The organism is Microbulbifer sp. ARAS458-1, assembly GCF_045348205.1.
Classification (GTDB): Bacteria; Pseudomonadota; Gammaproteobacteria; order Pseudomonadales; family Cellvibrionaceae; genus Microbulbifer.
In genome coordinates this window covers 3734294-3778762 of sequence record NZ_CP155838.1, presented here as the reverse complement: position 1 = coordinate 3778762, position 44469 = coordinate 3734294, and the positions used below count along the sequence as shown (strand labels likewise).

General features: G+C 57.1%; 34 protein-coding genes and 1 tRNA gene. 18 read left to right on the top strand and 17 right to left on the bottom strand.

What is annotated here, in order from left to right; all coding sequences use genetic code 11:
* Positions 1-123: 123 nt before the first annotated feature.
* A complete protein-coding gene (locus AAFH99_RS15745) occupies positions 124-3216 on the bottom strand; it encodes an efflux RND transporter permease subunit (RefSeq protein WP_406828217.1) in 3093 nt (1030 codons plus the stop codon).
* Positions 3217-3268: 52 nt separating this feature from the next.
* Positions 3269-4417, bottom strand: a complete 1149-nt coding sequence (locus tag AAFH99_RS15740; RefSeq protein ID WP_406828216.1) for an efflux RND transporter periplasmic adaptor subunit — start codon at positions 4415-4417, stop codon at positions 3269-3271.
* A 248-nt stretch (positions 4418-4665) separates the two neighbouring features.
* On the opposite strand from AAFH99_RS15740, the gene AAFH99_RS15735 reads away from it, so the two are divergent.
* On the top strand, positions 4666-5316 hold the full coding sequence (locus tag AAFH99_RS15735; protein WP_051687331.1) for a TetR/AcrR family transcriptional regulator: 651 nt from the start codon (positions 4666-4668) through the stop codon (positions 5314-5316).
* Between the two features lie 70 nt (positions 5317-5386).
* On the opposite strand, the gene AAFH99_RS15730 is transcribed toward AAFH99_RS15735, so the two are convergent.
* The 13 genes from AAFH99_RS15730 to AAFH99_RS15670 form a co-directional block, all read right to left on the bottom strand.
* Positions 5387-6148, bottom strand: a complete 762-nt coding sequence (locus AAFH99_RS15730; RefSeq protein WP_043319066.1) for an ABC transporter permease — start codon at positions 6146-6148, stop codon at positions 5387-5389.
* A gap of 16 nt (positions 6149-6164) precedes the next feature.
* Complete coding sequence (locus AAFH99_RS15725; RefSeq protein WP_043319063.1) at positions 6165-7112, bottom strand: ABC transporter ATP-binding protein; 948 nt, start codon at positions 7110-7112, stop codon at positions 6165-6167.
* A gap of 106 nt (positions 7113-7218) precedes the next feature.
* On the bottom strand, positions 7219-7947 hold the full coding sequence (locus tag AAFH99_RS15720) for a dienelactone hydrolase family protein (RefSeq protein ID WP_043319061.1): 729 nt from the start codon (positions 7945-7947) through the stop codon (positions 7219-7221).
* A 223-nt stretch (positions 7948-8170) separates the two neighbouring features.
* Positions 8171-8857: a tRNA (guanosine(18)-2'-O)-methyltransferase TrmH gene (trmH, locus tag AAFH99_RS15715; protein WP_406828215.1), complete on the bottom strand. Its 687-nt coding sequence runs from the start codon at positions 8855-8857 to the stop codon at positions 8171-8173.
* 225 nt (positions 8858-9082) lie between these two features.
* Complete coding sequence (locus AAFH99_RS15710) at positions 9083-9376, bottom strand: antibiotic biosynthesis monooxygenase family protein (protein ID WP_406828214.1); 294 nt, start codon at positions 9374-9376, stop codon at positions 9083-9085.
* Positions 9377-9636: 260 nt separating this feature from the next.
* Positions 9637-10890 (bottom strand): gephyrin-like molybdotransferase Glp, encoded by a 1254-nt coding sequence (gene glp, locus AAFH99_RS15705; protein WP_406828213.1) that lies wholly within the window; start codon positions 10888-10890, stop codon positions 9637-9639.
* Between the two features lie 422 nt (positions 10891-11312).
* Positions 11313-14015: a molybdopterin-dependent oxidoreductase gene (locus AAFH99_RS15700; protein WP_406828212.1), complete on the bottom strand. Its 2703-nt coding sequence runs from the start codon at positions 14013-14015 to the stop codon at positions 11313-11315.
* A gap of 55 nt (positions 14016-14070) precedes the next feature.
* The gene (gene nirD / locus AAFH99_RS15695) at positions 14071-14424 is read right to left on the bottom strand and encodes a nitrite reductase small subunit NirD (protein ID WP_043319051.1); all 354 of its coding nucleotides are present in this window, start codon (positions 14422-14424) and stop codon (positions 14071-14073) included.
* 270 nt (positions 14425-14694) lie between these two features.
* Positions 14695-17223: a nitrite reductase large subunit NirB gene (gene nirB, locus AAFH99_RS15690; RefSeq protein ID WP_406828211.1), complete on the bottom strand. Its 2529-nt coding sequence runs from the start codon at positions 17221-17223 to the stop codon at positions 14695-14697.
* Positions 17224-17515: 292 nt separating this feature from the next.
* The gene (locus AAFH99_RS15685; protein WP_406828210.1) at positions 17516-19342 is read right to left on the bottom strand and encodes a protein kinase domain-containing protein; all 1827 of its coding nucleotides are present in this window, start codon (positions 19340-19342) and stop codon (positions 17516-17518) included.
* A 172-nt stretch (positions 19343-19514) separates the two neighbouring features.
* Entirely contained in the window at positions 19515-20981 is a 1467-nt protein-coding gene (locus AAFH99_RS15680) for a NarK family nitrate/nitrite MFS transporter (protein WP_406828209.1), read from the bottom strand.
* Positions 20982-21384: 403 nt separating this feature from the next.
* Complete coding sequence (locus AAFH99_RS15675) at positions 21385-22473, bottom strand: CmpA/NrtA family ABC transporter substrate-binding protein (protein WP_406828208.1); 1089 nt, start codon at positions 22471-22473, stop codon at positions 21385-21387.
* Positions 22474-22563: 90 nt separating this feature from the next.
* Positions 22564-23166: an ANTAR domain-containing response regulator gene (locus AAFH99_RS15670; protein ID WP_406828207.1), complete on the bottom strand. Its 603-nt coding sequence runs from the start codon at positions 23164-23166 to the stop codon at positions 22564-22566.
* A 651-nt stretch (positions 23167-23817) separates the two neighbouring features.
* Here AAFH99_RS15670 and AAFH99_RS15665 point away from each other — a divergent pair.
* From AAFH99_RS15665 to AAFH99_RS15640, 6 genes are all read left to right on the top strand, one after another.
* Positions 23818-24486, top strand: coding sequence for a molybdenum cofactor guanylyltransferase (locus AAFH99_RS15665; RefSeq protein WP_406828206.1), 669 nt, complete (start codon positions 23818-23820; stop codon positions 24484-24486).
* Positions 24487-24572: 86 nt separating this feature from the next.
* On the top strand, positions 24573-25439 hold the full coding sequence (gene modA, locus AAFH99_RS15660) for a molybdate ABC transporter substrate-binding protein (RefSeq protein ID WP_406828205.1): 867 nt from the start codon (positions 24573-24575) through the stop codon (positions 25437-25439).
* Between the two features lie 672 nt (positions 25440-26111).
* Positions 26112-27653 carry a Re/Si-specific NAD(P)(+) transhydrogenase subunit alpha gene (locus AAFH99_RS15655; RefSeq protein WP_406828204.1) on the top strand — a complete coding sequence of 514 codons (1542 nt, stop codon included), beginning with the start codon at positions 26112-26114 and terminating at the stop codon, positions 27651-27653.
* A gap of 12 nt (positions 27654-27665) precedes the next feature.
* A complete protein-coding gene (gene pntB, locus AAFH99_RS15650; protein WP_043319039.1) occupies positions 27666-29063 on the top strand; it encodes a Re/Si-specific NAD(P)(+) transhydrogenase subunit beta in 1398 nt (465 codons plus the stop codon).
* A gap of 179 nt (positions 29064-29242) precedes the next feature.
* Entirely contained in the window at positions 29243-31234 is a 1992-nt protein-coding gene (locus tag AAFH99_RS15645; RefSeq protein WP_406828203.1) for a hypothetical protein, read from the top strand.
* Between the two features lie 84 nt (positions 31235-31318).
* Positions 31319-32092: a rhamnogalacturonan acetylesterase gene (locus AAFH99_RS15640; protein WP_406828202.1), complete on the top strand. Its 774-nt coding sequence runs from the start codon at positions 31319-31321 to the stop codon at positions 32090-32092.
* A gap of 87 nt (positions 32093-32179) precedes the next feature.
* Here the strand turns inward: AAFH99_RS15640 and AAFH99_RS15635 are convergent, their stop codons facing one another.
* Positions 32180-32485, bottom strand: a complete 306-nt coding sequence (locus AAFH99_RS15635) for a YhbY family RNA-binding protein (RefSeq protein WP_043319037.1) — start codon at positions 32483-32485, stop codon at positions 32180-32182.
* Positions 32486-32556: 71 nt separating this feature from the next.
* Here AAFH99_RS15635 and rlmE point away from each other — a divergent pair, with 71 nt between their 5' ends.
* The 8 genes from rlmE to AAFH99_RS15595 all read left to right on the top strand — a co-directional run bounded on the left by rlmE (position 32557) and on the right by AAFH99_RS15595 (position 40577).
* The gene (gene rlmE, locus AAFH99_RS15630) at positions 32557-33177 is read left to right on the top strand and encodes a 23S rRNA (uridine(2552)-2'-O)-methyltransferase RlmE (protein WP_043319035.1); all 621 of its coding nucleotides are present in this window, start codon (positions 32557-32559) and stop codon (positions 33175-33177) included.
* Between the two features lie 171 nt (positions 33178-33348).
* Complete coding sequence (gene ftsH, locus AAFH99_RS15625) at positions 33349-35268, top strand: ATP-dependent zinc metalloprotease FtsH (RefSeq protein ID WP_406829189.1); 1920 nt, start codon at positions 33349-33351, stop codon at positions 35266-35268.
* 135 nt (positions 35269-35403) lie between these two features.
* Positions 35404-36252 (top strand): dihydropteroate synthase, encoded by an 849-nt coding sequence (gene folP / locus AAFH99_RS15620; protein WP_406829188.1) that lies wholly within the window; start codon positions 35404-35406, stop codon positions 36250-36252.
* A gap of 69 nt (positions 36253-36321) precedes the next feature.
* Positions 36322-37668 carry a phosphoglucosamine mutase gene (gene glmM / locus AAFH99_RS15615; protein WP_406828201.1) on the top strand — a complete coding sequence of 449 codons (1347 nt, stop codon included), beginning with the start codon at positions 36322-36324 and terminating at the stop codon, positions 37666-37668.
* 129 nt (positions 37669-37797) lie between these two features.
* Positions 37798-38535, top strand: coding sequence for a triose-phosphate isomerase (gene tpiA / locus AAFH99_RS15610; protein ID WP_406828200.1), 738 nt, complete (start codon positions 37798-37800; stop codon positions 38533-38535).
* A gap of 56 nt (positions 38536-38591) precedes the next feature.
* Positions 38592-39023 (top strand): preprotein translocase subunit SecG, encoded by a 432-nt coding sequence (secG, locus tag AAFH99_RS15605; protein WP_043319027.1) that lies wholly within the window; start codon positions 38592-38594, stop codon positions 39021-39023.
* A gap of 34 nt (positions 39024-39057) precedes the next feature.
* A tRNA-Leu gene (locus AAFH99_RS15600) sits at positions 39058-39143 on the top strand.
* A 192-nt stretch (positions 39144-39335) separates the two neighbouring features.
* On the top strand, positions 39336-40577 hold the full coding sequence (locus AAFH99_RS15595) for a tyrosine-type recombinase/integrase (RefSeq protein ID WP_406828199.1): 1242 nt from the start codon (positions 39336-39338) through the stop codon (positions 40575-40577).
* Between the two features lie 52 nt (positions 40578-40629).
* Here AAFH99_RS15595 and AAFH99_RS15590 read toward each other — a convergent pair whose 3' ends face one another.
* Entirely contained in the window at positions 40630-41535 is a 906-nt protein-coding gene (locus tag AAFH99_RS15590; protein WP_406828198.1) for a hypothetical protein, read from the bottom strand.
* 259 nt (positions 41536-41794) lie between these two features.
* Here AAFH99_RS15590 and AAFH99_RS15585 point away from each other — a divergent pair, with 259 nt between their 5' ends.
* The 3 genes from AAFH99_RS15585 to AAFH99_RS15575 all read left to right on the top strand — a co-directional run bounded on the left by AAFH99_RS15585 (position 41795) and on the right by AAFH99_RS15575 (position 44411).
* Entirely contained in the window at positions 41795-42526 is a 732-nt protein-coding gene (locus AAFH99_RS15585; protein WP_406828197.1) for a hypothetical protein, read from the top strand.
* Positions 42527-42571: 45 nt separating this feature from the next.
* Positions 42572-43204 carry a hypothetical protein gene (locus AAFH99_RS15580; protein WP_406828196.1) on the top strand — a complete coding sequence of 211 codons (633 nt, stop codon included), beginning with the start codon at positions 42572-42574 and terminating at the stop codon, positions 43202-43204.
* A gap of 736 nt (positions 43205-43940) precedes the next feature.
* On the top strand, positions 43941-44411 hold the full coding sequence (locus AAFH99_RS15575; RefSeq protein WP_406828195.1) for a hypothetical protein: 471 nt from the start codon (positions 43941-43943) through the stop codon (positions 44409-44411).
* Positions 44412-44469: the final 58 nt, after the last annotated feature.

Genomic DNA, 44469 nt, shown 5'->3' with positions numbered 1-44469 from the left:
CGCGCCCGCCACCCAATCAAAAAGACCAGCCTCAAATGAGGCTGGTCTCATGACTGTCAAACTGTGGGACAGCAGTGTCCGTCCTGGAAGCCTTTTTTGCTGTTTTCACATAGCTGTTTTTACTTAGCTGCTGGTTGCAGGTAAGGCACTTTCCGCCGCATCGCTTTCCTCTGACTTCTCAACCCGGAACCACGCTGCATACAGGGCGGGCAAGAACAGCAGCGTCAGTGCGGTGGCCACGATCAGTCCACCCATAATTGCCACTGCCATGGGACCGAAGAAATCACTGCGAGATAACGGAATCATCGCCAGCACCGCTGTCAGCGCCGTCAGTACAATCGGGCGGAAGCGGCGCACGGTGGATTCTACAATGGCATCCCAGGGGGCGAGCCCCTGGCGTTTATCCTGTTCTATCTGGTCCACCAGAATGACCGAGTTGCGCATGATCATGCCAGCCAGGGCAATAGTGCCGAGCATGGCGACAAAACCAAATGGCTGGTTGAACAGCAGCAGGAACAGGGTGACACCGATAATACCCAGTGGCGCGGTGAGAAACACCATGGTGGACAGGGAGAAGCTGCGCAGCTGTAACATCAGCAGGGTGAACACCACAAAAATAAACAGCGGCATACCGGCATTGACGGAGTCCTGGCCGCGTGCGGATTCCTCCACACTGCCGCCGACCTCCAACAGATAGCCGGGCGGCAACCCATCGCGGACTCCCTGAAGCTGCGGCCAGATACTGGCCACTACGGTTGCCGGTTGCTCGGTGCCATATATATCCGCGCGCACCGTCACCGTGGGCAGGCGATCCCGGTGCCAGATAACCCCTTCTTCAAAGCCGTAGTCGAGGGTTGCGATCTGATTCAGCGGCAGTGAGTTTCCGGCATCGGTCTGTATCGCCAGGTTACCCAGCTGTTCCAATGCCTGCCGTTCCCGCTCCTGCCCCCGTACAGCGACGGTGATCAGTTCATTGTCTTCGCGGTATTGGCCCACTGCGGTGCCGGACAGTGAGCCCTGCAGTGCGCGAGACAGGGAGGCTGTGCTAACCCCCATTTCCCGTGCGCGGGCCTGGTCGATATCCAGTTTCACGACCTTGCTGGGTTCTTCCCAGTCCAGGTGCACATTGGCCACGTCTTCATTTTCGCGCACCACCGCGGCCACTTCCCGGGCAATTCGGCGGGCTTCGCCGATATGTTCACCCGAAACCCGGAACTGCACTGGATACCCCACCGGCGGTCCGTTCTCCAGCCGCGAGACCCGTGTGCGTACCGACGGGAACTGTTCGCTCAGGGTGGAGATCAGCCATTGGCGTACCTGTTCCCGCTCCTCCACACTGCGGGTCAACACCACAAACTGGGCAAAACTGGCGGCGGGCAGCTGCTGATCCAGCGGCAGGTAAAAACGCGGTGAACCGGTGCCCACATAAGCTACATAGTTTTCCACCAGTGGGTTCTGTGACAGCAGTTCCTCCAGACGCAAGGCCTGCCCCTCGGTGGCGTGCAGGGAAGCGCCTTCACTCAGTTTCAAATCCACCATCAGCTCCAGGCGAGCCGACGAGGGGAAGAACTGTTGCGGCACAAAGCGGAACAGAAAAATCGCACCGACAAAAATAACTACGCTCAGCAGCAATACTGTTTTGCGATAGTGCAGGCACCAGTTGAGGATGCGGCGGAAGCGCTGATAAAAGGGTTTGCTGTACGGATCATTTTGAGAGGTCGATCCGTGACCGCCATGTTCCGGCAGCAGGCGGTTACCCAGGTAGGGCACAAATACTACTGCCGCTACCCAGGAGGCGAGCAGGGATAGTGTCACCACCTGAAAAATTGAGCGAGTGTACTCCCCGGTGCCGGACTGCGCGGTGGCAATGGGCAGGAAACCCGCGGCGGTGATCAGGGTTCCAGTCAACATCGGAAACGCAGTACTGTTCCAGGCGAAGCCTGCTGCCTTCAACCGGCTCAGACCCTGTTCCATTTTGATCGCCATCATCTCCACGGCGATGATGGCATCGTCCACCATCAGTCCCAGCGCCAGCACCAGTGCACCAAGGGAAATCTTGTGCAGGCCGATATCAAAGTAATTCATCAGCGCAAAGGTCATCGCCAGCACCAGCGGGATCGACAGTGCCACCACCAGCCCGGTGCGGAATCCCAGTGAGAAAAAACTCACCAGCATTACGATGACCAATGCCTCGATCAGCACTTTGACAAATTCACCCACGCTGCTTTTTACTGCCGCGGGCTGGTCGGATACCTTGCTCAGGGAAAGGCCGATGGGCAGGTCCTGTTGCAGAGATTCCATCGCAGCGTCCAGGCGCTCGCCCAGTTGCAGGATGTCGCCACCACTCTTCATGGACACGGCAATGCCGATGGCATCTTCGCCCATAAAACGCATCCGCGGTTGTGGTGGATCACTAAAGCCGCGCCGCACGTCGGCGATATCGCCCAGGGTCAGGGTATGGCCGTTGGCGTGAATCGGGAACTGGCGGATTTCCTCTACGCTACGGAATTGGCCACTGATGCGGATACGTACGCGGTCGCTGACGGCCTCCACAATCCCGGCGTCCGCCATCTGGTTTTGCGCCTGCAACACCGATTGTACGGCGGAGAGAGGAATCCCCAGGGAAGCCAGTTTGGCATTGGAGATTTCCACCCAGACTTTCTCGTCCTGCAGACCGAGCAGTTCAACCTTGCCGACGTCCTCAACCCGCTGCAAGGCGAGCTGCAGCCGATCGGCGTAGTCCTTCATCAGCGCATAATCAAAACCCTGGCCGGTGAGGGCGTAGATATTGCCAAAGGTAGTGCCAAATTCGTCATTAAAAAACGGGCCCTGAATATCTGTCGGCAGTGTGTGGCGGATATCTCCGACTTTCTTGCGCACCTGATACCAGAGGTCGGGAATCTCCGCTGAGCGCATATCGTCCCTGGCCATAAACATCACCTGGGATTGGCCCGGGCGGGAGAAAGAGGTTATGCGCTGGTAGTCCCCGGTCTCCATCAGTTTTTTCTCGATGCGCTCGGTGACCTGGCGTGAGACCTCTTCTGCACTGGCGCCCGGCCAAAGGGTATTTACCACCATGACCTTGAAGGTGAAGGGGGGATCCTCGCTTTGCCCCAGTTGCGTATACGAAATCGCCCCGATAAGGCCGAGCACAAGCATGGTGTAGAGCACCAGTGGTTTATTCTTCAGTGCCCACTCTGAGAGATTGAATGACATCGTATTGTGTCCGTAGATGCAGTGTTTTTTGTCAGGCGTCAGTGGCGTTGCGTCAGAGGCTTTGTGCCAGGCGGTCGTCGGCCTCTATCGGTCTGTTCTGACGATCTACCGGGCGCACCCGTTGGCCTTCGCGAACCAGCTGGGTGCCGGCGGACACTACCCAGTCCTGAGGGGTAAGGCTGGAGATCACCTCTGCATACTCGTGGCCGTAATTGGCGACGGTGACCGCCACCTTGTGCAGCGTGAAGGTGTCGGGGTCCATGCGCCATACGAAGGCTTCGGCCCCATCGGCGGTAATCGCAGACATGGGCAGCCGCTGGGTAGGGCGCTTTGAATCCGTGCGTGCATATACTCGGGCGCTCTGGCCCAGCTGGGGTTTACCCTCGGCGTTGCCGTCTGGCGAAAACGCGATGCGCGCTTCAAAGGTGCGCAGGCCAGACTCTGCAGCAGGAGAGAGCTCCCGCACCTTTCCGTGAATCGGGGCTCCGGGTGCGGACCACAGCTCGATGGTTACCGGCTGGCCTAGGGCAAAGCGGGTTACTTCCTGTTCCGGTAGGTCGATCAGGACCTCCCGCTCCCCATCTGACGCCATGGTAAATACCGTCTGACCGGCGCTGACAACCTGTCCGGCATCAATACTGCGACCGGTGATGACTCCGTCGCTGGGGGCCTTGAGGGTTGCGTAGTTGGCCTGGTTTTCCGCCACCTTCCATTGGGCGCGGGCCCGCTCAAGCTGGGCCACACTGCTGTCGTGGCGCGTCTTTACGGTATCAAACTGGGATTCCCCGATCAGTTTCCGCTCCAGCAGGTCGCGGTAGCGTGCGAGCTCATTGCTGGCGTTGCGATTTTCAGTCTGCGCCGCCTGCAGCTGAGCGCGGGCGGCGTCGCGCTGCAATTGCAGGTCTTGCGCATCCAGTTCAGCCAAAGGCTGGCCCTGTCTCACTCTATCTCCCACATCCACCAGGCGGCGGGTAACCGCGCCGCCGACCCGGAAGGCCAGTGCCGGCTCATAGCGGGCGCGAACCTCTCCCGGGTAGACCGCGAGCTGGCTGCCGGACGCTGTGGGGTGCACTACGATGGCCGGGCGCGGAGGCTTGGTGCTTTCCGGGTCCGATGTCGAGCAGGCGACAAGGGATAGTGCAGCCAGCAAGGTGGTGGACCATTTGAGTGCGGAAGCGTTATGGGGGAGGAAGCGGTGCATGATTACCTCAATCCCTGTGGGGCACGGGTTGCGTTGGAGTCGGAAATTCCGGCGGGTGACTTTGGGGTCGGGGATGTCGGCAGAAACTGGTACAGTTGTCTGCCATACTGCGCCGGACTCTATTCTGTACTGGCGAGTATAGTAAGTATATTAAACTCGCGAGTCCACTAATTCAGTGGGCGCGAGCGTGTGCTTCATCAACCAGCAAGCGGGGTTGGGTAGCGCGCAACACGAAGACGATGACGACCATGAGCTCTATAAATTCCAGCAGTACCGCCCCGACCAGCCGCGGCCGCCCCAAAGACCCGGCCAAGCGGCAGGCCATTCTGCATGCGGCCAAGCACCTGTTTCTCACCCACGGATTTACCGGTACCAGCATGGACGCTGTGGCCAGCGCGGCGGGTGTCTCCAAGCTGACGGTGTACAGCCATTTCTCTGACAAGGAGACGCTGTTTACGGATGCCATTGAAGACAAGTGCTGCAGCCAGATGCCGGTGGTGATGTTTACCCTCGAGCCCGGGGTGCCGGTTGTGGAAATGTTGCAACAGATCGGCGAGGCTTTTCTGGAGATGTTGTACCACGAGGACTCCATGAAACTGATGCGCCTGATCAGTGCCGTGGGCGCCCAGGATCAGACCATGGCCAATCTGTTTTACGAGGCCGGTCCGATGCGTACCCGCAATGAAATGACGCGTTTCCTCAATCGGGCCTGTGAGCTGGGGCAGTTGCAGATACCGGACACCGAACGTGCCTCGGAGTTGTTTTTCGGCATGTTGCAGGGAGGGTGCCGACACATTCAGATTATGCTCGGGTGTACCGAACCTCCCGCGCAAGAGGAAATTACAGAACATGTAGCGGAAGTGGTGCGAGTGTTCTGCCGGGGTTACCAGCCTCACTGAGATTGATGACCGATTGAAAAAGCCCGCGGGAGCATGCTTCCGCGGGCTTTTTTGTTAGGGCGATGCTGAATCAGGTACGGATCTTGTAGCCGGTACGGAAAATCCACCACACCGCGGTCATGCAGGCAAACAGGAACAGCAGTGTCATGCCGAGACTGATTCCAACATTGACATCGGAGACGCCGTAAAACGCCCAGCGAAAACCGCTGATCAGATACACCACCGGGTTAAACAGGGTTACCTTCTGCCAGAACTCCGGCAGCATATTGATGGAGTAGAAAGCACCACCGAGAAATGTCAGCGGGGTGATCACCATCAGCGGAATAATCTGCAGCTTCTGAAAATCATCGGCCCACACGCCGATAATAAAACCGAACATACTGAAGGTGACTGCGGTGAGAATAAGAAAGCCGATCATCCAGAAGGGATGGGCGATCTCGTAGTCCACAAAAAAACGCGCGGTGATGAGAATCAGTATGCCGATAATGACCGACTTGGTGGCCGCCGCGCCTACATAGCCGGCGACGATCTCAAACGCGGATACTGGAGCGGAAAGCACCTCGTAAATGGTGCCGCTGAATTTGGGGAAGAAAATGCCGAACGACGCATTGGAAATACTTTCCGACAACAGCGACAGCATGATCAGCCCGGGAATAATAAACGCTCCGTAACTCACCCCCTCGATTTCGCCCAGGCGACCGCCGATGGCGGTGCCGAAAACGATAAAGTACAGGCAGGTGGAAATCACCGGCCAGGCGATGCTCTGCATCAGGGTGCGCCCGGTGCGGGCCATTTCAAACTGGTAAATGGCGCGGATACCGTAAACATTCATCCGACAAACTCCTCTGTTATCCGACCTGCTGGCGTTCGTTCTGGTTCTGGTGCACCAGATTGACAAAAATCTCTTCCAGGGAGCTTTCACTGGAGTGCAGATCCTTGAACTCGATACCCTGCTGGTTCAACGCGCGCAGCAGTTCGGCGATGCCTGTGTGCTCTCGCTGGGTGTCGAAGGTGTACACCAGCTGGTTGCCTTCGTCTGTCACTTCCAGGGCAAACTCACCGAGACTATCGGGCAGCCCGGTGACTGGGTTCTGCAAGTGGATGGTCAGCTGTTTTTTGCCCAGCTTGCGCATCAGCGTGTGTTTTTCTTCCACCAGCACAAGCTCGCCATGGTTGATCACACCAATGCGATCCGCCATTTCTTCTGCTTCCTCGATATAGTGCGTGGTGAGAATCACGGTAACGCCATTTTCCCGCAGTCCGCGCACCATTTCCCACATGTCCCGGCGCAACTCTACATCCACACCGGCGGTGGGTTCGTCGAGGAACAGAATGGACGGCTCGTGGGATAGTGCTTTGGCGATCATTACCCGGCGTTTCATACCACCGGACAGCGCCATGATCTTGCTGTCCTTTTTCTCCCATAGGGAGAGTTGACGCAGGATTTTCTCGATGTATTCGGGGTTGGGCGCCTTGCCAAACAGACCGCGGCTGAAGCTGACGGTGTTCCACACACTCTCAAAGGAATCCGTGGAAAGTTCTTGGGGTACCAGGCCTATCTTGCTGCGCGCAGGGCGAAATTCCCGCTGAATATCGTGGCCATCGGCGGACACACTGCCACTGGTGGGATTAACGATACCGCAGATAATACTGATGAGGGTGGTTTTGCCGGCGCCATTGGGGCCGAGCAGGGCGAAAATTTCGCCACGATTGATTTGGAGGTCGACGGATTTGAGCGCGGTAAAACCGCCGGCATAGGTTTTACCTACGCCGTCAATAGAAATGATCGGTTGCACGCATCCTCCCTTGTTCTCTGTGCGTCTCGCAAAAAGCGGCACACATTGTGCCCCGAAGCCATACGAGTGCGCTAGCGGTTCGGGGCAGGTGGAGGTCAATGCGAGATTAGAGCCCAAAAATTCTGTTGTAGAAGTTCACTGCACCCTCGTAGGCATCATTGGCGGCCTCTTCATTGTACGCCAGTGGAATGCCGAACTTTTCGCCGCGACCGGTGGCGGCAGGGTTGGTGAAGCCGTGTTTGGCCCCGGGGTAACTGATCACATCGAAACGCACACCGGCGGTCTGCATTTCTTTGACGAAGTTGGCTACCTGTTCTGCGGGAATCATGTCGTCGTCACCGCCGGTGTAGACCTGGATTTCTGCTTTGACATCGCCGGGTTTGATCTGCACTTCGGTCTGCAGGTCGCCGTGGAAACTGACGACACCTTTTAGCGGCAGCCCAAGGCGGGCCATGGTCAATGCCACCGCGCCACCGAAGCAGTAGCCCTGTGCGGCAACCTGGCCGACTTCCACGGTTTCGTGAGCGTTGATCAGATCGAGGGCGGCCTGGAAGCGCTTGAGCGCGGCACCTTCGGTCTCTATGGTTTTGTTCATGAGTGCGGCGGCGTCGGCGGGATTGTCGGCGCCGACACCGGTGCCGTACATGTCGAGGGCAAAGGCGGTGAAGCCTTCGGCGGCGAGGCGCTCGGCTTCTTCCCTGGTAAAGTCGTTCATGCCCCACCATTCGTGGACGAGGAGGATGGCGGGCCGTTTGCCTTCGAGGGTTTCGTCGTAGGCCAGATAGCCGGTAAAGGATTCGCCGTCGATGGTGTATTCGATGTCTTCGGTGTGCACTGCGTCCTCCTTGAGGAATACTTGGTCTTGAAAATGGTGTGCCAAGAGTAGATGGGTGCTTTGGCTAAAGCAACGCGCAGCCGTCATTCCGGATCAAGTCCGGCATGACGGTTTCTGTAAAGTTGGGTGCGGGAATCGATCCCCCTCGTCATTCCGGGCTTGACCCGGAATCCAGTGCTACGAAGCCAGATGCAGGATCGAATCCTACATGACGATCAGCCGGTCAGTTTTTCGGTCGGCGGTACTTTGAGTCTTTAGGCGGAATAATATCGCCATCCTCATCCAGCTCCGGAAATGGCAACTTGTACTGCTCACAATATCTCACCATTTTCGGGTGCATCCAGCGAAACAGGATGTCTTTTATTTTCGGGTCATCTTCGTCGAGCTCTTTGTTTTCATACATTCCCGCGTTGGTCCTCTGATACATCGCTTCCTGAAGAATAATCGCCGCGGCCACACTCACGTTGTAGCTTTCCACCATGCCGATAATCGGGATGGTGACATGGTCGTCGGCGTGCTCGGCAGCGTAGTCGCTGAGGCCATCTTTCTCGGCGCCCATGACGAGGGCGAAGGGCTGGGTGTAGTCGGCTTGTCGGTAGTCGATGGCGCGGTCGGACCAGTGGGCGGCGTAGAGGTGCATGCCCTGCTGTTTTAGATGAGCCATACCGGTTTGAATATCGGGGTAGACTCTGTTCCCCGTAAAGCGGCCACTGCCTCCGGCGGTGTTGTGATAAATCTTGTGGCCGTGCAGTGGCTGCACCATGTGGATTTCGGGGATGCCGACAGCGTCGGCAGTCCGCAGCATGGCAGAGATATTCTGGGCTTTATGTACCTGGTCGGTAAGGATCGTCATATCGTGCTGGCGCTGGCGGAGCACCTGCTTGAATTTCTCGTAGCGGCTGCGGCTCATGGTACTTCTGTCTTGTTCGTTCTTTGGGGTGCCGCGGATTATAGCATCGTGGGTTCTAAAGGGTTTTGTGGTGCCGGCTTTGGACGTGTGGGGGCGGCACTGCTACCGAGTACACCTGTGCGAGACACGCCGTAAACCCATCCCTGGGGGCTCGTCTGCGGCCGTCCTGGCCGCAGACGGTCTCGCAAAGGTGTACTCGGTATCAGCGCCTTCGCACCGGAGAACTTACAGTTCGACGAGCGAGTAGTGTTCTACTTCTGGGAATGGGTCGTAGAAGTGGTGGAGGAGGGCTTTCCAGTTTAGGTATTCGGGGGATTTTCGGAAGCCCTGCGTGTGGTCTTCTAGTTTTTCCCAATTCACCAACAGGATGTAGCGGCTTTCTTTTTCAAGGCACTTTTGTAATTGGTGATTTTTGTAGCCTGGTATCGAGGAAATGATGCACTGTGCCTTTTTGAAGGCGCGTTCGAATTCTTCATTCTGACTTGGCTTTACGTCCAGAATCGCTACTTCAAGAATCACGCTAGCTCCTTGTTCAGAGGGAAATGTAAAATGTGAAGGTAAAGTGCCGGGTGTAGCTTTTCGAAAGCGTGAGCGACAGGGACGTCGCCGCCGCAGCGTGTAGGGGTGAGGCAAGCGATTGCGAAGCACTGCTTCACGCGCAGCCGAACGACGTCAATCTGTGATTGGCGGCCGGCCCCGCTTGCGGGGTTTACAGCGGTTTCGAAAAGCTACACCCGGTGCTTTTCCGCCAAAAAACTCGCTTACTCGGGACCACAGAGCTACATCAAAGGCGCAGAAAAGGGTTCCACCGTAACCCAATCCCCAGTTTCACAATCCCCGCCTTCCCGAGGCAAAACAACAAAACAGTTCGCCGCCGCAAAGCCGGAAAGAATATGACTCCCCTGAATACCGCGAGTCTCCACCACCTGAATCCCATCCTCATCGCGATAGGTAAACCCTCGTTGATAATCCGTGCGTCCAGGTCTCTTGCAGATATCGTTCAACAACCGCGCGCGGACCTGTAGAGGAGGCTGGTGGAATTTTTCGGAGGTGCCACGCAATTTTTCTAGGGCGGGAACGACCAGCTGGTACAGGGTAACGATCGCGGAAACCGGGTTACCGGGCAGGCCGAAGAATAAAGCTTCACCATCGGCTTTGGGGAGGCGACCGAAGGCGAAGGGTTTGCCAGGTTTGATCGCGAGCTTCCAGAAACCGATTTCGCCGAGTTCCTGCAAAACGGTTTTGGTGAAATCCGCTTCACCGACGGATACACCACCGCTGGTAATGACAAAGTCTGCGTTGTCGCGGGCTTTGATAAACGCCTCGCGGATTTTTTCTGGCTGGTCCGGCCAGTAGCCGAGATCCAGAATATCCACATCCAGTTGTTCTAATGCAGCCTGCAGTGCAATTCGATTGCTATCGTAGATATCGCCATCGCCCAATTCGGATGCCGGGGTGCCGATGGGTTTCAGTTCATCACCGATGGAAAGCAGGGCGGCTTTGAGTTTGCGCAGTACCGTGACTTCGGCCACACCGGCGCCGGCTAACAGTGCAATGTGGGGGACTTTGATTTTGGAACCGACTGGTATGAGGCTCTGTCCGGTATGGACGTCTTCGCCGCGGCGGCGAATGTTTTCGCCAGGTTTGGCGGGGCGGCTCATGGTGAGCTGGTCGCCATCTAAATTGCAGTTTTCCTGCATCTGTACGCGGTCGGCGCCCGTGGGTACGGCGGCACCGGTGGTGATACGGGTGGCTTGGCCTGGTTCCAGAGTGCCAAAAAAAGGGTGGCCGGCGAGGCTTTTGCCGATGATGGTGTAGCTGTCACGGTCGCCGCTCAGGGCGTAGCCGTCCATGGCGGAGTTGTCGCAGGGGGGCAGGTCGAGTGCGGACAGTACGGGCTCGGCCAGTACGCGGCCACAGGCCTGACTTAATGGGATGGTTTCGCTCGCGGTGATGGGGTTGATGCTGTCGATCAGCATCTGCTTGGCCACTTCTACGGAACGCAGGCCGTTTTCTGCACAGGCATCAGTCATTGTTATTGCCTTAAATCTTGTCTGTTTGGTCGAGAAGATAGCTGGGCTGGGTGGGATTTGCCAAGTGCTGAGATGGGATTGTTCGCTCTAACGTCATTCCGGGCTTGACCCGGAATCCAGCGCTACGAAGCTGGATGCCGGATCAAGTCCGGCATGACGCTGATAGAGGTTGAGAGTAGGTATATCGTACTTACAGGTTGATTCGTCACTCTCCCGTCATTCCAGGCTCGACCCGGAATCCAGAGTTCCGAAGCCGGATGCCGGATCAGGTCCGGCATGACAGTGATAGAGCTTGAGAGTAGCTGTATCGTACTTACCGGTTGATTCACCGCTCTCTCGTCATTCCGGGCTCGACCCGGAATCCAGCACTACGAAGCTGGATGCCGGATCAAGTCCGGCATGACGTGAGAACTATTCGGTGCTTACCCAACCGCTACTGCAAGATTGGTATTCAGCAGCGCTGAGATTTCCGGCTTGCAGGAACCGCAGTTGGTACCACATCCCAGCAGTTCACCCAGCTCATCAACGGAGGCCGCACCTTCGGCAATCGCCGCTTCGATTTCCTTGCGGGAAACCTGCAGGCAGGTGCATACCATCTGCGCACTGGCGGGGACGTCATGTAAGAGTTTTGCAGGTGCGTCTGGTAGTGGCTCTTGCAGGGCGTTTTCCAGAGTTTTGCGGTCCGGCAGGCCCTGCCAGTCGGCGCTGGTGAAGACCAGTAATTCCATCTCTTCACTGTGCAGCAACCAGCGTTCGCCGCTGGGCAGTTGCAGCTGTTTGCGATTGAGTTGTTTGCCGCTCAGGTTGAACAGCTTGTCGGCCATGGACTGCCAGTCCGGTTGCTTTTTCAGGGCCAATTCGAAACGGTAATCGCCTTCCACCGGTACCCGGTACCAGTGCAGGATGGTTTCAAACAATTGCGTGTCGCCGGCCTGCAGGCGGCTGTGGAGTTCTTCTGCGGCTTTGCTGCGCAGTAGCAGGCAGGCGTAGCTGTGGGCAGAGAGTGGTTCGACTTTTACCGCTACCTGCTTCAGTTCCGGCTGGCCGGAGAAGGGGTCGGTGAAGGGGATGGCCAGGGCGCTGACGGTGGCGTTGTGGGCGAGGCTGTCACTCCAGTGGATCGGGGCAAACAGTTGGCCGGGTTTCTGACTGCTGGTAACTTTTGCGCGGCCGAAGAACTGGCCTTTTTCGCTTTCCACGCGCACCAGTTGTGCATCTTCGATACCGAATTTAGACGCTTCCTGTGGATGTACGTGCAGTTCCGGCGCTTCGCTGTGGTCCAGCAGTTTGCGCGCGCGGCCGGTGCGGGTCATGGTGTGCCACTGGTCGCGCAGACGGCCGCTGTTCAACACCAGCGGGTATTCGTCGCGGGCTTCCTGCTTCGGGCACCGGGGCTGTACGGCGACAAAGCGGGCGCGGCCATTGGGGGTGTAGAAGTCGCCGTCGCTGAACAGGCGCGCGGTGCCGTGGGGATGTTCGGCGTTCACCGGCCACTGCACCGGAGTAAAGAAGTCGTATTCCTGATCGCTGATATTCGCCAGCGCGGAAATATCGAAGGCGCGGCGGGCCTGGTCACGGGTGTTTTCAAACCCGGACAGGGCGGCGTGCTCGCGGAAAATATCTGCCGGGGTTTCAAAATCAAACGCTTCGCCAAAGCCGAGGCGCTTTGCCACCTCGCAGATGATTTCCCAGTCGTGGCGGGCTTCCCCCGGTTTCGGCAGAAAACCTTTCTGACGGGAGATACAGCGCTCGGAGTTGGTGACGGTGCCGGTCTTTTCCCCCCAGGTGGTCGCGGGTAGCAGCAGGTCGGCGGTGCGCGCGGTATCGGTATCGCCGACGCAGTCGGAGACGATCACCGTGGGGCAGTTTTTCAGGGCGGCGGCGACGCGGCGTGCATCCGGCATACTCACCGCCGGATTGGTGGCCATGATCCACACGGCCTTGATCTGACCGCTCTCCACCGCGTTAAACAGGTCCACCGCTTTCAGGCCCGGGCCCTGTGCCATCTTTGTGGCATTCCAGAAGCGGCCCACGCGGTCGATATTGTCTTCGGTGAAATCCATATGCGCGGCGAGCATATTCGCCAGCCCGCCCACCTCGCGCCCGCCCATGGCATTGGGCTGGCCGGTGATGGAGAAGGGGCCACAACCGGGCTTGCCGATGCGGCCGGTGGCTAGGTGGCAATTGATAATGGTGTTGTTTTTATCGGTGCCTGTGCTGGACTGATTGACGCCCTGGGAATAGAAGCTGATGGTTTTTTCTGTGGTGCGGAACAGCTCGTAAAAAGCGAGCAATTGCTCCAGCTCCACACTGCAGTATTCCGCCACTTTCTCCGGCGTCCACTCCGCGGCTACGTAAAGCGCGTCGGTAAAACTTTCCGTGTGGTTGTCGATAAACCCCTGATCCAGGGCACCGAATTCGGTGAGATAGTGCAGCAGACCGTTAAATAGCGCCGCATCACTACCCGGGGTGATCGCCAGATGCATATCCGCCATTTCACTGGTGGCACTACCGCGGGGATCTACCACCACCAGTTTCGCATTGGCCGCCTGCATCCGTTGGAACAGAATCGGGTGAGTCCAGGCGGCATTGGAGCCGATCAGAACCACCAGCTCCGCCTCGTCCAGATCCTCGTAATTACACGGCACCGCATCCGCGCCAAATGCACGTTTGTAGGCGGCCACCGCAGAGGACATACACAGGCGGGAATTGGTATCCACATTGCCCGTGCCGATAAATCCCTTCATCAGTTTGTTGGCAACGTAATAATCTTCCGTCAACAACTGACCGGACAAGTAAAATGCCACTGAATCCGGCCCGTGCTCGTCGATGGTCTCGCGCAGCCGCGACGCGGCAAATTCCAGCGCCGTTCCCCAGTCGCACTCTTCGCCGTGCAACTGCGGCTTTAACAGACGCCCGTGGTTGCCGAGAGTATCCGCCAGGGAAGAACCCTTGACGCACAGCTTGCCTTTGTTGGCCGGATGCTGCTGATCTCCCTCAATGCGGATCACATCCTCACCAGTGGCCGGGCTGGACTCCCGCGTCGCCGCCACCCCGCAACCCACCCCGCAATAGGGGCAGGTGGTACAGGATCTGTGGGCGCTGAACAGTTCTGTTAATGCCATCTTCGACTGCTTATTTTGTTTGCTTCTTCTTTTAATCGGCCGATCGGATTATCGATTAGCCAACCTGAATCAGAACATCATCGCCCTCAAAGGCAACGGGGAATATCTCCAGCTTGATCTCTTCCTCTTCCAGGCACTGGCCGTCGCTCAGGCGGTAGTGCTGCTTGTACAGCGGCGAGGCAACGGTCAGCTCACCGTCGATCTCCGCCACAAGGCCGCGGCCGATTACGCCGGCGTTGGCGATAGGATCCCAGTTATCGATGGCGTACAACTGGGGTTCCTGCTCGGGTAAAAAAAACAGGGCAATCTGACGACCGCCCACAAGAGCGCACACTCCGGAATCGGCTACAAGGTCTGATCGCTTGCAGACTTGCAGCCACTCGGCGCGGGTTATGGCAACTTCGCTCATTCTGGTTCTCCACAAATGGTGGTGGTGAAAATCTTAAAACTTGTGTTCTTTTCCAGCTTCTGTGGGGCTGGATTCCGGCCTGCGCCGGAATGACGCGGGGCGGACTAAATTAGTTCGATGCGAAGGCGAGGCGCCGAGTGCGGGTTTTCAGGAGCGTCGCAAACAGGAAGTTTGCGCCGCAGCGCCCATGGATGGGTTCCCAGGGGGGCGCCCAGCTCGGTCCTGAAAACCCGCACCCGGTGACTCGCCGCCACCGGGCCGGGAAAAAACTTAAGCCGGCTCGGCAATCTTGACGATTTCTTCCTGAGTCGCAGGGCGGCGTTGTTCGCGCTCTTCCACGAAGACGATTTTCTCGTCTTTCTCGTCGGTATTTACGAACTGGCGGAAGCGCTTGACCATTTCCGGATCGTTGATCGCGGTTTTCCACTCACACTGGTAAGTGCCAACCACATTGGTCATCTGGCGTTCCAGCTCATCGCAGATACCCAGCTTGTCCTCGATCACCACCTCGCGCAGGTAATCCAGACCACCTTCCAGGTTTTCCAGCCAAACCGAAGTACGCTGCAACTTGTCCGCCGTGCGCACATAGAACATCAGCACACGGTCGATATATCTAATCAGCGTCACATCGTCGAGATCCGTCGCAAACAAATCCGCGTGACGGGGGCGCATACCACCGTTACCACACACATACAGGTTCCAGCCGTTCTCGGTCGCAATCACACCAATATCTTTGCTCTGGGCTTCCGCACACTCACGGGTACAACCGGAAACCGCCATCTTGATTTTGTGCGGGGAACGCAGGCCCTTGTAGCGGTTCTCTACCATAAGCGCCATGCCCACACTGTCCTGCACACCAAAGCGACACCAGGTACTACCCACACAGGATTTAACGGTGCGCAGGGATTTACCGTACGCGTGGCCAGTCTCAAAGCCCGCATCGGTCAGCTCGCGCCAGATCTCCGGCAGCTCTTCCAAGCGAGCGCCAAACAGGTCGATACGCTGGCCGCCGGTGATCTTGGTATACAGATCGTATTTCTTTGCCACCTGACCCAGCACGATCAGTTTGTCGGGAGTAATCTCACCGCCGGCAATACGCGGAACCACGGAGTAGGTACCGTTTTTCTGCATATTCGCCATAAAGGTATCGTTGGTGTCCTGCAGGCCAACGTGGGGCTTTTTGTGAATATGTTCGTTCCACAGGGATGCGAAAATGGAAGCCGCGGTGGGCTTACAGATTTCACAGCCTTTACCGGTGCCGTGCTTGTGCAGTAGCTCGTCGAAGGTTTTGATTTCCTCCACCTGCACCATGTGGAAAATTTCCTGGCGGGTGTAGGGGAAGTGCGGGCAGAGGTCGTTGTTCACTTCCATACCCAGGGCCGCGAGCTCTGTGTCCACCACGTTTTTCAGCAGTGCAGAACAGCCACCACAGCCGGTGGCCGCCTTGGTGCAGTCTTTGACTTCGCCCACAGAGCAGCAACCGCCCTGAACCGCGCCGACGATGTCGCCTTTGCTGACGTTGTGACAGGAACAAATGGTGGCGGTATCTGGCAGCGCGTCGGCACCGAGAGTCGGGGCGGCGCCGTCCAGTGCCGGCAGGATCAGTTGTTCCGGGTGTTCCGGCAGATCCATATCGTTCAGGTGGTATTGCAGCAGGGTGTCGTAATCGCCGGTGTCGCCCACCAGTACCGCACCGCGTAGTTTCTTGCCTTCGCGGTCGGTAATCATGCGCTTGTACACGCCAGTCTGTTCATCGACAAAGGTGATCGCGGCGGAACCTTCCGCGCGGCCGTGTGCGTCGCCGATGGAGCCCACTTCCACACCCAGCAGTTTCAGCTTGGTGCTCATGTCCGCGCCGTTGAATTCCGCTGCCTCGCCACACAGTAGGGAAACCGCGGTGCGCGCCATGGTGTAGCCGGGGGCTACCAGACCGTAGATAAAGTTGTTGAACAGGGCACACTCGCCGATGGCGAAAATATTTTTGTCGGAGGTGCGGCAGGTATTGTCCACCACGATACCGCCGCGCTCACCCAGTTCGATACCAGCGGATTTCGCCAGGCTGTCTTCCGGGCGGATACCGGCGGAAAACACAATCAAGTCGGTATCCAGGGACTTGTCGCCTTTGAAGTTCATACGCAGGCGACCGCCGTCCACTTCTTCGATCAGTTCGGTGGCGGTGCTGGTGTGAACGGTTACGCCCAGCTCTTCAATTTTTTCCCGCAGCAGTTTGGAGCCGCCTTCGTCCAGCTGTACGGACATCAGGCCCGGGGCGAATTCCACCACGTGTGCTTCCAGGCCGAGCTGTTTGAGCGCGTTGGCCGCTTCCAGCCCCAGCAGACCACCGCCCACAACCACGCCAACCTTGCCTTCTTTGGCGGCGGCCTGAATTTTGTCGAGGTCTTCAATGGTGCGGTAGACGAAGCACTTGTCGTGCTGGTGGCCGGGAATCGGCGGTACAAAAGGATAGGAGCCGGTAGCCAGGATCAGGTGATCGTACGCTTCACTCGCGCCACTGGCAGAAGTTACGATTTTGTTCTCGCGGTCGATGCCCACGGCGGCATCGTTCAGACGCAGGTCGTAACCCCACTCGCGGTACTGCTCCACTTTGCCCATGGCCAGGTCGTCGGCGGAGCGGCCGCCAAAGTATTCGGAGAGGTGTACCCGGTCATAGGCGGGGCGGGGTTCGGCGCAGAATACCAGCACGTCGAACATTTCCCGTTCGGGACGATTTGCCAGTTGTTCCAGGAAGTGGTGACCCACCATGCCGTTGCCGATGACGACGATTTTTTGCTTAACCATAATCTCTGCCGTTTGAACCTGATTGGGTTCGACAGAAGAAAAGCGTTAGGGGAGGGCCTGGTTAGCTTGCGGCTGCACGGGCGTCCCCTCTTCTGTCGAAGAGTGTCAGGCGCCGTTGCCTTGCTAAAAGAATGTCGGATTGTGACTAAAGATATTCAATCTCTATGCCAACTTTTACGAGCGGCAGAAGGTTGGGGAAACCACAGGTTTTGTACGGTTTAATGGCGATTTCGCATGGCGGCGCGCGTCAACTTGGTGCGCCTCTGCCAGACTTGCTTCAAAGGAGGGCAGGTTACAGGAAGTACAACAGGTGAGACAGAATCGCCAGTACCGCTACCGTCTGCCAGAACAGTAGCGGGTTGCGTTCCATCAGCGGCGGTTTTTCCGCGTTATCGAACTTCTTGTTCGGTGTACTGAGGTCGTGCACAAATTCCGACAGAGCCGGGTAGCGGTTTTTCGGGTCCGGTGCACAGGCTCGGCGCAGGGCACCGTCAATCCAGTCTGGTATTTCTTGCCGCTGCCGTCGTGCACTGCGGTAGCGCAGACTGGCGTAGTTCTTTAACTGATAGTGGTTGCTGCCGAAGCGCTCTTTATAGGGATAGCAACCAGTAAGCATTTCATAGGCGATGACCCCTAGAGAGAAAATATCTGAACGGTGACTGGCCGCATCGCCGAAAAAGTATTCCGGCGCGCAGTAGTTCTTGCTGCCCGGTGGTGCACTATCCTGATAGCGCAACAGCTCTTGCAGCCCCGCCGCATTGGCGCCCCCCAGGTCGATCAGTTTCAGGCGACCGCTGGAATCCACCATGATATTTTCCGGCTTCAGATCCCCGTGCACGATTTCCAGTCGCTGCAGGCGGCGCAGGGCGCTCACCAGCTGCTGCACCAGATTGCGCACCTGATCCAGCGGTGGTTCCGGATTCAACTGCATCCACTGACGCAGATTCTGTCCGTCCACATACTCCATAACGTGGTAAAGAAACTGACGCTCCTTGCGCGGCGGAAACACCTTCACAATGGCCGGATGCTCCAGCCTGCGCCCGGTCCACTCCTCTGCGATAAACCGTTCAATGTAGGCCGGATCGTCACTGAAGTTTTCCGACGGTGCCTTCAAAGCGCGCAGCTCATCCGACTCCATATCCCGTACAAGATATAGATAGCTGCGACTACTCGCGTGCAGTTCCTGCAGCACCTCGTAACCGTCGATCTTGTTGCCCGGCTGCAGCGGAGGCGGGAAGGGTAGCTGGCTTGTCGCCAGCATCACATCGTCCGCCTCCGGTGACTCCACTACATTCACCCGGCACAGGGCCAAGCTCAGATTGTCCTGGCTCCCGTTTTCCAGCGCCGCCGCCATCAACGGCTGCGCCGCCTTCAACTGGTGCTGTGTGAGCAATCGGGTGAACTGCCTGGTGGGCAGAAAGTCGTGAATGCCATCGGTGGTCACGCAAAACAGATCACCGGCTTCCAAAGGCTCCTGCCGGTAGTCCACCTCGATATGTGCGTCCATCCCCAGTGCCCGGCTTAAAAACGTCCGCCCCGGGCCCAGTGTGCGGCTGTGGTCCTGTGTCAGGCATTCGAGCTTGCCGTCTCTCAGTCGATAGATCCGCGAATCCCCGATATGAATCAGGTGCGCCGTAGCGCCTTTGATCACCACCGCAGAGAAGGTCGTCAGCCAACCGCGCTGCACCTCATCCGCACCACCGCTCTGTCGGTACAGCCAGCTGTTCAGCGCATGCAGAACCCGCGCCGCGGCCTGCTTCACCGACCAGGAATCCGGCGTGCTGTAATAGTCGGAAATAAACCCGCTCACCGCCGCCCGCGCCGCCGCACCACCAGCCTCCGCACTGCCCACCCCATCCGCAATCGCTGCCAGGGAACCGCGATATCGCAGGTCACTCCCGGTCGCACGGTAGACGGCCACCGCGTCATCGTTATAGGTACGCTGTCCACACTCCGTAGCCGTGGCAAATTCCAGGTTCTCGGAATTGGACGCCTGCTGGTCTGAATCGGGCACAGTGATGGTTTCGCAGGTGGTGTTCAAATTAGTGTCGGTAATAGTAAGTAATTGGATGTGAAGCACTGCACCGATAAAGGGTTCCGAGACGTTGATTCGGGCCATCCATGGCCCTCACCCTCCGGGCGCCTTCGGCGTCTTAAACGGCAATCCTGCCGTTTAATCAAAAACAGGATGTTTTTGCAGAGCCCCCATGGATGGGTTTACGGCGTGTCCTGCAAAGGCTTACCAGTGCCCGGCGCCCCGGGTTCGTTCCGGAGCACCAAAAAGCTCGGAATCAAGCTACGTCGATCAGAGAAACACTACCATCCGGCATGACTTCCGCCATCTGACCTTCCGGCTCCTCCAGGAACAGCAGCGTCACAAAGCCAAGCACCGCTGTACCCGCAATGACCAGGAAGAATGTCTGGTAAGAAACCATACTCAGCACCGTCAGATAGAACACCGCGCCCACATTACCGTAAGCTCCGGTCATCCCTGCAATCTGCCCGGTCAGGCGGCGCTTGATCAGCGGCACCACAGCAAACACCGCACCCTCACCGGATTGCACGAAGAAAGAACATGCCATCGCCGCAGCCACCGCCAAGTATAAAGGCCACTCGCTGTCGATCATGCTCATGGTCAGATAACCCAGCGCCAGACCCGCGGTCAGAATCAGCAGCGTACTCTTGCGCCCGAACCGGTCACTGATCAAACCACCCGCCGGACGCGACATCAGGTTCATAAACGCGTAGGCCGAAGCCAGCAGACCCGCCTTCACCGGATCCAGAGTAAAGGTCTCCGAGAAAAACAGCGGCAGCATGGAAATCACCGCAAGCTCGGAACCGAAGGTCGCAAAGTACAGAATATTCAGCACCGCAACCTGCTTGAACTTGTAGCGGTGAATAGGCTCCGGTAGCTTCACGAAAATCTCTTTGTTGATGTCGTAACACTTCTTCGCATCAAACACGTACAGCGCCACCAGGGATACATAAATGACGATCGCCACCGGCATTGCCAGCATGCCCACGCCCGCCGGCGACAGCTTCCAGGTCAGCAGCGCCAGCGCCGCGTACATGGGCACCTTCATGATCAACAGCAGTACAAAGTCCGACGGGCTGGACACTTCCATGCCGCCGATTTTCTTCGGCTTGAAATAAGTGCCGCCTTTCGGGGTGTCGGTTACCGAGCGGTAATAAATCACACTGTAAACCAGTGCAATCACACCGGTAATACCGATGGCATAGCGCCAGCCGTCGTCGCCACCGAACAGCAGTGCGATGGTCGGCAGGCTCATGGCACCGGCGGCAGAACCAAAGTTACCCCAGCCACCGTAAATACCTTCCGCGGTACCCAGCTGCTTTGCGGGGAACCACTCGGAAACCATGCGGATACCAATCACGAACCCGGCGCCGATAAAGCCCAGCAGAAAACGGCCGATAGCCGCCGCGGTAAAGCTGTCCGCCAGCGCAAAGATAAAACAGGGGATACTGCCAATGGCCAGCAACAGGGAATAGGTCAGGCGCGGGCCGTATTTATCGGTGAGCATCCCGATAATGACCCGCGCGGGAATGGTCAGTGCCACGTTCAGTATCAGCAGTGTCTTTACCTGTTCTGAGGTCAGCGACAGGCTGTCCGCAATCGCCATTAACAGTGGTGCGTGGTTAAACCAGGCAAAGAAAGTAATAAAGAATGCTATCCAGGTCAGGTGCAGCACCCGGATTTTTCCTTTAAAGGAAAACAGATTTATGGAATCGCTGGACATAATTCTATCCCGTCAGTTTGTGTTCTGGATCAGCCTGCTTGCTCTCGGCAACCGTCCCAAATTGCGGGCATAAAAAAAGCCCACGGGGCAACCTGGCTGCCGCCGGTGGACTTCGATGTCCTGTATCTCTGTGCAACCCGGGATAAAAACCGGGCTGACAATATTCATGGTGTTTCAGTAGTTGCGGTTTGTCCCTTCAGAGGGCTGCAAAACCGCTACTTGCTGAATTACTGCATTCAATATCTGTGCCACTTGTGGTCGGTTATTGTGCATGCGTACATTGGTGGTGCGATTCCGGGCGGGTGTCTCTGAAGAGGCACTCATAACAAGGTTGAATTCGCCCCGTTTTGGGGAGCTTTTGTGCTTGCGGTGCACCGCAATGCGCCGCAGGCGACATCGCTTGCTAGACGGTACCTGCCTTCTTGGATGAGCCGAGCTGCTGGAGGCGCAGAAAATCCAGGGTCTGCTGGTACAGGTCCGTGCAGAAAAGCTGTGAAGTATTCGTATCTACCGGCGCAATGTCATTGCACAGTGCCACAAGCTCCCTGGCTTTTTGCTCGGTGGGGCGCCCGTGCTCCGATTGCGGATGGGCGAACAGGTGCCATCCGGTGTTCTGCACCGGCTCTTTGCCGTGCAAACTCAGAAGCTGGTCGTTCAGAGAGGCGGCAATGGTTGCTTCCGGTAAATCCAGGTTCTCGGGACGCGCCAGAATACCGACCGCATCGCGGCGCTGGTTGCGATCGCTCAGCCAGCCACAGGCCTCCAGCAGTGCTGCGCGCAACGCCATGTGGGTCGCCGGATTGGCTTCGTGCCAGCTGCGGGTAACGGCCAGCACCTTTTCCGGCATGGCGGGCATCAAGGCATTATTCGGGGTGGCGATAACGCCGATGTTCTCCTGGACTGCCAAGGTATTCCAGGGCTCGCCCACGCAGAATCCATCGATATCGCCGCGGCGCAGGTGATCGACCATTTGCTCCGGTGGCAATACCAGCAGGCGCACATCGGTGTCCGGATTGATACCGGCACTGTTGAGCCAATAGCGCAATTGCAGGGTGTGGCTGGCAAACGGGTAGACACTGGCGAAGGTGAGGGGAGCTTCACCTTCCGCGCGCGAGGAAATAAACCGTTGCAGTGCCGCGCCATTACCCGCCGCATCATGGGTTGCCGGGCTCAACTGGTCGTACAGGGATTTTGACAGGGTAATTGCGTTGCCGTTGCAGCTCAGAATCAGTCCGCTGAGCAGTTCTTCCTCACAGTGGGGCAGTGTCTGCTTCAGAGTCAATGGCATCGGGGCCAGCATGGCTGCGGCGTCGGCCGCCCCACCTATCAGTTTGTCGCGCAGGGTCGCCCAGGATGTTTCACGCTGCAGTTCCACTTTGAGCCCGTAGCGTTCGAACAGGCCCAGTTCACGGGCAATGATCAGCGGTGCGCTGTCGGTGAGGCGCAGGTAGAGAAGTTTCAGGTTCGGCTTTTCGGCTTGCAGGCTGCTCACGTTGATTCTCTCGATAATACGTTCGGTAACTTGTTTGTATTCTTGCGCTGGTTCGCCCCGGGTGTGTTTTTGAGGCGTGTCAGGCCGGGCTCAACGCGCAGATGATTGCAGGTGAGCGACGATCTGTTCAGCCACGTTGCGCATGGTGGAGTTGCTGTTCATGGCCAGGGTGCGCAGCGTCTGGTGGGCTGCCTGCTCGCTGATGTTTTTGCGCGCCATCAGCAGGCCTTTTGCCCGTTCAATAATTTTGCGTTCGTCGAGCTGTTGCTGGGTGCGCTGCAGAGACTCGCGCAGGTGCTGGTAGCTGCGGAACTGGGCCATGGCGATTTCGATGGCGGGGGCCACACGCTCGGCGGACAGGCCTTCGGCCATATAGGCACTGACGCCGGCCTCGACCGCGCTGGTAATAAATTCGGCGCCGCCGCGAGCGGAAAACATGGCGACCGGAGTGGGGTTGTGTTGATTGATGACCGACAGGCTCTCGAGGATATCCCGGTCCGGAGACTCGATGTCAATCAGGACAATGTCCGGCCGGTGTTTCTCCACCTGGAAAAGAAGGCCCTCGGCACTGGAAAGCTGTGCCAGCAGGTTGTAGCCAGCAGCGGTGAGCTGTTCAGCCACCATGGCAGCGCGTTCTGTCTGGTCATCGACCAGCAGAATGCTTATTGGGGCAGATACTGGAGTGGTGGTCATCGCTTCGTCAAAACTTATGTTCGAACTGCTGCCAGGCGCCATCAGTGTGACTACTGAGGCGCCAGTAGTCCGGGTGCGTGCTTGGCAGGCAGGCCGGTATTTTTGTTATCGCATGGATCACTTGCGGCCGAGTACTTTGTCGTATCTGCGCCGGGTGTCGCTGCTTTAGAGTTTATGCTGAGTCGTTGCAATCTTGGTGCCAGAAGCAAGGACTTAGCTGCCAATGGCGCTGCCTTGCGGGCCTGCGCCTGTCGGCAGACAGAAATAAAAAAGCCCGGCCGCACACACGGTGCTGCCGGGCTTCTTTGCCTGTGGTGATTAGACAATCAAAACTCGTACCAACTTTGGCAAACGGAGCAGGCCCGCACAAAGCCGCATGCGAACGGGATGAGCAAGCGCTGATGGGGTTGGGTAAATACCTGGTATCAGTGCCTTCAGTTGGTGCGGGTGACAAGTTGTGGGCGGCAAATTGGTGCAGGGGCGTCACCTGGCCGGGTTTGCTGCGATGTCGACGACTGGATAGAGGGTGGCGGGTGAATTGGCTCTTTGGGGCTAATGGCGTCTGCTGTGGAATATGCGAAGCTACTTTTGCTGTATGGTTTCTTTTTCGGATTGCCTTGAAGGAAGAATGATTCTGGGAAGCTGTATTCGATGACCCCTCCCCACAACCCCAGTCCGCCCCGCGGGGGCGCTTTCAATACTGGCGCCGTTAGTCTTAACGCCCCGGCCAGAGGTCGCGGTGCGACGCTGCATGTGTGCCCGGTGGTACTCGCCGGAGGTCTGTCCAGCCGCATGGGGCAGGACAAAGCGCTGCTAAAATTATCCAATGGACGGACTCTACTCGAACAGGCGAAGAGCCAGTTTGCGCAGATGCGCGAAATTGACGGCATACAATGGATGCCGACCCTGGTCAGTGGACGCCGACCTGGCGGAATTCCCGATCAGGTCGACGCGGCGGGGCCCCTCGGCGGGCTACAGGCAGTTTACCGGCACCTGCAGCAGAGTGACCGTCCCTGTGATGCGCTGCTGGTGGCACCTGTGGATATGCCGCTGTTGACCCCGGGCCTGCTGCAACGGTTGTGTGTGGCAGGGCAGTCCGTGGAGCAGGCCGTCTGTTACGGCAACCACTATCTGCCGTGCTGGTTGCCCCTGGGGCAGCGTTGCCGCAATTACCTGGACGCCGCCGCTGCGGGCAATGCGATTGCCTCGATGCGGGCACTATTCGGGTTCATTGGCTGTATGCAATTGCCCACCCCGGAGGGCGACTGGCATCTGAATCTGAACCGGCCGGAAGACTATCAGCGATTCCGGGGTGATTGACTTGGGCCGTTGAACTCGGCCTGCAACCCGGCCAGAGACCCGGGTGGGGTAAACCTTCGCTATTCGAACAGAGGTTTTGATTTCGGATGACGGGACAATCGAGCCGATACCTTCTGGCCCAGCGGCGTGTGTTTACGCTGTTGGTGGTTACCCTGCTGTCAGTGTCGCTGATGAGTTGCGGAGATCACTCCCGCCGCGAGTTGAGGGTGGCGGTGGATGCGAGTTTTCAGCCCGCCCTGGAAGCCCTTCGTCCCCAGTTTGAATCTCACTGCCGGTGCCGTCTGCAGATCACTGCGGGTGCCAGTGGTCTGCTTTACAGCCAGATCCGCGCGGATAGCGCGGACCCTGCTTTTGACCTGATGCTGTCCGCGGACAGCGCCCGCCCGGTACTGCTGGAAAAGGCCGGACTTACGGTGCCCGCCAGTCGTCAGGCGTTTGCGCGCGGGCAGCTGGCGGTGTGGGCCAACCCTGTAGTATCCAAAAGTAAGTCCTCCGGTTTTTCCCAGCTTTCCATGCAGCTGACAAAGAGCGGTGCGATGTTGACGCCTCGACAACTGATTCTGTTGCTGGGGCGCGGCAAGCACAAGCTGGTGGTGGCGGACCCTCAGCTGGCCCCGGATGGGGATGCGGCAGTGAAGATGCTCAAGAAGCTGCGCCTCTGGCCCAGGGTCAAGAACCGGGTGGTGTATGCGGGTCATTCCGGCCATGCGCAGATCATGTTGCACCAGGGGGAGGGCGATCTGGGGGTGATTCCCTACAGCCAGGCGCTGGCATCCGGGCGCCGCGGCCAATATATGCGGATTCCGGAGCAGTTCCACCCACCGATCGAATTGCAGATGGTGATCCTGCGGGGTACCCGCCAGCGCACGCTGGCGATCCGTCTGCTGCAATATCTACGCTCCGATGCCGTGCAGCGAAAACTGCCCGAACTGGGTTTTCGTGCCGCAGAATAATATTCTGCAAATAGACGGGATATTTTGGTTTCACAGGAAATAGTTGCGGTTATTCCCATTTATTTCCCGCCTACGAATATGGCAAATCCCGATGCCGATAATTGGTTTTATATGATACCTATTCCATTGGTGAATTATTCCCATATCAAAGCGTTATTATTTGCAGATGGCGCTTTCGAATTAATAAAAACCCTTTGGAATAGTTAACCAAATATTCCCTTATGCGAATTGATAAAATGTGGTTTGGCGTTTTTTTTCGCGCAGCAGCTTATATAGTTTCCCTGTGTCATCATTTAGCCTAAATGCACAATAGTCAGGCGGTTTCTCTCGATTTTTGTTTCATTTGTAACGTAATCTGCTGATTTTTAATCAATTTCCCTTATTTCTGATAAATTTCCACTAAACGAGTAATAAGAATCCTCTATTTCCGTTACCTGAATTTATTCCCTTTAATTCATCGTCCTACCGAAACGGATTTAATTTTTCCGGGAAAACTTTTTTCCCGGGCAGGACCGCTTTCACGCCAAAATCAGATATGCCTGATGACGGACCGGGAAGTTCAGGATTAAATGTCAGCGGTACATAAATGACCCGGTTAACCGGGTCGACTCTTTGCAGCCATTTGTAACGAAGAGTTTTATAACAACGAAATATTTAACGGGAGCACAAACGGTGATTATTGCCATACCAAAGGAGACCGCGCCTGGAGAGTCGCGGGTCGCGGCAACGCCAGCCAGCGTAAAGCGTTTGCAGTCGCTGGGCTTTGACGTTGTGATCGAACAGGGGGCCGGTGAAGCAGCCAGCTTTCCGGATGCCGAATACGAACAGGCCGGTGCCAAGCTGTGTGCGAACGCCGCTGAGTGCCTGAGCCAGGCGGGCATCGTACTGAAAGTACAGCAGCCCACCGACGCCGAACTGGACCTGATCCCCAGCGGCGCCACCCTGGTGGCCTTCCTTAAGCCGGCGCAGAACGAGGCGCTGCTGAAGAAGTTCGCGAACAAGAACATCAACGCGCTGGCGGTGGAGTCCATTCCTCGTATTTCCCGCGCACAGAAAATGGATGCACTGAGCTCCATGGCCAACATCGCCGGTTACCGTGCGGTGATCGAGGCGGCCCACGAGTTCGGACGCTTCTTTACCGGTCAGATCACTGCCGCCGGTAAGATTCCGCCCGCCAAGGTACTGGTGATCGGCGCCGGTGTTGCGGGTCTGTCCGCCATTGGTACCGCCAAGAGCATGGGCGCCATCGTGCGCGCCTTTGATACCCGCCCGGAAGTGCGCGAGCAAGTAGAGTCCATGGGGGCGGAATTCCTCACCGTGGAAATCGAGGAAGACGGCTCCGGCACCGGCGGTTACGCCAAGCAGATGTCCAAGGAGTTTATCGAGGCCGAAATGGCCCTGTTCCGCGAACAGGCCAAGGAGGTGGACATCGTCATCACTACCGCACTGATCCCCGGCAAACCGGCGCCGAAGCTGTGGCTGGCGGACATGGTGGAAACCATGGCCGAAGGTTCCGTGGTTGTGGACCTGGCGGCGGAAATGGGCGGCAACTGTGACTTTACCGAAGCGGACAAAAAAGTCGTCAAGAGCGGCGTGACCATCCTCGGTTACACCAACCTGGCGAGCCGCGCGGCCACCCAGTCCTCCACCCTGTACGCCACCAACCTGTGTCACCTGCTGACCGACATGACGCCGGAGAAAAACGGCGAGATCGTCATCGACTTTGAAGACGAAGCGGTTCGCGGTGCCACCGTGGTGAAGGAGGGCGAAATCACCTGGCCGCCGCCCGCGCCAAAAATCTCTGCCGCGCCTCCGCAGAAAAAGCCGGAGCCGCAGATTGAAGTGGAGCCGAAGCCGGAGAAGAAATCCTCCCCGCTGTCCCTGGTGGCCTTCTGGGCTGTGGCCGGCCTGCTGTTGCTGGCCCTGGGTAAATCCGCACCGGCGGACTTCGTGGCCCACTTTACCGTGTTTGTGCTGTCCATCTTTATCGGCTGGCAGGTGATCTGGAACGTATCCCACGCCCTGCACACCCCGCTGATGAGTGTGACCAACGCCATCTCCGGCATCGTGATCATCGGTGCCCTGTTGCAGGTGGGCGCCACCGGTTCCTTCCTGGTGACCGTAATGGCATTTATCGCGGTACTGTTTGCCAGTATCAACATCTTCGGTGGCTTCTTCGTAACCCACCGCATGCTGAAAATGTTCCGTCGATAAGGAGAGACAGACATGAATAGTGTAATTTCTATGGCGTATCTGTTCTCCGCGGTGATGTTCATCCTGAGCCTCGGCGGACTGTCCACTCACGAGACTGCAAGACGCGGTAACTACTACGGCATGGTGGGTATGGCGGTTGCCATTATCGCCACCGTCGCCGGTATCACCTCCGGCGCTTACCTGCCTGTTGGCATCGCCATGGGCGTGGGCGCAGTGATCGGTATTCACCTGGCGCGCAAGGTCGAGATGACCGCAATGCCACAGCTGGTAGCCCTGCTGCACAGCTTTGTGGGCCTGGCCGCGGTACTGATCGGCTGGGGCGGTTACCTGGACCCGCGCATCAATCTCGAAGGTGCGGCGCACATCGTGCACAACTCCGAGATCTATATCGGTGTGTTTATCGGTGCCATCACCCTGACCGGCTCCATCGTTGCCTTCGGCAAGCTGCAGGGCCTGATCTCCGGTAAGCCGCTGATGTTGCCGGCGCGCCACTGGCTGAACCTGATTGCCCTGGCCATCTGTGTGGTACTGGGTGCCCAGTTCATCCCGGCTGACGTTAGCAATGCCACCATCATCAATCTGCTGGTGATGACCGGTATCGCCCTGCTGCTGGGTATCCACCTGATCGCCGCCATCGGCGGTGCGGATATGCCGGTGGTGATCTCCATGCTGAACAGCTACTCCGGCTGGGCCGCCGCGGCCACCGGTTTCATGCTGAGTAACGACTTGCTGATCGTAATCGGCGCTCTGGTGGGCTCCTCCGGTGCCATCCTCAGCTACATCATGTGTCGCGGTATGAACCGTTCCTTTATCAGCGTAATCCTGGGTGGTTTCGGTTCCGACGGCACCGTGGCCAGCGCCGATGGCGAGGAAGAGGGTGAAGCGGTAGCGACTACCCACGACGAGCTGGCGGACGACCTGAAAGCGGCCAAGAACATCGTGATCGTACCGGGCTTCGGTATGGCGGTCGCCCACGCTCAGCAGGCGGTGAGTGACCTCACCGACAAGCTGCGCAAGGCCGGCAAAACCGTACGCTTCGGCATCCACCCGGTAGCGGGCCGCCTGCCCGGACACATGAATGTTCTGCTGGCGGAAGCCAACGTGCCCTACGACATCGTGCTGGAGATGGAAGAGATCAACGACGACTTCCCGGAAACCGACCTGGTGCTGGTGATCGGTGCCAACGATACCGTTAACCCGGATGCCGTTGAAAAGCCCGGTTCCCCCATCGCGGGCATGCCGGTACTGGAAGTGTGGAAGGCCGGCAAAGTGGTGGTGCTGAAGCGCTCCATGGCCTCCGGCTATGCCGGTGTCTCCAACCCGCTGTTCTTCAAGGACAACTCGCGCATGCTGTTCGGCGATGCGAAAGAGAGTCTGCAGTCAGTACTGGGTAAGCTGAATCCGGCCTGATCCATCATTCAGTACTGTCTCTGATCAAAAAACGGCCCCCGCGAGGAGGGCCGTTTTTTTTCGTCCCGACTTTGTGGTGGATCACCGCCGCAGGGGAGGGCGTGGCGCGGGGTTCTCTCGGTGGTCAGACCGGTGGTAATCTACGGGTCAATCAAGTGATCATCAGAATAAGAGCCAGCATGACAGCCGTTCTCCGCAACCTTCCCGGTCGCGCACTGCGCGTTTTTTCCGCCTCTCTCCTGGCACTCTCGGTGACTGCCTGTGGCGGAGGGGGTGGTGGTTCCGATCGCGGCGACTCCGCCGGCACCAATACCGGTGGTGGAGTGCCCATTGCTCCGGCTCCCGTGCAACTGACCTTGGCCGGTGACAGCAGCGCCAGCCAGGGTGACAGTGTCGGTGTGGTGGCGAGCCTGAGCGAGCAGGGTTACAACCGCTTTGAGTGGGAGCAGCTGTCCGGCCCCGATGTCATGCCGCTGGCGGGTAACGGGACCGCTGGTATCAGTTTTGATGCCGTGTTCAGCGGTGAGTACAGTTTTCGCCTGACGGCATCCAACCCCGAAGGCGACAGCCTGCAGGACACCTTCAATATTTCTGTGGCGCCCAGTAGTGCCAGCACCCGGGTGCAGTTCCGCGCGGATCGCGCGGTGAGTGAGGGCGCAGAGTTCTCGCTGCGTCTGAATGCCAGTCATGTCAGCGGTAGTGTCGAGTCCTGGCACTTCGAGCAGCTCGCTGGCCCACAAGCGGATCTGGTAGAAGACGACTCCGGTCAGCCGGTAGTGTTTGTGACGGCGCCGCGGGTGAGCGGCGATCAGGTGATCACCCTGCGCGCCACCCTGGAGACCACCGCGGGCAGTTTCTCTGATACCGCCTATGTGGTGGTGCAGGACCGCCCGGAAGCGAACAGTGACTACTTCTGCGATGGCGACGGTGAATACTGTGCCAAATCAGTGCCGCTCAATCCGGTGTACAGCTACCGCGCCGATAGTCCCTACCGCGACGTGCTGAAAGACTGTGTCTATTCCAACCAGTTGAACGACAGTAATCTGTGTACCCTGCGCACACTGCCGCCGATCGGCCTGATCAGCAGCGCGCCCACGGTGGACCAGATCATGGATCATGTGCTGGTGTCCCACGACTGGATGGGAGAGCGTTTCGAACGCTTCCTGACCCAGCTGGACAATCACGGGGATTTCGCTCGGCTGCTGCGTTCGGTGACCGCGGTTGTGATTTCCAGCGATGTGCGGCCGTCGTTTTACTGGTCGCTTACCGGGGCCATCTATCTGGACCCGGACAGTCTGTGGCTGTCGCCGGAGGAGCGCGACGTGATCAATGAGCAGCCGGACTACCGCAGTGGTTTCAGCTCCGCGTTGAACTTCGTCACTCCCTGGCGCTACGTGAAAAATAACAATTACGTATTCACCTACTACGAGGTGAAGGATCGCCACTCCCGGGATTTCTACGAGCTGGAAGCGGATCTGGGGTCGCTGCTGTACCACGAGCTGGCCCATGCGGCGGATGCCATGTCGCCGGCGAAGCTCAACAGCGGTCTGGATCGCGACGATATTTTCTTCAATCAGGCGCAGTCCGCCAGTTTCGTCAACAAGTCGGTAACGGCGGTTAACCCGATGTACTCCCCCGAGCTCTATGCACTGGCGGAGGTGCGCTATCGCGGCGCCGAGGCCAGTGACACACAGCGCGAGTACACGCCAGCGGACATTGCCGGTTTCTTTTTCCCGGACTCGGCCAATGATTTCTACAGCTACAGCTCCCCCTGGGAGGACACTGCCATGCTGTTTGAGGAAACCATGATGAGCCTGCGCTATGGCATCGAACGGGATATAGCGGTGACCAATCGCCCGGTATCACCAATGACTGCGGATGACTATGTGGTATCTCGTGGGCAGCGCGGCAGAATTGCTTCCGAGCGCATTCGCCCTCGTGCCAGTACTGCGGTGCAAGGGCTGCTGCCAGAGGCCTGGGCAGAGGCAGACGCGCACCTGAAGAGTATATTGCCCATGGCCATGTGCGCCGGAGAAGGGTGGGGGCAGAACCTGACTCCCGCCTGCGAAGGGAGCTCCGGCCTGTTGCGCTTTGCCGCACCGATGCCCAGCCAGCGTATTCCTATGCCGGTAGAGCACCCGCGGAGCTTTATCCCGCCCACCCGCTTTTAAATAAAAAGCCCGGACCATGATCCGGGCGATTTTCGATGGAAAACCTCGAAGGCGATTTCCGAAAAGCCCAAGAGTGAATCTATTATGAGAAAACTGAAACACCTGATTGTTACAGGTGCCGCGCTGCTCGCCAGCCAGGAGGCGATGGCAACGGACAAAACCACCATCTACATGGCCGGCGATTCCACCATGGCCATCAAGGAGATCAAGGACTACCCGGAAACCGGCTGGGGTGTCCCCTTTGCGGTATTTTTTGACGAAGGCATCACCGTGGACAACCGGGCCATGAACGGCCGCAGTACCCGCACCTTTATCGAGGAAGGGCGCTGGGCCAACATTATGGAAACTCTGCAGGCGGATGATTATGTGGTAATCCAGTTCGGCCACAATGATGAGTCCGAACACAAAAAAGACCGCTACACCACGCCGCAGCAGTACAAGGAAAACCTCTCCCAGTTTATCAATGACGTACGCAAGGCCGGTGCGGAACCGATTCTGATGTCACCCATTACCCGCCGCTATTTCGACGGGGAAAATACCATCAAACATACCCACCCCTATGCGCCACTGGTGCGTGAAGTGGCACAGCGTGAAAAGGTGGAGTTTATCGATATGGAAGTGGTGACCCGGGAATATTTCCAGGCCATGGGCGACCGCGACAGCGCGTTGCGCTTTATGCATATCGCCCCGGGGCTGCACCCCAATTATCCGGTGGGCGTGCGCGACGACACCCACCTGAATCAGTTGGGGGCGCGTGAAGTGGCGCAATTGGTACTGGCGGAGCTGCGCAAGCGGGAGCATCCGCTCAGCAAGCGTCTGCGAAAACCGGATCCCAAGCACCTGGCTCTAAAATTCTGAAAAATGAAGTGGGTTACCCGGAAGTTCGGGTAGCCCCAGGTGGGCACCCCAGCAGGCATTCGACGCTGGGGTGTGGCTGATAGGTGGTTAGGGGCGCAAGAGATTGGACAGACGCGCGTTGGGCTTACCCGCCTTGCGGAAGATCAGCGCGATCTTGCCGATTTCCTGCACCAGTTCGGATTTGCTCTGGGCGCACAGCTCGGTAATCAGCTCGCGGCGGACATCGCGGTCATTCACCGCCAGTTTCACCTTGATCAGCTCGTGGTCTTCCAGGGCGCGATTCAGCTCTTCGAGCACCCCTTCGGTCAGCCCTTTGTCGGCTACAGTGACAATTGGTTTGAGGCTATGTCCACGAGCGCGCAAGGCTTTTTTGCGGTCAGCGTTTAAAGGCATACAATACTCCATCCTTAAATCGGGTAACCCGCGCGCGGACAACCCCAGAAATTAGCGATGTATTGTAACTGATGGGCCGATCAAAGAGCAGCCACCGCTGGCTGCGTGAACATTTTAACGACCACTACGTCAAACAATCCCAGAAAGACGGCTACCGCTCCCGTGCCTCCTACAAGCTGCAGGAGCTGCAGGAAAAGGACCGCCTGATCAAGCCCGGGATGACGGTGGTGGATCTCGGCGCCGCCCCCGGGGGCTGGTCCCAGGTGGCTGCAGAACTGGTTGGCCATAAAGGCCGGGTTCTTGCATCGGACATCCTGCCCATGGACGCCCTGGCGGGCGTGGACTTCGTGCAGGGTGACTTTACCGAGGAGGCCGTGTTTGAAGAGCTGCTGGAAAAGCTCGGGGAAGAGCGCGCCGACCTTGTGATTTCCGATATGGCCCCCAATATGAGTGGTGTGCGCGCTGTCGATCAGCCGGCTTCCATGTATCTGGTGGAGCTGGCAGTGGATATGGCGCGGCAGACCCTCAAATCAGGCGGCGCTTTTGTGGCCAAGGTCTTTCAGGGCGAAGGATTTGATGAACTGATCCGCGATCTACGCAGTCAGTATCAGTCTGTGGTTACCCGCAAGCCCGGTGCATCCCGTCCCCGCTCCCGCGAGGTCTATGTTGTCGCGCGAGGCTTCAAAGGATAATCCGCACAGCGACCCACTCGCAGGCGTGAAGCGCCAGGGTCCGAGATTTGATAAAGTCCCCGATGACCGGGGCGACAGATTTACGATTTTCGCCGCCTATACTGGGTGAAATGGAATAAGTTGCCGGGCGCAGGCCAGGGCACAGGCAAGAGGGCATACCCTTTGAACGATATGGCAAAGAATCTGGTGTTGTGGCTGATCATCGCTGCGGTGCTGCTGATGGTCTTCCAGAACTTCAAGCCGCAGTCCAGGGATGAATCCCTCAGCTACTCCGACTTTGTGCAGGACGTACAGTCCGGCCAGGTCAAAAATGTTTTGGTCGACGGCCTGGTCATCACCGGCGAGAAGGCCGATGGCAGCCGTTTCAAAACCATCCAGCCGCAGATTATTGACGACGAACTCACCAACGAAATGGTGCGCGGCGGCGTCAAGTTCAATGGTCGCGAGCCCGAGTCCCCCAGTATCTGGCAGCAGCTGTTGGTGGCCAGCTTCCCGATCCTGATCATCATCGCCGTGTTCATGTTCTTTATGCGCCAGATGCAGGGCGGAGCCGGCGGTCGTTCCGGCCCCATGGCCTTCGGCAAGAGCAAGGCGCGCTTACTCGGTGAAGATCAGATCAAAACCACCTTCGCCGACGTGGCCGGTGTGGATGAGGCGAAAGAAGATGTACAGGAGCTGGTGGAGTTCCTGCGCGACCCGTCCAAATTCCAGCGCCTGGGGGGCAATATTCCCCGCGGGGTACTGATGGCGGGCCCTCCCGGTACTGGTAAAACACTGCTGGCCAAGGCCATCGCCGGTGAAGCGAAGGTGCCGTTCTTCTCCATCTCCGGCTCCGACTTTGTGGAAATGTTCGTGGGTGTGGGCGCCTCTCGCGTGCGCGACATGTTCGAGCAGGCCAAGAAACAGGCCCCGTGCATCATCTTTATCGACGAGATCGACGCCGTCGGCCGCCACCGCGGTGCCGGCATGGGCGGTGGCCACGACGAGCGCGAACAGACCCTCAACCAGCTGCTGGTAGAAATGGACGGTTTTGAAGGTAACGAAGGCGTCATCGTCATCGCGGCGACCAACCGCCCGGACGTGTTGGACAAGGCCCTGTTGCGCCCCGGCCGTTTTGACCGTCAGGTGTTTGTCGGCCTGCCGGATATCCGCGGCCGCGAGCAGATCCTCAAGGTACACATGCGCAAAGTGCCCCTGGACGAGAAAATCGATCCGCAGGTCATCGCCCGCGGTACCCCTGGCTTCTCCGGTGCGGACCTGGCCAACCTGGTGAACGAGGCCGCCCTGTTCGCCGCCCGTGCCAACCGCCGCATGGTGTCCATGGAGGAGTTCGAGCGCGCCCGCGACAAGATCATGATGGGTGCCGAGCGCAAGTCCATGGTGATGAACGAGAAGGAAAAGACCAATACCGCGTACCACGAAGCCGGTCACGCCATTATTGGCCGCCTGGTGCCGGAACATGATCCGGTGCATAAGGTCACCATCATCCCCCGCGGCCGTGCCCTTGGGGTGACCCAGTTCCTGCCGGAGGAAGACAAGTACAGCCTGAGCAAGCGCGCACTGGAATCCCAGCTGTGCTCCCTGTTCGGCGGCCGTATCGCGGAAGAAATGACCCTGGGTGTCGACGGTGTCACCACCGGCGCTTCCAACGATATCGAACGCGCTACCGACATCGCCCGCAATATGGTCACCAAGTGGGGCCTGTCCGAGAAGCTCGGCCCGCTCCACTATGGTGAAGACGAGACCGGTCAGCCCGGCCACGGCAACCCGATCTCCGGCAAGACCTCCAACGAGATCGACGAGGAAGTGCGCCGCATCATCGATACCTGTTACGAGCGTGCGGAAAAACTGCTGGAAGAGAACCGCGATATTCTCGAAGCGATGAAAGACGCGCTGATGGAATACGAGACTCTGGATGCCGAGCAGGTGGACGACCTGATGGCGCGCCGGAAAGTGCGCCCGCCCAAGGATTGGCACGACAACGACTATACCGGCGGCGGTACCCCGGAAGAGGTGGAGCCGAAAGACGAAACCCAAGGTGGCTCGAAAGACGGAGAAAGCCCGGTAGGTGGCCCGGTCAACGGCCACTGACCCCATCTTGAACTTGTGCGGCGCACGCCTATAGTGTGCCGCTTCCAAGCGGGCCTGCTGTTGCCAGTAGGCCCGCTTTGTTTATTCCCGCTGCCCCCAATTCCTGTTGAGCCGGGGCTAAGTGATATGAATGCTATGAAGCTCGTCTGTGGCCAGCGTACTCTGGACCTTTCCCGCCCCCAGATCATGGGGATTCTCAACACCACCCCCGATTCATTCTCCGATGGCGGAAGCTATTACGGCGACAGCGGGCTGGATCTCGACCTGGTATTACAGCGCGCAGAAGAGATGGTGCGCGACGGCGCAGCAATCCTGGATATCGGCGGTGAGTCCACCCGACCCGGTGCGGCGCCGGTTTCCGAAGCGGAAGAACTGGAGCGGGTGGTGCCGGTTGTGGAGGCCATCGCATCCCGCCTGGATGTAGTGATCTCCGTCGACACTAGCACCGCCTCGGTGATGCGGGATTCCGTATCCGCCGGTGCCGGTATGCTCAACGATGTGCGAGCGCTTTCTCGTCCCGGTGCTCTGGGTGCCGCCGCTGCCACGGGATTGCCCGTATGCCTGATGCATATGCAGGGACAGCCGGGCACCATGCAGGCTAACCCCGAGTACCGTGATGTTGTACGCGAAGTACGCGCTTACCTCGACGAGCGCTTGCGGGCCTGTGAACAGGCCGGCATTGCGCGGGAGAAAATCCTCTACGACCCGGGCTTCGGTTTCGGCAAGAATGACGAGCACAATCTCGCGCTGCTGCGGCATCTGCCGGAGCTGGCTCCGCAAGGGGTACCCATTCTGGTGGGTTTGTCCCGCAAATCCATGATCGGCCGTCTGCTCGGGCGAGAAGTGGATCAGCGTCTGGCGGGCAGTCTGGCCCTGGCCGTGCTGTCCGCCCAGCGCGGTGCCGCCATAATCCGCGTGCACGACGTCGCAGCCACGGCAGATGTGCTGAAATTACAACAACTGGTAGACCGCCCCTGCATCTGAACGGAAGGGAGCGATTCTTGTGCCGGGCCCTTTCAGGTTCGCCCGGTGGTGCTATAAGAGAGCGATTAGATGACAAGAAAATACTTCGGCACAGATGGTATCCGCGGCTTGGTTGGCGAAGGCGCCATCACCCCGGATTTTATGCTGCGCCTCGGTTATGCCGCCGGCAAAGTGCTCGGTGCCAATCCAAAAGGCAAAGGCCGCAGTCGTATCCTGATCGGCAAGGACACCCGTGTATCCGGCTACATGTTTGAAGCCGCGCTGGAAGCGGGGCTGATCAACGCCGGCGTCGACGTGGGCCTGTTGGGCCCCATGCCCACCCCGGCTATCGCCTATCTCACCCGCACCTTCCACGCCCAGGCGGGAATCGTGATCAGTGCCTCCCACAATCCCTATCAAGATAACGGCATCAAGTTCTTCAGCGCAGATGGCAGCAAACTGCCGGACGACGTCGAGGCGCAGATTGAAGCCGCTCTGGACCTGCCCATGGAAACCGCCAAAGACCTGGGCAAGGCCTGGCGTATCGACGACGCAGTAGGCCGCTATATCGAGTTCTGTAAAGCCAGCACCCCTTGGGCCTACTCTCTGCAGGGCCTGAATATCGTGCTGGATTGCGCCAATGGCGCCACCTACCACATCGCGCCCAAAGTCTTCCGCGAGCTGGGTGCCGAAGTACACGCCATCGGAGTGCAGCCGGACGGCGTCAATATCAACCTGGAATGCGGTTCCACCAAGCCGGAACAGCTGCGGAAGGCCGTGGTCGAGCGCGGCGCCGACCTCGGCATCGCGTTTGATGGCGATGGCGACCGGGTGATGTTTGTGGATAAAGACGGCAATCTGGTGGATGGGGATCAGCTGCTGTTCCTGATCGCCATCCACCGCCAGCAATTCCTCGGCGGCTGTACCGGCGTGGTGGGTACCCAGATGAGCAACTTCGGCTTCGAGCTGGCCCTCAAAGAACGCAAAATTCCCTTCGCCCGCGCCAAGGTCGGCGACCGCTACGTGCTGGAGCTGATGCACAAAAACGATTGGACCCTGGGTGGCGAATCCTCCGGGCATATCGTCTGTACCGACGTCACCACCACCGGCGATGGCATCATCTCTGCATTGCAGGTATTGCGCGCAGTCAGCGATTTCGGGGAATCTCTCGATCAGCTCACCCGCAGAATGGAAATGCTGCCGCAACATATGATCAATGTACGCCTCGCCAGCCGCGATGGCGTACTGGAGCACGGCGATGTGCAGGCCGCGGTGACCCAGGCGGAATCCACTCTGGCCGACACCGGCCGGGTGCTGTTGCGTCCTTCCGGAACCGAGCCGCTGATTCGGGTCATGGTTGAGGGTAAGGACCCGTCGCTCGTTCAACAGCTGGCGGGTGAGATCGCCCAGGTGGTCGAACGGGTCGGTAACGCCTGATTGCACCAACGCCGGCACCGCCAACCGGAAGCCATTGAAAAGCAATGGAAAAACCAATAAATATCCGGAATCGCTGGTTGTATGTTACCGGCAATACCGCTAAGATTTGCGCCCCTTGGAGGAGCACCCATGCGTAAAACCCTGGTCGCTGCCAACTGGAAAATGCACGGCACCAAAGCATTTGCCGAGCAACTGTTGGCGGAGTTGAATAGCGGACTTGAGTCCGGCAACTGCTCCTCTCAGGTAGTGATCTGTCCGCCGTTCCCATACCTGGGTGTGGTTGCAGGCAAGATCGGACAGGCACAGCTGGGGGCGCAAAACCTCAGCGAGCAGCCTTCCGGCGCATTCACCGGGGAAGTCTCCGCGGAGATGCTGAAGGACTGCGGCGCGCACTACGTCATCGTAGGGCACTCCGAGCGCAGAAGCCTGTACGGCGAGAGCAGCCAGCTGGTTGCGGCCAAGTTTGCCGCCGCCAAGTCTGTGGGCCTGATTCCAATGCTGTGTGTGGGCGAGTCCCTCGAGCAGCGCGAATCCGGCAAGACCCTGGAAGTGGTCGCCGAACAGATTCAGGCGGTTGTTGCTCTGGGTCTGGAAGATTGCTGGGAAAGCGCGGTTATCGCCTACGAGCCCGTATGGGCCATCGGCACCGGCAAGACCGCCACCCCGGAACAGGCGCAGGAAGTGCACCAGTTTATCCGCCAGCAGCTGGGCGAAGACGGTGACAAGGTTCAGATCCTCTACGGCGGCAGCGTAAAAGCCGGCAACGCCGCAGAACTGTTTACCAAGCCCGATATCGACGGTGCACTGGTAGGCGGGGCCTCACTGAAGGCCGAAGAGTTTATTCAGATTTGTTGTGCCGCTGATTGAGCGCAGCAAGAAATTTTTGAGCAAGGGCCAATGCCCGACAGCAGGTTTTCTGGACAATGGAAAAACTGGTTTTAATCGTACACATCCTTACCGCTCTGGCCATCATTGGCCTGATCCTGATTCAGCAGGGTAAGGGTGCAGAAGCCGGCGCCTCTTTCGGTGCGGGTGCTTCTCAGACCGTATTCGGCAGCCAGGGTAGCGGAAATTTCTTTTCCCGCTTGACTGCAATTATGGCGACGGTATTCTTCGTCACCAGCTTCGGCCTGGCCTACCTCGCCAGCAACAACGAAGCACCGGAAGTTGACGGTATCCCACAGGTACCCGCAGCGATTGAATCCCGCGAACAGCAGGACGAAATCCCCGCAGTGATCGAGAGCGACATCCCTGAAGTTCAGGACGAAGCCCCGGCCACTGACGACCTGCCCTCCGCAGAAGAAGCCCCCCAGGCCGAACTGCCGGAAGCAGGAACTGAGGAACAGCCTCAGTAAGCCGAAAGGCGAAATCAAAAACTGCAAAGTTTTTGCCCAGGTGGTGGAATTGGTAGACACGCTATCTTGAGGGGGTAGTGAGCTATGCTCGTGCGGGTTCAAGTCCCGCCCTGGGCACCATACAAAGATCCGGTAACGTCCGGAATCGTCCTGAAAGCCCCGCCCTGCGGGGCTTTCGCGTTTCTGGGGGTGTCCGGCATCGTCCGCCAAAATCTGGGGGTATCTGGTGTAATCCAGACCACTTTGGGGGTACAAATGGGGGTACCAATCGCCTATTCTTGGCGATACCCCCAAACTGCCTCGGAGCCCCCGTTGCCTCTCACCTTCCGACAAGTCCTTACCGCAGAGCCCAAAAGTCGCGACTACCGGCTATCCGATGGTCAGAATCTCTATCTGCAAGTTTCCAAATCGGGCAGAAAATATTGGCGCATGAAATATCGGTACGAGGGGCGCGAGAAAATGCTCGCGCTGGGGGTGTTCCCTGAGGTGTCCCTCAAAGCCGCTCGCCTTGCGAGAGATGATGCCAAATCACTTCTTCGCCAGAATATTGACCCGATGTTGCAAAAGACGGGCAAGGCTATTGAACCTGGTGCTCCTACGGGACCGAGCTTCCAGGAGGTTGGTCAGGACTGGTTTGACGTGCGAATGGCGGATAAATCGCCCAGTCATCGCAGTCGCACCTGGCGGGCATTGGAGCGAGACCTTTTCCCCTACCTTGGTCATCGGGCAATCAATACGATTGAGCCGATAGATGTACTCCAGGCTTTGCGCCGGATAGAAGAGCGCGGACACTATGAGCTAGCTCAGCGTACTCGCCGTGTAGCCAGCCAGATCTTCCAGTTTGCCGTTATAACTGGCCTCGTCAAAAGCGACCCGACTAGCGCACTATCCAATGCTCTTAAAAAGCCAAAAGTTCAGCATTTTGCTGCGATCACAGACCCAGAAGAGGTGGCTGATCTGCTTCGCAAAATCGATTCATATCAGGGATCGCTCGTTGTCGAAGCCGCCTTAAAGTTGACTCCGCTCTTTTTCTGCCGTCCAGGGGAGCTCCGGCACTTGGAGTGGGCTGATGTTAACTGGCAGGCCGACCGTATTGAGATTCCGGGTGAGCGAATGAAAATGGGAACGCCGCACATCATTCCACTCACTAGTCAGTCTAAAAGGATTTTGACTGACCTTGAAAAATTTACCGGCTCGGGCCGATACATATTTCCTTCAATGCGGAGCGCATCTCGCCCAATGTCAGAAAATGCGGTTCGTACCGCCCTCAGGGCTATGGAGTACGAAAATGATGCAATAACACCGCATGGATTCCGGGCGATGGCCCGTACTCTATTGGACGAAGAGCTGGGGTTTCCGGTAGCGTGGATCGAACATCAGCTGGCCCATAGCGTTCAAGATGCGCTGGGTAGGGCATACAATCGAACAGCCCATATTGAGCAGCGGCGCCACATGCTGCAGGTATGGGCTGACTATCTGGATGCTCTGAAACTGGGGGAGGGGGAGCCGGCAATACTGCGAAAAAGCTTTCATTACCGGCCTGCGGAATACTAACTTTCTGCTGTTGGAAGCTGATAGCTGCGGTTCCCCAATCTAATGACTGCGGCTATTGGGTAGGGCTGGCGCTAACAAACAAATTCAGGTTTCCCTGCTCCAGTACGGCTGGAGCATTCAGGAATCGACCGTTGTTATCGACTGTTACCGCGCTAGGTGGAATATAAATAAACATCCAGTCTGGCAGAGACTTGCTGAACTGAATTAAGAAATTTAGCTCATTAAATCTGTAGGCGGGCTTATCGGTCAACTCAACATCGGTTCCTTGGACCATTTGGTAAATTGGCATTAAGCGTGATGTTTCCGCAGCGGAATCCGGGAGCAGTGCCCACGATTCGTAACCGCCCAATATTGATGGCGCTTTGGTTGATGTTGTGTCACCTCGCATTTCAGCCCTGAATCCACAAATCAGATTTCCGTGACTAAATGTAGATTTCGCAGTAGAGCAACCATTGCCATCTCCCAGGATAAAGAAGGATTTTGGTTTCTTTAGAAAGCTGTTTTCGAATTTTGAACGACGAAGTCTCTCAGGAACATCCAATCCGGCATTAGTAGCTCCATTGATCATTGATTCCTCAATGATATCAAAATACAGTTTATAAGCCTCGTCTTGAGAGCTTGCCATTTTCCGAGGCATCCATCCAAACACAACGATGCGCTCATCTGGCGATTTCGGTTTCATGATGATCTCAAAGGTATTCAACATACCCATAGGGCTCAATATACCGCCGTATGCCGGTGTCGTAACCAGCCACTCGGTACCTTTGGACATTCCCGAAATCCTGGCACTACTTGGATCCCCTTCAGTATCTTTAAGTCGTCCGCCCATACCTGCAGATTGCACTAAATTCTTTGCTCGACTCCAGTTTGGATTTTCTACACTTGATGGCGACGAAGCGCAGGCACTTATGAGCGAGGTGATTATGAGAGCTAAAACTGGTGCGAACTTATTTTGCATAGTTGCTTTTCCTTGCAAGTAATTTTTCCCTGAGGGAAGGTCGGCGAAATCTTATGACTGAATTTGATGTCTCGTTCTCGTCGCGATAACAGTTGGGCTCCAAGAATTTACCAGAGAACACGTTGTTTCTGTCAAGCGCTCATGCTGAATGCGTTAGTTGCGCATTTTGATATGCGCACTACTCCTTCCGGTATAAATACTCCAGTAAACGAGATGGTCGTGTAAATCTACTTTATATGGATTGAGCCGAGGAATAGGTATGGATTTCACCGTAGGAGAAAGAATACGCATGGCGGCCGCCATGTATGGTCTAGACGTAACCCGGATCGCTGACGAATGCATGGCCTCTGTAACTAGCGTCTATAAATGGTACGCAAGTTCTGAGTTACCTTCGGACTATGCGCTTTCAAGATTCTGCCAAATGGCGCATTGCTCTGAAGATTACATCTTGGGCAGGCAGTGCTCAGCCGATTTTTACCAGCTGCAAGTGGTAACCGAGTCGGAGCTGTTGTTATACACCCGAAGAACCTACATTCCTGGTATTGATGGTGAATACTGCATGGACTTTCCTGTGGTCAAGGGGGCTTTCCTAACTGACCCATTGGCTAAGCAAGTGGGAAATGTTTCAGGTGCTAAATTCTTTATACTTAAAATTGAATCCGTGACAAATCGAGCAGTTGTCAATTGCAGCGAGTTGATCATAGTGCAGCGCGGATTCTGTGAATTTTGGAAAACCTTTTTGGGAATTGTTGCTATGAATGGATCAATTTCAGTGGGTGTCGTCAGACGCACTTATACAAAAAATTATGACATCCTCATGAACGGTCACTGGCAGTCGATCGAAGCGTCCGAGTACTGCATTCTGGGGAGGGTAGTTCAACTTCAGGGTGTATTAGTAGCCCATGTACTTGAACGCATGGCTCTACATTCAGGAGTTACTTTGGAAGATGCGAACTCGATCGGCGCGGATTGCGACAAATTTTCCCATTGATAGGTCTACTAGATTGGGCTGAGTCTCACATGAATGGTGGATAGCATGGCAACAACTACTGGCATGAGAATGCAAATTCGGGCAGCCCAGTATGGGCTATCGGTTACTGACATCGCCCACTTTTGTGGAGTGCCTGCAGGTTTGGTTGAAAAGTGGTTCCGAGATCAGCTGCCCCCAAAAGGATTTGCGTTACACCGTTTTTGCCTGGCCACAGAGTGCTCGGAAGAGTCCATAATTAACGATTCGGCAAGCAACCAGCGTGTGGACATATTGAGTGTACCGGAATCTGTAATTCTTGATTATTTGTTGTCCGATAGCTCGGAAGAGTTTCTCGCTATTCGCAACGCCAACAATTTACTTTATCGCAGCGTGCGCCTTGCCAATATCCTCATCCAAGAGGCAACGATAGAGTCTCGCGATCTATTTATATTTGAGGCGACTAGTAGTTTGAGTAGTGATGTCGTGGATAAAGGTGAATGTGTCGTAATTCGTAGAGGATATTGCCGTGCGTATGGGAGCTTTATGGGAGCGGCGATAATTGATCAGAGATTTCTACTTGGTGCCATTACAAGCAATGGGCGCGGAGGTTTTGAGCTTTGGTGGCAGGATCGAAATATAGTGATTGAGCGGCCAAACATTCAGCTAATTGGTGAGCTGGTTGAGTTCAATTTTACCTAAACGCACAAGTCGATAGCCCGAATTGAAGTGGCTATCAATGGGAAGTGTTAATGGCCACCTATAGCTGGCCTACCTCCGGCCAGTAATTTTGACCCACGCCAGGAAGCTTCTGCCACCAAATCCTGCCCCCCTGAAAGAGACAGCCAGCTGGCACCGACAGCCCTGAATGTTTACGCCCAACTTGCCGTCCCAGCGGGCATGTACTACTGGACTTTGCTCAGCCTCTGGCCGAGCACGAGGTCACGGAGCGCACCCGCATCAAGCGCCACCTGAAACAAACCCAGTTCCTAGCCGAGAAACCGCTGGAAGGTTCCGACTACCGTCACCAGGCCACCATCATCACCAAACGCCAGGTAAATGCACTGCTGGACTTAGGCTTCATCAACCAACATCTTCATGCTGGGAGGAGAGAGCTATCGACTGAAGCAGAAAACCACCGGCTAGGCCGCACCGGGTGTGTCAATTTTATTGGCCGAAGGCGGGTCAAAATAGGTGGCCATTGACGCCTAGCATGGTAGCCATTGGTTTTCAACGTTTTTTGGTTGATTTTTGGTCAGTTTGCCCGGAGGCGTACAAGGGTATTCCAAATTCGTATCGGTTTTTTTCATTTTTTAATCATTGCCATAATTTCTTCGTATAGCTGCCCGATTTAATTGAGATCCGAGATGGGAGAGTATTTATATCGTCCGTCGTCGACGGAAAATATTTTTTTACTCTCTCTACAGGAGACCTAGCTATGGTTATTCCAGACCGCAAAACGCTATCGACTATTGTTGATGCCATTCAAGGCGAGATACAAAAGAAATTCCCAAATGTTGATATAGGTTCAACTCGCGCAGCATTTGCAACAGCGCATCGCTTTAAAGGCTACACGGAATTTGAGGAGTATCTTCCGTACTTTCCAAGAGCAAATGTAAATACTCGCTTTTGGGGATCATTAAGTGAGTTGATCGAAGGTCTGGATACAAACACTCCATGTCCTATTGATATAGAAAGAATACAAGAGTCGTGTATGACATTTCCAGTTTTTTCGGGTCATCGCTCTGCAATTTTTATGGATATTGATTGGGATCTTGGTGAGATCTCTCCTCCTTACACCGCTAACCTCAAAGAGCGTTCAGAAGTTTTGGAATTCTCGGTTTCTGGTAACAAAGGATATCGCACATATCAATTACCGACTTCGTGTATGCGGTATCTGTCAACGTAGTTGTCGCGTTTAAGGTATCAGCTCTTTAACAATTTACCGCCTTGTCCGGGTTCAGCAT

Coding starts and splice junctions, on each gene's coding strand:
- AAFH99_RS15745 (WP_406828217.1), bottom strand. CDS start 3,216: ATGTCATTCAATCTCTCAGAGTGGGCACTGAAGAATAAACCACTGGTG.
- AAFH99_RS15740 (WP_406828216.1), bottom strand. CDS start 4,417: ATGCACCGCTTCCTCCCCCATAACGCTTCCGCACTCAAATGGTCCACC.
- AAFH99_RS15735 (WP_051687331.1), top strand. CDS start 4,666: ATGAGCTCTATAAATTCCAGCAGTACCGCCCCGACCAGCCGCGGCCGC.
- AAFH99_RS15730 (WP_043319066.1), bottom strand. CDS start 6,148: ATGAATGTTTACGGTATCCGCGCCATTTACCAGTTTGAAATGGCCCGC.
- trmH (WP_406828215.1), bottom strand. CDS start 8,857: ATGAGCCGCAGCCGCTACGAGAAATTCAAGCAGGTGCTCCGCCAGCGC.
- glp (WP_406828213.1), bottom strand. CDS start 10,890: ATGACTGATGCCTGTGCAGAAAACGGCCTGCGTTCCGTAGAAGTGGCC.
- AAFH99_RS15700 (WP_406828212.1), bottom strand. CDS start 14,015: ATGGCATTAACAGAACTGTTCAGCGCCCACAGATCCTGTACCACCTGC.
- nirD (WP_043319051.1), bottom strand. CDS start 14,424: ATGAGCGAAGTTGCCATAACCCGCGCCGAGTGGCTGCAAGTCTGCAAG.
- nirB (WP_406828211.1), bottom strand. CDS start 17,223: ATGGTTAAGCAAAAAATCGTCGTCATCGGCAACGGCATGGTGGGTCAC.
- AAFH99_RS15685 (WP_406828210.1), bottom strand. CDS start 19,342: ATGGCCCGAATCAACGTCTCGGAACCCTTTATCGGTGCAGTGCTTCAC.
- AAFH99_RS15680 (WP_406828209.1), bottom strand. CDS start 20,981: ATGTCCAGCGATTCCATAAATCTGTTTTCCTTTAAAGGAAAAATCCGG.
- AAFH99_RS15670 (WP_406828207.1), bottom strand. CDS start 23,166: ATGACCACCACTCCAGTATCTGCCCCAATAAGCATTCTGCTGGTCGAT.
- AAFH99_RS15665 (WP_406828206.1), top strand. CDS start 23,818: ATGACCCCTCCCCACAACCCCAGTCCGCCCCGCGGGGGCGCTTTCAAT.
- modA (WP_406828205.1), top strand. CDS start 24,573: ATGACGGGACAATCGAGCCGATACCTTCTGGCCCAGCGGCGTGTGTTT.
- pntB (WP_043319039.1), top strand. CDS start 27,666: ATGAATAGTGTAATTTCTATGGCGTATCTGTTCTCCGCGGTGATGTTC.
- AAFH99_RS15645 (WP_406828203.1), top strand. CDS start 29,243: ATGACAGCCGTTCTCCGCAACCTTCCCGGTCGCGCACTGCGCGTTTTT.
- AAFH99_RS15640 (WP_406828202.1), top strand. CDS start 31,319: ATGAGAAAACTGAAACACCTGATTGTTACAGGTGCCGCGCTGCTCGCC.
- AAFH99_RS15635 (WP_043319037.1), bottom strand. CDS start 32,485: ATGCCTTTAAACGCTGACCGCAAAAAAGCCTTGCGCGCTCGTGGACAT.
- rlmE (WP_043319035.1), top strand. CDS start 32,557: ATGGGCCGATCAAAGAGCAGCCACCGCTGGCTGCGTGAACATTTTAAC.
- ftsH (WP_406829189.1), top strand. CDS start 33,349: ATGGCAAAGAATCTGGTGTTGTGGCTGATCATCGCTGCGGTGCTGCTG.
- folP (WP_406829188.1), top strand. CDS start 35,404: ATGAAGCTCGTCTGTGGCCAGCGTACTCTGGACCTTTCCCGCCCCCAG.
- glmM (WP_406828201.1), top strand. CDS start 36,322: ATGACAAGAAAATACTTCGGCACAGATGGTATCCGCGGCTTGGTTGGC.
- tpiA (WP_406828200.1), top strand. CDS start 37,798: ATGCGTAAAACCCTGGTCGCTGCCAACTGGAAAATGCACGGCACCAAA.
- secG (WP_043319027.1), top strand. CDS start 38,592: ATGGAAAAACTGGTTTTAATCGTACACATCCTTACCGCTCTGGCCATC.
- AAFH99_RS15590 (WP_406828198.1), bottom strand. CDS start 41,535: ATGCAAAATAAGTTCGCACCAGTTTTAGCTCTCATAATCACCTCGCTC.
- AAFH99_RS15585 (WP_406828197.1), top strand. CDS start 41,795: ATGGATTTCACCGTAGGAGAAAGAATACGCATGGCGGCCGCCATGTAT.
- AAFH99_RS15580 (WP_406828196.1), top strand. CDS start 42,572: ATGGCAACAACTACTGGCATGAGAATGCAAATTCGGGCAGCCCAGTAT.
- AAFH99_RS15575 (WP_406828195.1), top strand. CDS start 43,941: ATGGTTATTCCAGACCGCAAAACGCTATCGACTATTGTTGATGCCATT.